51 protein-coding genes, 1 pseudogene and 1 riboswitch are annotated in these 56,915 nt (G+C 73.1%); of the genes and pseudogenes, 21 read left to right on the forward strand and 31 right to left on the reverse strand.

Annotated features, from left to right (window positions below; translation table 11 throughout):
* Positions 1-359 precede the first annotated feature (359 nt).
* The gene (locus ACWC24_RS04185; protein ID WP_450661280.1) at positions 360-1,526 is read left to right on the forward strand and encodes a hypothetical protein; all 1,167 of its coding nucleotides are present in this window, start codon (positions 360-362) and stop codon (positions 1,524-1,526) included.
* A 227-nt stretch (positions 1,527-1,753) separates the two neighbouring features.
* Positions 1,754-2,473: a type II toxin-antitoxin system PemK/MazF family toxin gene (locus ACWC24_RS04190; RefSeq protein ID WP_450661281.1), complete on the forward strand. Its 720-nt coding sequence runs from the start codon at positions 1,754-1,756 to the stop codon at positions 2,471-2,473.
* Between the two features lie 89 nt (positions 2,474-2,562).
* Here ACWC24_RS04190 and ACWC24_RS04195 read toward each other — a convergent pair whose 3' ends face one another.
* A complete protein-coding gene (locus ACWC24_RS04195) occupies positions 2,563-2,706 on the reverse strand; it encodes a hypothetical protein (protein WP_450661282.1) in 144 nt (47 codons plus the stop codon).
* A 175-nt stretch (positions 2,707-2,881) separates the two neighbouring features.
* The gene (locus tag ACWC24_RS04200; RefSeq protein ID WP_450661283.1) at positions 2,882-4,099 is read right to left on the reverse strand and encodes a helix-turn-helix domain-containing protein; all 1,218 of its coding nucleotides are present in this window, start codon (positions 4,097-4,099) and stop codon (positions 2,882-2,884) included.
* A gap of 658 nt (positions 4,100-4,757) precedes the next feature.
* Between ACWC24_RS04200 and ACWC24_RS04205 the strand changes: the two genes are divergently transcribed.
* From ACWC24_RS04205 to ACWC24_RS04215, 3 genes are read left to right on the forward strand one after another with little or no spacing between them, the layout of a single operon-like run.
* Positions 4,758-5,795 carry an AAA family ATPase gene (locus tag ACWC24_RS04205; RefSeq protein ID WP_450661284.1) on the forward strand — a complete coding sequence of 346 codons (1,038 nt, stop codon included), beginning with the start codon at positions 4,758-4,760 and terminating at the stop codon, positions 5,793-5,795.
* On the forward strand, positions 5,795-7,177 hold the full coding sequence (locus ACWC24_RS04210) for a DUF58 domain-containing protein (protein WP_450661285.1): 1,383 nt from the start codon (positions 5,795-5,797) through the stop codon (positions 7,175-7,177). Before ACWC24_RS04205 ends, ACWC24_RS04210 begins: the two co-directional genes overlap by 1 nt.
* Positions 7,174-9,684, forward strand: coding sequence for a transglutaminase TgpA family protein (locus ACWC24_RS04215; RefSeq protein WP_450661286.1), 2,511 nt, complete (start codon positions 7,174-7,176; stop codon positions 9,682-9,684). Before ACWC24_RS04210 ends, ACWC24_RS04215 begins: the two co-directional genes overlap by 4 nt.
* 197 nt (positions 9,685-9,881) lie before the next feature.
* Here the strand turns inward: ACWC24_RS04215 and ACWC24_RS04220 are convergent, their stop codons facing one another.
* The 3 genes from ACWC24_RS04220 to ACWC24_RS04230 all read right to left on the reverse strand — a co-directional run bounded on the left by ACWC24_RS04220 (position 9,882) and on the right by ACWC24_RS04230 (position 12,072).
* On the reverse strand, positions 9,882-10,274 hold the full coding sequence (locus ACWC24_RS04220; RefSeq protein WP_450661287.1) for a DUF3040 domain-containing protein: 393 nt from the start codon (positions 10,272-10,274) through the stop codon (positions 9,882-9,884).
* A gap of 267 nt (positions 10,275-10,541) precedes the next feature.
* Positions 10,542-11,312 carry a methyltransferase gene (locus ACWC24_RS04225; protein ID WP_450661288.1) on the reverse strand — a complete coding sequence of 257 codons (771 nt, stop codon included), beginning with the start codon at positions 11,310-11,312 and terminating at the stop codon, positions 10,542-10,544.
* 241 nt (positions 11,313-11,553) lie between these two features.
* Complete coding sequence (locus tag ACWC24_RS04230) at positions 11,554-12,072, reverse strand: SAV_6107 family HEPN domain-containing protein (protein WP_450661289.1); 519 nt, start codon at positions 12,070-12,072, stop codon at positions 11,554-11,556.
* A 164-nt stretch (positions 12,073-12,236) separates the two neighbouring features.
* On the opposite strand from ACWC24_RS04230, the pseudogene ACWC24_RS04235 reads away from it, so the two are divergent.
* The 4 genes and pseudogenes from ACWC24_RS04235 to ACWC24_RS04250 form a co-directional block, all read left to right on the forward strand.
* A pseudogene (locus ACWC24_RS04235) lies at positions 12,237-12,941 on the forward strand (ATP-binding cassette domain-containing protein); the annotation flags it as partial.
* Between the two features lie 511 nt (positions 12,942-13,452).
* Positions 13,453-15,537 carry a YhgE/Pip family protein gene (locus tag ACWC24_RS04240; protein WP_450661290.1) on the forward strand — a complete coding sequence of 695 codons (2,085 nt, stop codon included), beginning with the start codon at positions 13,453-13,455 and terminating at the stop codon, positions 15,535-15,537.
* Between the two features lie 46 nt (positions 15,538-15,583).
* Positions 15,584-16,231, forward strand: a complete 648-nt coding sequence (locus ACWC24_RS04245; protein WP_450661291.1) for a TetR/AcrR family transcriptional regulator — start codon at positions 15,584-15,586, stop codon at positions 16,229-16,231.
* Positions 16,232-16,727: 496 nt separating this feature from the next.
* Positions 16,728-18,251: a phytoene desaturase family protein gene (locus tag ACWC24_RS04250; RefSeq protein ID WP_450661292.1), complete on the forward strand. Its 1,524-nt coding sequence runs from the start codon at positions 16,728-16,730 to the stop codon at positions 18,249-18,251.
* 71 nt (positions 18,252-18,322) lie between these two features.
* Here ACWC24_RS04250 and ACWC24_RS04255 read toward each other — a convergent pair whose 3' ends face one another.
* The 6 genes from ACWC24_RS04255 to ACWC24_RS04280 all read right to left on the reverse strand — a co-directional run bounded on the left by ACWC24_RS04255 (position 18,323) and on the right by ACWC24_RS04280 (position 23,280).
* Positions 18,323-19,306, reverse strand: a complete 984-nt coding sequence (locus ACWC24_RS04255; protein ID WP_450661293.1) for an SCO2102 family sporulation regulator — start codon at positions 19,304-19,306, stop codon at positions 18,323-18,325.
* A 56-nt stretch (positions 19,307-19,362) separates the two neighbouring features.
* Positions 19,363-20,286, reverse strand: a complete 924-nt coding sequence (gene metF / locus ACWC24_RS04260) for a methylenetetrahydrofolate reductase [NAD(P)H] (protein ID WP_450661294.1) — start codon at positions 20,284-20,286, stop codon at positions 19,363-19,365.
* 115 nt (positions 20,287-20,401) lie between these two features.
* Positions 20,402-21,064 carry a thiamine phosphate synthase gene (gene thiE / locus ACWC24_RS04265; protein ID WP_450661295.1) on the reverse strand — a complete coding sequence of 221 codons (663 nt, stop codon included), beginning with the start codon at positions 21,062-21,064 and terminating at the stop codon, positions 20,402-20,404.
* Positions 21,065-21,175: 111 nt separating this feature from the next.
* The gene (locus ACWC24_RS04270; RefSeq protein ID WP_005478255.1) at positions 21,176-21,541 is read right to left on the reverse strand and encodes an Rv2175c family DNA-binding protein; all 366 of its coding nucleotides are present in this window, start codon (positions 21,539-21,541) and stop codon (positions 21,176-21,178) included.
* A gap of 56 nt (positions 21,542-21,597) precedes the next feature.
* Entirely contained in the window at positions 21,598-22,875 is a 1,278-nt protein-coding gene (locus ACWC24_RS04275; protein ID WP_450661296.1) for an NAD(P)/FAD-dependent oxidoreductase, read from the reverse strand.
* A 48-nt stretch (positions 22,876-22,923) separates the two neighbouring features.
* Positions 22,924-23,280 carry a hypothetical protein gene (locus ACWC24_RS04280; RefSeq protein WP_450661297.1) on the reverse strand — a complete coding sequence of 119 codons (357 nt, stop codon included), beginning with the start codon at positions 23,278-23,280 and terminating at the stop codon, positions 22,924-22,926.
* Between the two features lie 53 nt (positions 23,281-23,333).
* Positions 23,334-23,445, forward strand: a riboswitch (TPP riboswitch).
* On the opposite strand from ACWC24_RS04280, the gene thiO reads away from it, so the two are divergent.
* The 3 genes from thiO to ACWC24_RS04295 all read left to right on the forward strand — a co-directional run bounded on the left by thiO (position 23,443) and on the right by ACWC24_RS04295 (position 25,640).
* Positions 23,443-24,609, forward strand: a complete 1,167-nt coding sequence (gene thiO / locus ACWC24_RS04285; protein WP_450661298.1) for a glycine oxidase ThiO — start codon at positions 23,443-23,445, stop codon at positions 24,607-24,609. Its footprint overlaps the riboswitch before it by 3 nt.
* Entirely contained in the window at positions 24,606-24,842 is a 237-nt protein-coding gene (gene thiS / locus ACWC24_RS04290; protein WP_450661299.1) for a sulfur carrier protein ThiS, read from the forward strand. The genes thiO and thiS overlap by 4 nt, the downstream gene beginning before the upstream one ends.
* A 3-nt stretch (positions 24,843-24,845) precedes the next feature.
* Positions 24,846-25,640: a thiazole synthase gene (locus ACWC24_RS04295; protein ID WP_450661300.1), complete on the forward strand. Its 795-nt coding sequence runs from the start codon at positions 24,846-24,848 to the stop codon at positions 25,638-25,640.
* A gap of 283 nt (positions 25,641-25,923) precedes the next feature.
* Here ACWC24_RS04295 and pknB read toward each other — a convergent pair whose 3' ends face one another.
* A complete protein-coding gene (pknB, locus tag ACWC24_RS04300; protein WP_450661301.1) occupies positions 25,924-27,852 on the reverse strand; it encodes a Stk1 family PASTA domain-containing Ser/Thr kinase in 1,929 nt (642 codons plus the stop codon).
* Positions 27,853-28,023: 171 nt separating this feature from the next.
* Between pknB and ACWC24_RS04305 the strand changes: the two genes are divergently transcribed.
* Positions 28,024-28,902: a deoxyribonuclease IV gene (locus tag ACWC24_RS04305; protein WP_450661302.1), complete on the forward strand. Its 879-nt coding sequence runs from the start codon at positions 28,024-28,026 to the stop codon at positions 28,900-28,902.
* 50 nt (positions 28,903-28,952) lie between these two features.
* Here the strand turns inward: ACWC24_RS04305 and ACWC24_RS04310 are convergent, their stop codons facing one another.
* Positions 28,953-29,585 carry a sulfite oxidase-like oxidoreductase gene (locus ACWC24_RS04310; RefSeq protein WP_450661303.1) on the reverse strand — a complete coding sequence of 211 codons (633 nt, stop codon included), beginning with the start codon at positions 29,583-29,585 and terminating at the stop codon, positions 28,953-28,955.
* Positions 29,586-29,760: 175 nt separating this feature from the next.
* Between ACWC24_RS04310 and bfr the strand changes: the two genes are divergently transcribed.
* Positions 29,761-30,240 carry a bacterioferritin gene (bfr, locus tag ACWC24_RS04315; protein ID WP_327314471.1) on the forward strand — a complete coding sequence of 160 codons (480 nt, stop codon included), beginning with the start codon at positions 29,761-29,763 and terminating at the stop codon, positions 30,238-30,240.
* 32 nt (positions 30,241-30,272) lie between these two features.
* Here the strand turns inward: bfr and ACWC24_RS04320 are convergent, their stop codons facing one another.
* On the reverse strand, positions 30,273-30,497 hold the full coding sequence (locus ACWC24_RS04320; protein WP_162468861.1) for a (2Fe-2S)-binding protein: 225 nt from the start codon (positions 30,495-30,497) through the stop codon (positions 30,273-30,275).
* A gap of 149 nt (positions 30,498-30,646) precedes the next feature.
* The gene (locus tag ACWC24_RS04325; protein WP_450661304.1) at positions 30,647-32,002 is read right to left on the reverse strand and encodes a class II 3-deoxy-7-phosphoheptulonate synthase; all 1,356 of its coding nucleotides are present in this window, start codon (positions 32,000-32,002) and stop codon (positions 30,647-30,649) included.
* Positions 32,003-32,113: 111 nt separating this feature from the next.
* Between ACWC24_RS04325 and ACWC24_RS04330 the strand changes: the two genes are divergently transcribed.
* The gene (locus tag ACWC24_RS04330) at positions 32,114-32,170 is read left to right on the forward strand and encodes a trp operon leader peptide (RefSeq protein ID WP_450661425.1); all 57 of its coding nucleotides are present in this window, start codon (positions 32,114-32,116) and stop codon (positions 32,168-32,170) included.
* 97 nt (positions 32,171-32,267) lie between these two features.
* On the forward strand, positions 32,268-34,181 hold the full coding sequence (locus tag ACWC24_RS04335) for an anthranilate synthase family protein (RefSeq protein ID WP_450661305.1): 1,914 nt from the start codon (positions 32,268-32,270) through the stop codon (positions 34,179-34,181).
* Here the strand turns inward: ACWC24_RS04335 and ACWC24_RS04340 are convergent.
* From ACWC24_RS04340 to ACWC24_RS04360, 5 genes are all read right to left on the reverse strand, one after another.
* Positions 34,133-35,128 (reverse strand): 2-hydroxyacid dehydrogenase, encoded by a 996-nt coding sequence (locus tag ACWC24_RS04340; protein WP_450661426.1) that lies wholly within the window; start codon positions 35,126-35,128, stop codon positions 34,133-34,135. The two genes, ACWC24_RS04335 and ACWC24_RS04340, sit on opposite strands and share 49 nt — an antisense overlap.
* Positions 35,129-35,210: 82 nt before the next feature.
* Positions 35,211-36,239: a 6-phosphofructokinase gene (locus ACWC24_RS04345; RefSeq protein ID WP_450661306.1), complete on the reverse strand. Its 1,029-nt coding sequence runs from the start codon at positions 36,237-36,239 to the stop codon at positions 35,211-35,213.
* 191 nt (positions 36,240-36,430) lie between these two features.
* Entirely contained in the window at positions 36,431-37,108 is a 678-nt protein-coding gene (locus tag ACWC24_RS04350) for a response regulator (protein ID WP_450661307.1), read from the reverse strand.
* Positions 37,101-38,381, reverse strand: a complete 1,281-nt coding sequence (macS, locus tag ACWC24_RS04355) for a MacS family sensor histidine kinase (RefSeq protein ID WP_450661308.1) — start codon at positions 38,379-38,381, stop codon at positions 37,101-37,103. The genes ACWC24_RS04350 and macS overlap by 8 nt, the downstream gene beginning before the upstream one ends.
* Positions 38,382-38,427: 46 nt before the next feature.
* The gene (locus ACWC24_RS04360) at positions 38,428-39,198 is read right to left on the reverse strand and encodes a lysophospholipid acyltransferase family protein (protein WP_450661309.1); all 771 of its coding nucleotides are present in this window, start codon (positions 39,196-39,198) and stop codon (positions 38,428-38,430) included.
* Between the two features lie 161 nt (positions 39,199-39,359).
* On the opposite strand from ACWC24_RS04360, the gene ACWC24_RS04365 reads away from it, so the two are divergent.
* Positions 39,360-40,139 (forward strand): alpha/beta hydrolase, encoded by a 780-nt coding sequence (locus tag ACWC24_RS04365; RefSeq protein ID WP_450661310.1) that lies wholly within the window; start codon positions 39,360-39,362, stop codon positions 40,137-40,139.
* Positions 40,132-40,785 carry a hypothetical protein gene (locus tag ACWC24_RS04370; protein ID WP_450661311.1) on the forward strand — a complete coding sequence of 218 codons (654 nt, stop codon included), beginning with the start codon at positions 40,132-40,134 and terminating at the stop codon, positions 40,783-40,785. The genes ACWC24_RS04365 and ACWC24_RS04370 overlap by 8 nt, the downstream gene beginning before the upstream one ends.
* Before the next feature lie 15 nt (positions 40,786-40,800).
* On the opposite strand, the gene ACWC24_RS04375 is transcribed toward ACWC24_RS04370, so the two are convergent.
* The 6 genes from ACWC24_RS04375 to ACWC24_RS04400 all read right to left on the reverse strand — a co-directional run bounded on the left by ACWC24_RS04375 (position 40,801) and on the right by ACWC24_RS04400 (position 46,089).
* Positions 40,801-41,559: an endonuclease/exonuclease/phosphatase family protein gene (locus tag ACWC24_RS04375; RefSeq protein WP_450661312.1), complete on the reverse strand. Its 759-nt coding sequence runs from the start codon at positions 41,557-41,559 to the stop codon at positions 40,801-40,803.
* A gap of 412 nt (positions 41,560-41,971) precedes the next feature.
* A complete protein-coding gene (locus tag ACWC24_RS04380; RefSeq protein WP_450661313.1) occupies positions 41,972-42,925 on the reverse strand; it encodes an ROK family glucokinase in 954 nt (317 codons plus the stop codon).
* Positions 42,926-42,980: 55 nt separating this feature from the next.
* The gene (locus ACWC24_RS04385; RefSeq protein WP_450661314.1) at positions 42,981-43,457 is read right to left on the reverse strand and encodes a DUF5304 domain-containing protein; all 477 of its coding nucleotides are present in this window, start codon (positions 43,455-43,457) and stop codon (positions 42,981-42,983) included.
* A gap of 57 nt (positions 43,458-43,514) precedes the next feature.
* On the reverse strand, positions 43,515-44,684 hold the full coding sequence (locus ACWC24_RS04390) for an ArsA family ATPase (RefSeq protein WP_450661315.1): 1,170 nt from the start codon (positions 44,682-44,684) through the stop codon (positions 43,515-43,517).
* Between the two features lie 42 nt (positions 44,685-44,726).
* Positions 44,727-45,170 (reverse strand): SRPBCC family protein, encoded by a 444-nt coding sequence (locus tag ACWC24_RS04395; protein WP_152886504.1) that lies wholly within the window; start codon positions 45,168-45,170, stop codon positions 44,727-44,729.
* A 121-nt stretch (positions 45,171-45,291) separates the two neighbouring features.
* On the reverse strand, positions 45,292-46,089 hold the full coding sequence (locus tag ACWC24_RS04400) for a metallophosphoesterase family protein (protein WP_450661316.1): 798 nt from the start codon (positions 46,087-46,089) through the stop codon (positions 45,292-45,294).
* 316 nt (positions 46,090-46,405) lie between these two features.
* Between ACWC24_RS04400 and ACWC24_RS04405 the strand changes: the two genes are divergently transcribed.
* Complete coding sequence (locus ACWC24_RS04405) at positions 46,406-48,202, forward strand: AMP-dependent synthetase/ligase (protein ID WP_450661317.1); 1,797 nt, start codon at positions 46,406-46,408, stop codon at positions 48,200-48,202.
* A 13-nt stretch (positions 48,203-48,215) separates the two neighbouring features.
* Here the strand turns inward: ACWC24_RS04405 and ACWC24_RS04410 are convergent, their stop codons facing one another.
* Together ACWC24_RS04410 and ACWC24_RS04415 are read right to left on the reverse strand one after the other, a co-directional pair.
* Entirely contained in the window at positions 48,216-49,850 is a 1,635-nt protein-coding gene (locus ACWC24_RS04410) for a GMC oxidoreductase (protein WP_450661318.1), read from the reverse strand.
* 145 nt (positions 49,851-49,995) lie between these two features.
* Positions 49,996-51,138, reverse strand: coding sequence for a glycosyltransferase family 4 protein (locus ACWC24_RS04415; protein WP_392617191.1), 1,143 nt, complete (start codon positions 51,136-51,138; stop codon positions 49,996-49,998).
* 80 nt (positions 51,139-51,218) lie between these two features.
* Between ACWC24_RS04415 and ACWC24_RS04420 the strand changes: the two genes are divergently transcribed.
* Positions 51,219-52,493 (forward strand): glycosyltransferase 87 family protein, encoded by a 1,275-nt coding sequence (locus ACWC24_RS04420; protein ID WP_450661319.1) that lies wholly within the window; start codon positions 51,219-51,221, stop codon positions 52,491-52,493.
* On the opposite strand, the gene ACWC24_RS04425 is transcribed toward ACWC24_RS04420, so the two are convergent.
* Positions 52,454-53,779, reverse strand: a complete 1,326-nt coding sequence (locus tag ACWC24_RS04425; protein WP_450661320.1) for an MATE family efflux transporter — start codon at positions 53,777-53,779, stop codon at positions 52,454-52,456. The two genes, ACWC24_RS04420 and ACWC24_RS04425, sit on opposite strands and share 40 nt — an antisense overlap.
* Positions 53,780-53,982: 203 nt before the next feature.
* Between ACWC24_RS04425 and ACWC24_RS04430 the strand changes: the two genes are divergently transcribed.
* Entirely contained in the window at positions 53,983-54,549 is a 567-nt protein-coding gene (locus tag ACWC24_RS04430) for a PadR family transcriptional regulator (RefSeq protein WP_450661321.1), read from the forward strand.
* Here the strand turns inward: ACWC24_RS04430 and ACWC24_RS04435 are convergent.
* A complete protein-coding gene (locus ACWC24_RS04435; RefSeq protein WP_450661322.1) occupies positions 54,506-55,696 on the reverse strand; it encodes a hypothetical protein in 1,191 nt (396 codons plus the stop codon). The genes ACWC24_RS04430 and ACWC24_RS04435 overlap by 44 nt on opposite strands.
* Positions 55,697-55,725: 29 nt before the next feature.
* Entirely contained in the window at positions 55,726-56,748 is a 1,023-nt protein-coding gene (locus tag ACWC24_RS04440; RefSeq protein WP_450661323.1) for an NlpC/P60 family protein, read from the reverse strand.
* Between the last annotated feature and the right edge of the window lie 167 nt (positions 56,749-56,915).

Below are 56,915 nucleotides of genomic sequence, written 5' to 3' on the forward strand. Positions count from 1 at the left end.
TGCCACCGTACGTTCTCGGCCGGATTCGGCCGGAACCACGGGACGGCGGCCGAGGCCGCGGCGCATGAGTCCAACAGGACCCGCGGAGCCGGCCCTCAAGGGGCGGGCTCGCACCTGATCGCGGATCCGGGCTCTCCGGGGCCGTGCCGACCCGCCGCGACGGCACGGGCCGACGCCGTTCGCGGTACCGCTCGACACCGGTCCCCACGAGGGGAGGGACCGGTGCCGGACGACCCGGCGCCGGCCGCTGCGCACAGAGGCCGTCTTCCCGGTGGAAGACGGCCTCGGAGCCGTTTCCGGCGGTCCGGAGGTGCCGAACCCGTCGCGCAGAATGGTTCCTTCCTGACAGGCTCGGACCTGTGACGTACGTAGTGACCGTGGACACCTGCATCCCGGAGGGGACTCCGGAGATGGACCCGCTGCAACGTGCCGGCGCCGTGGCACTCATCGAAGAGGGATTCGCCTCCGTCAGGTCCGTCGAAGGACCCGACGGCGTGGAGGTCGAACTGCTCGACAGCATCGTGGCCGTCCACCCCGGCGGCGCCCTGCTGAAGGTCGTCGTGGACGCCCCGGCCCTGGAGCTCGCCGAGGAGTCGGTGCAGGCCCTGGTGGACGAACTGCTGGAGCGCACGGAACTCCTGGTCGACTGGACGGTCGAGCGGTGCGAGGTCGAGCTGCACGAGGATCTGGCCAGGAAGAGCCTCGACGCGGCCGACGGCCCCGACGCCCCGCCCGACGACCCGGCCGCCCGCAGGGCCCGCCACATCGAGGACCGCGCGGCGGAGGACACCGAAGCCCTCCCCGACGCCGAGGGGAAGTCGGCGGCCGCCCGGGCCCGGATGATGGACCTGGCCGACGAGCTCCGCTCGTTCTCCCCGTCGGCGTTCGGCGCGCCTGACGAGGACGAGGACGAGGACGAGGCCGGTACCGGGCTCGGAGCGGGACCGGACCACGAGGGGCGTGCGGTCTCGTCGGAGAGCGCCAGACTCGCCGCCGGCGCCCTGGTCCACGCGACCGACATCCTGGTGGACGGGCTGTTCCAGGACCTGCAGGTCCTGACCCAGGAGGACGCCACCGTCGCCGAGTGCGAGGGCCCGCTGTGGCACCTGGAGCGCCTGCCGGACCGCTATGCGCTCCGGTACGACGCCCACTTCGCCCGCCGCTTCCTGGTGACCGTCATCGCCATGACCACGCGCTTCACCGACGGCAGCTTCCAGCGGCTCAGCTGCGTGGCCGAGGAACTCGCGCTGAGGTTCCTCCTGGGCGAGACGATCACCACCCTGGAGCTGCACGGCCTCCTGGACGACGACGTGGCGGCCGCCCTCGACACGTTCGCGGGCAACGTCTACGAGGACATGGACCACGAGTGGCTCTACGACGGCTCGCTGCACGGCACCGACGAAACCGCCCCGGGGGCCGCGCTGGGGGCCGCTCCCATGTCCTTCCGGTCCTGGTTCACCCCGTTCGACCCGGGCAGATACGTACACCCGTCGGCGACGGACGAGGCGGAGAGCGCGGCGCGTTGAGGCCGTGCGTACCGGAACTCCACGCAGGTGAGAGCGAGTTCGTAAGGCATGTGTGAAGGGCTTGTGTGCGAGGCGTGAATCTCCTTATGCTCGCGATCTTGCAGCGGGATGCGCAAGCCGATCTCGCTCGCAAGGCGAACGGCACCCGCTGCCCGCTCTGGTGACAGGGCGCCATCCACACGGGCCGACCCGGCTCGAACGGGACCGGCCGGCAAGACGGGAGCCTCATGCTTCACAAGCTCAAGACGCACCTGGGCAACTTCCTCGCCCCGAGCAGCACCCGGCCCCTCACCTGGGCGATCCACCTCGTGTGGCCCCTGGCGGCGGCCTATGCGGCGTCCCTGTTCCTCGACCCGCACGGCGACCGCGTACTCGCGGTCCTCTCGGTCCCCGCCTACGCCTGCGCGGCGTACGTCTGGTGGCGGTTCGCCAAGGCCGTCAGCTGGAAGCTTCCCGCGACCCTCCAGCCGGTCGTCCGGGACCTGCTGGCCGTGGTCCTCACGGTCCCGGTCCTCTTCATAGCCGGCCAGCTCGGCGTGGTGGTGATCCTCCTCGCGCTCGTCGCCGTCCCGCTGTACCTCTGGTACCTCTTCCGCAACCGCGGCACCGCCTCGAACATCCAGGCGGGCCAGGTCTGGTGGGCCGATGTCGCCTTCGAGGACGACGGCGCGATGAGCAAGGACCGGCCGGTCATCATCAGGTCCGTCCACTCCGGCTCCGTCGAGGCGTTCTACGTCACCAGCCAGAACAAGGACGACCGCCCCGGCTTCACCCGCCTGGAGTGCGCGTCCACCTGGGACGCGCAGGGCCGGCAGAGCTGGGTCGAGTACATCAGGACCCGCGCCGTCCCGCTCGGCAGCCTGCGCCGCCCCGGCGGAACCCTGCCGTACCAGGAGTTCGCCCGCCTGAGCAGTCTCCACGCCAACGAGACGTCCGCCTGGTCCTGACCACGGCCGGTGCCGGGACCCCGGCGACGGCGAAGGGCGCCCCGGAGGTTTCCGGGGCGCCCTTCCCGGTGGTCGTCGGAGACGGTTGCTCAGCACACGTCCACGTGGTCGTGGTGGCTCTCGGCGTCCACGTAGGAGCCGGACGCGAGGCAGACCGGGACCCAGGTGCCGTCGGCCGACTGCTGGAGGTACAGCTTCCGGTTCGGCGGCACCTTGCCGTTGCTGCCGTTCACGCTGCCCTGGATGTGCAGGTCGGAGTATTCGTCGATCCAGCTCGAACAGAATCAGATGTTCGTCTTGTTGGTGACGTCGACCTTGAACTGCGCCTGCGAGGACGTCGGATACGGGTCGGCCGGGGGCGAGAGGTCGGCGGGCGCGTCCGGAGGTCGCCTCGTCAGTCGTCAGTCGTCAGTCGCCGGTTGCCGCCATGTCGGCGGCGGGGACCGGGACCCAGCTGCCGGGGCGGTGATGGATGCGGTCGTACCGGTAGCCCCGCATTCCGATGGTGCTGGTGCTGCGGAAGGGGTGGCCGTGGTCGTCGATGCGGACCGTGCCGGTGCGGCCCTGTGCGGACCAGTCGAGGTCGAGGTACCAGTCGCAGGTGCAGGACTCGTCGGTCGCGGAGACCACCAGGACCTCGGGCTCCTGCAAGGACACCCGGTAGGGGAAGTCGATCGCCGGGATCGGCCTGCCCACCCCGTTGTTGTCGCCGGGCCTCGAACGGGCCAGTGGCTGGTGCGCGTCGAGGTCCACGGAGAAGAAGCGGGGGACGACGGCGGCGCCGCAGCCGTCGCTCAGGGAGTAGGCGGCGCCCCGGCCGGCGGCGGGGGCGGCTCGCCTGACCACGCGTACGTGCAGCGCCTCCAGGACGACGGCGAAGGAGCCGCGTCCCTGCAACGTGATCCGCACCCCGGTGGTGCCCCCGTGCACCGCCCGCTGGGAGGCGGCCCAGGCCGCGATGTCCTCCGTGTACGGGGGCGGCGGCACCTGCCCCGGTGGCTTGGCGACGACGTAGGACTCGCCGCAACCGAAGAGTCCCGCTGTGTGCGAGTCGACGGTCCAGGTGAGCGGGGCCGGCACGGAGGGGGGTCCGGCGGCGGATGCGGTGAGGCAGAGGAGCGCGGCGACGAGCGAGACCACCGACGCCGCCGACCGCACGGGTCGCCGCCGGGGACGGCCGCCGCGGAGTCGCGGCCGGAGCGGTGAGGCCGGCTCGGGGTGCCGGTCGGCCGGCGGGACCGGCCCGGGTGCCTCCACGACAGGCCCGTCGCCGCTCGCAGCGACGGCCGATACGCCATCGTGTGCGGGGGCTGCTGCCGCCGCGGTGGCGCGGGGCGCCGGTGCCTGCCGGACGGGGGACGGGCGTGGACCTTGCCGCGCGGCGTCGGCCATGACCCACCGGCGGTGCAGCTCCATGCGTTCCTCGGAGGAGGCACCGCAGAGCACGGCGAACCGCTCGACCCCGGCGAAGTCCTGCGGTACCGCTTCTCCGGAGCAGTAGCGGTGCAGGGTGGAGGCGTGCACGCCCACGCGGCGGGCCAGCGCCGCGTAGCTGCGGTCGGTGCGCTCCTTCAGCCGCGTCAGCAGTAACGCGAACTCCGCTACGTCATCGTGGATCGAAGCCATGTGTTCCGTACCCGTATCCGTCCATCGGCCCGTACCGGCCTGTCCCGATGGGGCACGACATCCCGGCGCTCCCCATGACTGCACGCCGGTACGCCGGGGGCGGTTCCAGGGCCACGAAGCACGAACACGCACACGGAAGCAACAGAAACAGGTGGGGCACCTCCCGGTGGGGCGCCCAGCACTGGCGGAAGCCCCTGACCGGCAGCACCCGCAAGGTTTCCCGGCACGATGTCGCGAGCATCGCGATCGGGCGACGCGCCCTCGGACACCCGATCCGGCTGGGGGCACCTCCCGGGCCCTTAAGAGCTCCGAACAAAAGTGGGGCCCGGCGGGCGGCGCCCGGCACGCGCTCCCCCAGAGGGGGGACCCCCAGCGGCGTTGCCGAAAGGCCCTGGTAGCTCCGCTACAAGGACCTTCCGGCGCCTTGCGATCGCACGCACCGGACACCGCCCCCTGATCGGACCCCACTTTTGTTCGGAGCTCTAAGCCCATACATATCGCGGCCAGTTGTCCACAGGCGAGTGACACGAAACGGTAACGGCGGCAAGAATGCAGGGGTGATGTCGCGTGGAACCCTTCCGCGCGGTGTCCGTTTTCGGGGTGGGCCGGTCCGCGTCACGGTGCGTCGGCCCGGAAGGTACGGGCCGAGGAGGGCCGGGTGACGACCTATGACGATCGAGCGAGCCTCACTGATCTGACCGCCACTGTGGAGCGCGTCCGCAGTTCGGTGGAAGGGGTGATCGAGGGCAAGCCCGAGGTCGTACGGCTTTCGCTGACCGTGCTGCTCGCCGAGGGACATCTTCTGATCGAGGATGTCCCCGGCGTCGGCAAGACGATGCTGGCGAAGGCTCTGGCGCGGTCCGTCGACTGCTCGGTGCGACGTATCCAGTTCACTCCCGACCTGCTGCCGTCGGACATCACCGGCGTGTCCATCTGGGACCAGCAGCAGCGGGACTTCGAGTTCAAGCCGGGGGCGATCTTCGCGCAGATCGTGATCGGCGACGAGATCAACCGCGCCTCGCCCAAGACCCAGTCCGCGCTGCTGGAGTCGATGGAGGAGCGCCAGGTCACCATCGACGGGCAGACGTACGAACTGCCCAGCCCCTTCATGGTGGTGGCCACGCAGAACCCGGTCGAGATGGAGGGCACGTACCCGCTGCCGGAGGCCCAGCGCGACCGCTTCATGGCCCGCGTGTCCATGGGCTACCCCAGCGCGGAGGCCGAGTTGCAGATGCTCGACGTCCACGGCGGGGCGAGCCCGCTGGACGACCTCCAGCCGGTGGCGCACGCGCACGACATCGTGAAGCTGGTGGAGGCGGTCCGGGGCGTCCATGTCGCCGAGGCGGTCCGCAGATACGCGGTGGAGCTGGTCTCGGCCACGCGCACCCACCCCGATCTCAGACTCGGTGCCTCCCCGCGCGCGACGCTGCATCTGCTGCGCGCGGCGAAGGCGTCCGCGGCCCTCGCCGGCCGGGACTACGCCCTGCCGGACGACGTGCAGGCGCTCGCCGTCCCGGTCCTGGCCCACCGGCTGCTGCCCACCGCTCAGGCCCAGATCAACCGGCGTACGTCGGAACAGGTCGTCGAGGAGATCCTCCAGCGCACCCCGGTGCCGTCCGCACCCCAGCAGCAGGGCGGCTACGGCCTGGCGCAGGGCGCCCCGGGCTACCCGCAGCGGCCGCCGCGGAGGCTGTGATGGCCTCCGGGGGGACGGGCCACGCGGACGACGACCGGGGGCAGCTCGGGGGGGTCCGCGCGGCCCTGGCCGGGCTGACCACCCGCGGTCGCTCGTTCCTGGCCGCCGGGGTCGCGGCCGCCGTCTGCGCCTATGTCCTGGGACAGGCCGACCTGCTGCGGGTCGGTCTGCTCCTCGCGGTGCTGCCCCTGGTCTGCACGGCCGTGCTGCACCGCACGCGCTACCGGGTGGCCGGCAGCCGCCGGCTCGCCCCCTCGCGGGTGCCCGCGAGCAGCGAGGCCCGGGTCCATCTGCGGATGGACAACGTCTCCAGGCTGCCCACCGGCCTGCTCATGCTCCAGGACCGGGTGCCGTACGTGCTCGGCCCGCGTCCCCGCTTCGTCCTGGACCGGGTGGAGGCGGGCGGCCGCCGCGAGGTGTCCTACCGGGTCCGCTCCGACCTGCGCGGCCGCTATCCGCTGGGCCCCCTGCAGTTGCGGCTGACCGACCCGTTCGGGATGTGCGAGCTCACCCGGTCCTTCTCGGCGCACGACACCCTGACCGTCATCCCGCGCGTGACGGCGCTGCCGCCGGTCCGGCTGACCGGTGAGGCGAAGGGGTACGGCGACGGACGCCAGCGGTCGCTGGCACTGGCCGGCGAGGACGACGTGATCCCCCGCGGCTACCGGCACGGCGACGACCTGCGCCGCGTGCACTGGCGCTCCACCGCGCGCTACGGCGAGCTGATGGTGCGCCGCGAGGAGCAGCCGCAGCGCGCCCGCTGCACGGTGCTCCTGGACACCCGGGGCCTCGCCTTCCACGGCGCCGGTCCCGACTCGGCCTTCGAGTGGGCCGTCGCGGGCGCCGCGTCCGTCCTGGTCCACATGCTGGAGCGGGGTTTCTCGGTGCGGCTGGTCACGGACGACGGCAGCGCGGTGCCGGGCGAGGGCGCGGACGGCTTCGCGGGCGCCAGCCAGGAGTCGGCGGACGCGGCCGGACTGATGATGGACACGCTCGCGGTGATCGACCACTCGGACGGCACGGACCTGTCCCGGGCGTACGACCTGCTGCGCGGCGGGAACGAGGGTCTGCTGGTGGCGTTCTTCGGCGAACTCGACGAGGAGCAGGCGGCGGTGGCCGCCAAGATGCGCCGGCGCAGCGGTGGCGCGCTCGCCTTCCTGGTGGACGACGACACGTGGGGACCCGGGACACCGGACGTCCCCGGCCCGGAGGACGGGCGGCAGGAGCGGCTGCGGACCCTGCGCGAGGCGGGCTGGACGGCCCTGAGCGTGCCGCGGGGCGCCCTGTTGGAGGACCTGTGGCGTCAGGCGGACCGGGATCGCGCCGATCTCGCCGCCACGGGCGCGACGGGCGCGGCGACGGGTGGGGAGAGCGGGTCATGAGCGGGCGGGCACGACTGACGGTCTGCGCGTGGGCGGCCACGCTGCTCGCGGCGAGCGCCCTGCTGCCCCTGGTCGACTCGGTCGGCTGGATGCTGGAGGCCGCCGTCCTGCTGGCGATCCAGTCGGGCGTGGGCGCGGCCGCCCGCCGGATACCGCTGCCCCGGACGCCGACCGTGCTGGCCCAGTTCCTGGTCACGCTGGTGCTCCTCACCCTGCTGTTCGCCCGGCAGCAGTCCCTGGGCGGGCTGCTGCCCGGTCCGGACACCTTCCGCACCTTCGGCGCGCTGTTCCGGACGGGCATCGAGGACGTGGGGCGGTACGCGATCCCGGCCCCGCTGTCCGACGGCATCCGGCTGATGCTCGTCGGCGGTGTGCTGGTGATCGGGCTGCTGGTGGACACGATCGCGGTGACCTTCCGCAGCGCGGCCCCGGCCGGTCTGCCGCTGCTGGCGCTGTACTCGGTGGCCGCGGGCATCTCGGACGGCACCGCCGACTGGTTCTTCTTCCTGCTCGCGGCGGCCGGCTATCTGGTGCTGCTGCTGTCCGAGAGCCGGGAGCGGCTCTCGCAGTGGGGCCGGGTCTTCGGCGGGACACCGCGTACCCCGGGCGGCGAGTCCGGCCCGTCGGCGCCGGTGCGCACCGGCCGGCGGATCGGCGCCGTCTCGCTCGGCATCGCCCTGGCGGTACCGCTGCTGCCGCTGCCCGCGATACAGGGCGGCCTGCTGGACGGCGCCAGAACCGGGGTGGGCACGGGCACCGGGGACGGCGGCACGGCCGCGGCGGTGAACCCGCTGGTGTCGTTGAAGGACAGCCTGAACGCGCAGAAGGACCGCACGGTGCTGGTGCTGAGCACCAACAACCCGACCCTCTCCGACATGTATCTGCGGATCTTGTCCCTGGACGAGTTCGACGGCACCACCTGGAAGTCCTCGAAGCGGCCCGACGTCGCCGTGCCGGACGAGCTGCCCACGCCGGTCGGGCTGGGCGCCGACGTCATACGGGCAGAGATCACGACCCGCATCTCGGCGGCCGGCTGGTACGCCCAGGGCTGGCTGCCGATGCCGTACCCGCCGAGCGCCGTGTCCGTGAAGGGCGACTGGCGCTACGAGCCCGAGAGCATGACGCTCGTCGGCAGTCACGGACAGACCACCCGCGGCGTGACCTACGAGGTGAAGCACCTGGAGGTGCTGCCGACGGCCGACCAGCTCGCCGCGGCACCGCTGGCGCCCGAGAGCCTGCGCGACGAGTACACGAAGGTGCCGGACTCGCTGCCGTCGGTGGTGGCGCGCACCGCCCGCACGGTCACCGACGGCGCGGTGACCGACTACGCGAAGGCGGTCAAGCTCCAGGACTACTTCGCCGTCGAGGGCGGCTTCCGGTACGACACCGAGGTCAAGGTCGGCACCGGTCCCAACGCGATAGCCCGCTTCCTGAAGGACAAGGAGGGCTTCTGCGAACACTTCTCCTTCGCGATGGCCGCGATGGCCCGCACGCTGGGGATCCCGGCCCGGGTCGCGGTGGGCTTCGCGCCGGGCACCCTCCAGCCGGACGGCTCGGTGTCGGTGGGGCTGAAGGACGCGCACGCCTGGCCCGAGCTGTACTTCCAGGGCGTGGGCTGGACCCGCTTCGAGCCGACGCCCACCCGGGGTTCGGCACCGTCGTACACCCGGCCGGAGTCGTCCGGGAGCGGCACTCCCGACGAGCCGCAGGCGAGCCGTTCGGCGGGCTCGGCGGCGTCCGACGCGCCCGTGGTGGGCCCGAGCTGCTCGGCGCAGGACAAGAAGCTGCAGGGCTGTGCGGCAGCGCTGCCCGCGGACTCGGCGGAGCAGGGCGGCGGCAGCGGTCCCTGGTACCGGACCGTCGGCTGGTACCTGCTGGGGCTGACCGCGGTGGCCCTGCCGCTGTTGCCGATGCTGTGGCGGCTCAGACGCCGGTCGGTGCGGCTGGGGTCGGCCCGGCACGCCCCGTCCGCGGCGGGCGCTGCCCTGTCCGGCGGCCGGGAGCGGACCGGTGCGCAGTTCACGGACGAGCTGGACGTGACGGCGCTGTCGCCGGACGGGACGGTGTCGCGGCAGGCCGGCGTGGTCGCCACCGGGCAGGTCCTGGCCGCCTGGCGGGAGCTCACCGACACGGCCTGGGACTACGGCATCGTGCCGGACGACGCGCTCACCCCGCGCGGGGCGGCCGACCGGATCGTGCGGCTGGGGCATCTGGAGGAGCCCGCGGTCCGGTCGGTGCACCGGGTGGCGTCGGCCGTGGAGCAGGTGCTGTTCGCACCGCAGCCGCGGGCCGAGCCCGGGCTGGCCGAGGACGTGCGCGTGCTGCGGACGGCGCTGCGGTCGCGGGCGAGCCGGACGGCCCGGCTGCGGGCGGTCCTCGCGCCCCGGTCCGCCGTGCGGGCGGTGTGGGACCTCCGCGACCGCTGGGCGCGAATGCGGGGGGAGTGGGTCGTGCGGTGGACGGAGGCGGTGCACCGTCGCCGGCCCTCCGGGGAGCAGAGCGGCTGACCGGGTGGGCCGGCCGCACGACGGCCGGCCCACCCGGGTCGCCCAGGGCCACCCGGATCGTCCTGGGCGCCCAGGGGCACGAGGGCGCCAGGACGCGAGGCCGGCGGCCCGGGGCTGCACGGGCGGGACATGACCGAGGGGGTGACCACCGTGCGGTGGTCACCCCCTCGATGATGCTCGGGGAACTGTCGGGAGCCTCAGTGGCCCTGCTCGTCACGGCGCCGCTGCCAGCGCTGTTCGATGCGGTCCATCATGGACCGCTTGGCCCGTGCCTGACGGCGCGGCTGCTGCCCGGCCCCGGCAGGCTGCTCGCCGGGCTTGGGGGCCTTGCGCCAGCCGGTCACGGCGAGCACCGCGCACCCCAGCATGACGAGGAAGCCCACCACACTGAGCCAGACCTGCTTGGCGACCATTCCGGCCATGAGGAGCGCAATACCTACGAGGAAGCCCGCGACCGCCTGGTAGACCCGCCGCCGGGTGTACGTACGCAGCCCGCTTCCCTCAAGCGCCGACGCGAACTTGGGATCTTCGGCGTACAGCGCTCGCTCCATCTGCTCGAGCATGCGCTGCTCGTGCTCCGAGAGCGGCACGGAGTCCTCCTCATCGTGCAGTCGCCGGGGCGACCCGGGGGGTCCCTTCAGGATAGGCAGGGAATCGCCCCCGTGAAACCCGCCCCTCTACACCAATTGGCCAACCAGAATCCGGCATGAACGTTCGGGCTCGCTGAGGCTTCCATTCCCCGGCGGCCGCCCCGTCATGCCGGGTGGTCTGCCTCGATCATACGGCGGACAGCGCCCGAACGGGGGGCCTGTGGCGTACTCCATCTGCGGCCGAGCCCCTGATCAGCGGCGCACCGCTCAGGCCTCGGCGGCCTCCTGCGTCTCACCGAGCACATGGAGCTGGGTGGCCACGGAGTGGAAGGCCGGCAGTTCGGCCGCGGCCTCCTCCAGCTTCAGCAGCGCTTCCAGGGCCCCGGGCTCGGTGTCGACGAGCACGCCGGGTACGAGATCGGCGAAGATCCGTACGCCGTGCACCGCGCCGACCCTGAGACCGGCGCCCTCGACCAGCCCGGTGAGCTGCTCGGCGGTGAAGCGGTGCGGCACGGGGTCGCCCGCTCCCCAGCGGCCGTTCGGGTCACCCAGGGCCTGGCGGGCCTCCGTGAAGTGACCTGCGAGGGCCCGCGCCAGCACGGCACCGCCGAGCCCGGCCGCGAGGAGGCTGAGGACGCCCTCGGCCCGCAGCGCGGCGACCACGTTGCGCACACCCTCGGCGGGGTCCTCCACGTACTCCAGGACACCGTGGCAGAGCACGGCGTCGTACCCGCCGCGCTCGACCACGTCGAACAGCCCGTGGACGTCGCCCTGGACGCCCTGCACCCGGTCGGCGACCCCGGCCTCGGCGGCGCGGCGCTCCAGCGCGAACAGCGCGTTGGGGCTGGGGTCGACGACGGTGACCCGGTGACCGAGCCGGGCGACGGGAACGGCGAAGTTGCCGCTGCCGCCCCCGCTGTCGAGGACGTCCAGCGACTCACGCCCGGTGGCCTTGACCCTGCGGTCGAGGGCGTCCTGGAGAACCTCCCAGACCACGGCGGTACGGAGGGAGGCACGGGGGCGCATCGGGTCCGGCACGGCAGTCGACTCCTCGGCACGGCACCGCCTCTGGTACGGCGGAGCGAACGGGGGCGCCCTCCCGGTCCGGTGTACGGGCGGCGGGACGGCTTCAGGCGTTGTCCACCCTATTGCCTCGGGCCCCTCCCCCGGTCATCCGTCCGTCTGCCGGTCGACCCCCGCGCGGACCCCGGCCGGCAGCGCGTCGCGCCGGGGGTCCGGCACCCGGTCCGCGGGTCCTTCGCGGCCGGTACGGCGCCGGTCATCCCGCGTCCTGGCGTACCTGCGGAAGCACCGGCTGGAGCACCAGCAGCCGTTCGACGATGCGGACGAACATCGCCACGTCGCGTATCAGGTCGTCGGCGTCCCGGCGGCTGGCGGCACCCTGGATGCCCGCCTCCGCCCGGGCGCGCCGCGCGGCCCCGGAGGCGAACAGCGCGCTCCACTCGGTGAGTTCGGGCGCGATCTCGGGGAGCACTTCCCAGGCGCTGCGGATCCTGGGCCGGCGCCGGGGGTTGGACTCCGGACGGCCGCGCGCCGCGAGCACGGCGGCGGCGGTGCGCAGAGCGGCGAGGTGGGCCGTCGCATAGCGCTCGTTCGGTGTTTCCAGGACGGCGGCCTCGTCGAGTCCGGCACGGGCCTGGGCGAGCAGGTCGAGGGCGGCGGGCGGGGCCGTGGTCCGGCGCAGCACGGGGTGCACGTCGCTCGCCGGGCCGGTCAGTGAGGGGGCAGGGCCGGTGGCGCGGCGCCGGTGGGCGGCTGCTGCGTTCGAGCTGGCCATGACGAACCTCCTGTCGTCTGGTGACGGCGCTGTGGCCGTATGTGCTCATCGTGCGGTATGCCACTGACAATCCGTTCTGACCTGGGCTTTTGCTTCGATCGAAGGTTCGGGCTAGTTTTTGCACTGACCAGTCAGTTCAAAAACAGGGGATGGACGGGATGGGCATGGGGGGAGCCGGGGACGGCGCCGCCGTCACGGCCCGGGACTTCGGGCTCGAGGGGCCCCGCGGGTGGGCGTTCCGCGGGGTCTCGGTCGAGGCGGGGCCGGGCGCGCTGATCGCGATCGAGGGACCGTCCGGGTCGGGCCGCACCTGCCTGCTGCTCGCGCTCACCGGGCGGATGAGAGCCACCCGGGGCACGGCGACCGTGGGCGGGGCCCGGCTGCCGAAGCAGTCGGCGGCCGTGCGCCGGCTCGGGGCGCTGGCCAACGTGGCCGGTGTCACCGACCTCGACCCCGCCCTGACCGTCGGCGAGCATCTGCACGAACGGGCCCTGCTCCAGCGGAGGTTCGGGGACTCCCTGCGCGGACTGCTGCGCCCCCGGGCGGAACGGACGGCCGAGGAGCGGCTGCGCGTCGACACGGCGCTGGCCGCCGCGGGACTGAACCCGGCGGCCCTGCCCAAGGGTTCGCGCACCGCCGTGCGCGACCTGGAGCGGCTGGAGGCGCTGCGGCTGTCCGTCGCGCTGGCGCTGATCGGGCGGCCCCGCCTGCTGGGCGTCGACGACGTGGACCTCAAGCTCTCCGCGGCCGAACGGGCCGACGTATGGGCGCTGTTGAGGTCCCTCGCCGACGCCGGGACCACGGTCGTCGCGGTGTGCAGCGAGGCGCCCGAGGGCACGACGGCCCTCTCCGCCCGGCCGGCCTCCGCGGCAAGGACCGGACCCGCCGCCGAAACCGGACCCGGCTCGGAATCCGGACCCGGGACGACTCCTGGCCCCGGGACGACTCCTGGACCCGGCACGGGATCCGAACCCGGAACGGCACCCGAACCCGGCACCGAATCCGAATCCGGGACGGCACCCGAACCCGGCACCGAATCCGAATCCGGGACGGCACCCGAACCCGGGACGGCACCCGAACCCGGCGCGGGGGCCGAACCCGGCGCGGGGGCCGGACCCGGCGCGGGGGCCGGACCCGAACCGGAATCCGCCCCCGGCACGAAGCCGAGTGCCGACGCCGCCCCCACGCCCACGCCCGCACCCGCACCCGCACCCGCACCCGCACCCGCACCCACCACGGATGCCGACGCCGACGCCGACCCCGGCACAGATCCCGAAGCGGATCCCGAGACCGACCCCGGCACAGATCCCCGAACCGAACCCGACCCAGCTCCCGGGACCGACCCCGAGACCGACCCCGACGCGAAGAAGGAGGCGGCCGATGCGCTCGCCGAGACTCGCCGCTCTTGAGCTCCGCCGCTTCGGCCGGGGCCGGCTCCCCCGGGCCGCCCTGGTCGCGCTCCTGCTGCTGCCGCTGCTGTACGGCGCGCTCTACCTGTGGTCGTTCTGGGACCCGTACAGCCGGCTCGACCGCGTCCCCGTGGCCCTGGTGAACGAGGACCAGGGGGCCAGGGTCGGCGGGAAGCGGATCGACGCGGGCCACGACCTCGCCGAGGGGCTGCGCGACAGCGAGACGTTCGAGTGGCACGAGGTGAGCGCGGCCGAGGCGCGCGCGGGCGTGGAGGACGGCACGTACTACCTGTCGCTGACCATGCCCGCCGACCTCAGCCGGCGCATCGCGTCCAGCTCTGGCGACTCCCCCGAGACGGGCGCGCTCCAGGTGCGCACGAACGACGCGAACAACTACATCGTCGGGCAGATCTCGCGGACGGTGTTCGGCGAGGTGCGCACGGCGGCGTCGACGAAGGCGTCGCGGTCCTTCCTGGACCGGATCTTCGTCTCGTTCTCCGACATCCACGGGCAGACGGTGAAGGCGGCCGACGGCGCCGACCGGCTCAAGCACGGCATCGGCAAGGCCGAGCAGGGCTCGAAGGACCTCGCCGACGGCCTGGCGGACGCCCGTACCGGCAGCACCGAGCTGGCCCGGGGCCTGAAGAGGCTCGACTCGGGCGCCGGCGACCTCGCGGACGGCTCGCGGCAGGTCGCCGAGGGCACCCAGGCGCTCGCCGACCGGGTCGACGGCATCGCGGACACGGTGGGCCCGTTCGTCGCGAAGAACGAGAAGACCATCGGGGACACCGCCCGGCTGGTCGCCGACTCGGCGGGCGCGATCCGCCACAACCTCGGCATCCTGGTGAAGTCGGCTCCGGCCGCCGCCGACGGCGCCCACACGGCCTCGGACACCCTGCACGACGTCTACGAGCGGCGCTGCGTCACCCCGGTGCTGCCCGACACCGCCTGCGCCGATCTGAAGAAGGCCCAGGAGGCCGCCGCCGACGTGGCGTCGATCGCCGACGACCTCAACACCCTGATCGCCGACCAGAACGGCGACCTGAAGAAGCTCGACGCGCAGCTCGCCCTGCTCCAGAAGCAGGCCCGCGCGCTCGCCGACCGCGCGCCGCACCTCTCCGAGGACCTCGACGACGCCGTCTCCAAGATCGACAAGCTGAACGCCGGCGCCGCCCGGGTGGCCGCCGGGGCGAAGCGGCTGCACACCGGACTCGGCACGGCCCGGACCGGCGCGAGCGACCTGGACACGGGCGTCGGCCGGCTCAGCACGGGCGCCGACGACCTGACCGGCGGCATGTACAAGCTCGTCGACGGCTCCGGCACCCTGGCGGGCGGCCTGCACGACGGCGCCGCGCGGATCCCCGACTACGACGAGCAGGACCGCGACCGGCGCACCGGGGTCATGGCCGACCCGGTCAAGCTGGCCTCGCAAAGCCTGCACAAGGCGCCCAACTACGGCACCGGGTTCGCCCCGTACTTCATCCCGCTGTCCCTGTGGGTCGGCGCGATGGTGGCGTACATGCTGATCCCGCCGATGAACCGGCGCGCGCTCGCCGCGGGCGCCCCGGCCTGGCGGATCGCGCTGGCCGGCTGGCTGCCGGTGGTCGCGGTCGGCGTGCTCCAGACGACGGCCCTGATGGCCGTGCTGCACTGGGCGATCGGGCTGGAGATGACCCGGGCGGCCGGGACCGTCGGCTTCCTGTTCCTGGTGTCGGCGTGCTTCGCGGCGCTCGTGCAGTGGCTCAACGCGCGCTTCGGGGCGGCGGGCCGGATCCTCGTCCTGGCCCTGCTGATGCTCCAGCTGACGTCGGCGGGCGGCACGTACCCCGTACAGACCAGTCCCCGCTTCTTCGGCGCGATCCACCCCTTCCTGCCGATGAGTTACGTCGTCGCGGCGCTCAGGCGACTCATCACCGGCGGCGGTCTGGGCCCGGTGTGGCAGGCGTGTGCCGTGCTCGCCGCGTTCACCGCGGGCGCCCTCGCGCTGACCGCGCTGTCGGCACGCCGCCGCCAGGTGTGGACGCTCGACCGGCTGCACCCGGAGCTGACCCTGTGATCCCCGGCGACCGGACCGGGACACGGTTGCTGTGAGAATCGACGCCATGGAAAGCAGCAGCGCCACGTCGAGCGGCAGCACGCGCCGCGAGGCCACCCGGCAGAAGCTCTACGAGGCCGCCGTCACGCTCATCGCCGAGCAGGGCTTCTCCGCCACCACGGTGGACGAGATCGCCGAGCGTGCCGGGGTCGCCAAAGGCACGGTCTACTACAACTTCGCGAGCAAGTCGGTCCTCTTCGAGGAGCTGCTGCGACACGGCGTGGGACTGCTGACCGCGTCCCTGCGGGACGCTGCCGCGCACACCGAGCTCGAGGGCGGCACGAAGGTCGACGCCCTGGACGCGATGATCCGCGCCGGGCTCGTCTTCATCGACCGCTACCCGGCCTTCACCCAGCTGTACGTGGCGGAGCTGTGGCGGACCAACCGGGCCTGGCAGTCGACGCTCATGGTGGTGCGGCAGCAGGCGGTGGCGGTCGTCGAGGGGGTGCTGCGCGACGGTATCGAGAACGGTGAGTTCAGCGACGAGATCGATGTGCAGCTGACCGCGGCCGCGCTGGTCGGCATGGTGCTGGTGGCCGCCCTGGACTGGCAGGCGTTCCAGCCGGAGCGGTCGCTGGACGACGTGCACGCGGCACTGTCCCGGCTGCTCCAGGGCCGGGTCAGCGGCGGCCACCAAGGCTGCCGAGGTCACTAGGGCCTGTCTGACAATTCCCGTCTGCCCGGCGGCGACGCGAATTGTCAGACAGGCCCCAGACCGCTCCGGCACTCCGGCGCCGCGCTCACCCCACGCGGCCGCGCGCCGCACACGAAAGTGCCGGTCCGTCCCGGCCGCGTCCCCCCGCGGCCGTCCCGGACCGGCACTTCGCCGTACCCCCGTGTTTCCCGTGCTCCCCCGTCGGTTCCCCGTGCGGTCGTTCCCCCGGGATCCCCCGTGTCTCGCTCCCGCCGACCGGGTCGGCGGAAGGAGCGGTCGAGGGCCGGACCGTTCCGCCGCCCCGTGTCGGCGGTGCCGGACCCGTGCCCCTTCCCGTGCCTCCACTCTCTCGTTCCCGCAGGTCGCGCCCCATCCGCGCGCGTACTCATCTCGCCCGCTAGGTACGGGTACTCAGCCCTGCGCAGTTGTGCCCATGCGGCGCCGGACCGACCGGCCGCGGCCCGGGCTGTCGGTGGCGGTCGATAAAGTCGCGGGCATGGCACGGATTGCGGTGATCGGCGCCGGGATGGGCGCGATGACGGCCGCTGCCCGGCTGGCCGTCGCGGGCCACCGGGTGGCGGTGTACGAGCGGACACGGACGTACGGCGGTGCGGTGCGCCGCTTCGAGCGGGACGGGTTCGGCTTCGACACCGGTCCCGGTCTGCTGCCGGTGCCCGCGGTCTACCGGGACCTGTTCGTCAAGACCGGCAGACAGCCGCTGGAGGAGTGCGTCGAACTGGCCCAGGTCGACCCGTCCGCGCGGCACGTCTTCGCGGACGGCTCGGAGGTCGCGCTGCCCAACGCCTCCCGCGCGGGCGTCGTCTCCGCCCTGGACCAGGCCCTCGGGGCGGGTGCCGGGCAGCGCTGGGGCGACTTCCTGGTGCGGGCCCGCGAGGCCTGGGACCGCACCCGCCGACCGCTGCTGGAGGAGCCCCTGTGGGCCGACTGGCGGGTGCTGGCCGAGCGTGAGCCCTACCCGGCGGTCCCGCACAAGCGGCTGCTGCGCACCCGGCGGGCCGGCACGCTCGCCGAGATCGGCGCGTGGGAACTGCGCGACCCCCGGCTCACCGCGCTCCTGGAGAGCCACGCCCTCGCCCACGGCCTGGACCCGCGGGACACCCCGGCGAGCGCGGCCGTGCTGCCGTACATGGAGCACGCCTTCGGCGTCTGGTACGTCCGCGGCGGCCTGCGCGAGCTGGCGCGCGCGGTGTACGAGCGGTGTCTGGAACGCCGGGTCGAGTTCGTCTTCGGGGCCGAGGTCCGCCGGGTCCTGGACAAGGACGGGCGGGCCGCGGGGGTGGAGCTGGCCGACGGGTCGGTGGCCGAGGCGGACCACGTGGTGGCGGGGGTGGCTCCCGAGCGGCTGAGCGCCATGACCGGGCACGAGCTGTACGGACCCGACGACCTGCGGCCCACGACCGGGCCCACGACCGGGCCCGCGGCCGGGGCCGGGGCCGCTCCCGGCCGGTTCACGGTGTTCCTGGCGCTGCGCGGGCGCCCCGAACCCGGTGCCGTCCACCGGACGGTGGTGCACACCCCCGACCGCACGGCCGAGCTGGACCGCCTCCACCGCGCCGGGGACGAGCCGGTGCGACCCACCGTGACGGTGCTGAGGCCGGACGACCCCGCCCTGCGCCCCGACGCGGAGCACGAGTCCGTGGTGCTGTCGGCGGTGTCGCCGCTCGGCGCGAAGGGTGCCGAGGAGCGGTTCGCGGACCTGCTCGTCGAGGCTGCCGAGCAGGCCGTACCCGGGCTGCGCGAGCGACTGCTGTGGCGCGAGGTACGGGCCCCGGGCGCCGGGGACGAGGGGACGGACTCAGCGTCCGGCGCGCTCGCCGCACCCGCGCTGGCCGCCGGCGCCGGCCGCTTCCTGCGGCCGTCCAACGTGACCGCGCTGCCGGGGCTGTACCGGGTGGGCGGCCGGTCGCATCCCGGCGGCGGTCTCCCGCACGCCGGGATGTCGGGCGCGCTGGTCGCCGGACTGATCGTGGAGGGGCCGGACTTCCGGGGCTCGCAGTGAGCGCCGCGGCCCGGGCGGCCGGACGGCCCCCGGGCCCTCGGAACCCGGGCCGTCAGAAACGGTACTGCTCGTCAGAAACGGTACTGCTCGTCGTAACCGTTGCCCTGCTGCTGTCCGTCGCCCTGGTACGGGTACTGCTGCTGCTCCTGGCCTTGTTCGCCGGCGTACTGGCCGTCGGTGCTGCGCTGCTGCGGCACCCACACCCCGCCGGCCGGGGTCTCGCCCCCGTAACCGGCGTACTGGTCCTGGCCGTAGTTCTGCTGGCCGTACTGGTTGCCGTAGCCGGAGGTGTCGTACGAGGTGCCGCCGCCGTAGGTCTGGGTGCCGATGTACGGGTCGGAGTAGGCCGCGTACTGCTGCTGGCCGGTGGTGTCATAGCCGTACTGCTGGTACCCGGAGTAGCCGTCGTAGGAGTACGACTGGTCGGCGCCCTGGGCGGCCGTCGCGTACTGGTCCTGGGGCTGACCAGTGGCGGCGTAGGAGTTGTTGTCGCCGTAGACGCCGTAGGAGCCGGTGTCGTCGGGCATCGGCTGCGGCTCGTACACCGCGGTGGACTCGGCGGCCGCGGGCTCACCGGAGCGGTCCGCGGTGAACACGTCGTCGCGCTCGTACCCGGCGTCCTGGAGGTAGGCCGCCTTCTCCGGCGCGTACGCCGCCTTGTCGTCGGCGTGGTCGCCGTCGTCGTAACCGTCCGTGAGGGCCTCCTGGCCGGAGACCTCCAGGTCCGAGTCCTCCTCCTCCGCCCTGCCGCGGCGGCGCGCGAAGCCCGCGACGCCGGCGATGCCCTCGTCGTCCTCGTCCGGGCGCTTGACCGCCCAGCCGGCCGCGAAGCCGCGCCGGAACGACAGGGTGACGTAGGTCTGGCCGACCGCGAAGGCGGCGGCGCCCAGTCCGATGACGATCACGGACGGGATGAGCACGCCGAGCACGACGCCGAGGAAGCCGCCGAAGGCGAGCAGTCGCCAGCGCAACCGCGCCTTGTACTGCAGCAGCACCTCGCCGAGCAGCCACAGTGCGACGATGCCGAACGCGATGTAGAGGACCGTCCAGCCCATGTACGCCCCTCTCCCAGTGGCCGCTACGCAGTGTGTCGTATCCGGGTACGGCCGGTCTAGGCCTGCGGCGGTTGGTGCAGGCCCAGATTCTCGTAGATCTCCAGCGTAGCCGTGGAGTTGTTGAGCGTGATGAAGTGCAGTCCGGGCACTCCCTCGGCCTGCAGCCGCGCGCAGAACTCCGTGGCGTATTCGATGCCAATGGAGCGTACAGCGGCCGGATCCTCTTTCGCTGTGAGGATCCGCTCTTTCAGGACTTCCGGGATCGCGGCGTTGCTCAATTGTGGCAGTCGTTCCAGCATCTTGACGCTGGTGACCGGCATCACCTCGGGGATCACCGGGGTCGCACAGCCGGCCGCCTCCACCCGGTCGCGCAGCCGCAGGTACGACTCCGGTTCGAAGAACATCTGCGTGATGGCGTAGTCGGCGCCGGCCCGGCACTTGTCGACGAAGTGCGCGACGTCGGACTCCCAGTCGGCGGAGCGCGGGTGCATCTCCGGGAAGGCGGCCACGCCCACGCAGAAGTCGCCGGACTCCTTGATGAGCCGGACGAGTTCGGCGGCGTAGGTCAGACCCTGCGGATGCGGCACCCAGTCGGCCATGGGGTCGCCGGGCGGGTCGCCGCGCACCGCGAGCATGTTGCGGATCCCGGCGTCGGCGTACTGGCCGATGATGTTGCGCAGCTCCGCGACGGAGTGGTCGACCGCGGTGAGGTGGGCGACCGGGGTGAGGGTGGTGTCCGAGGCGATCTGCTCGGTCGCCCGCACGGTGCCGGACCGGGTGGAGCCGCCCGCGCCGTACGTCACGGAGACGAAGTCCGGGGCGACCGCCTCGACCCGGCGCAGCGCGTTCCACAGGTTGCGCTCGCCCTTCTCCGTCTTCGGGGCCCAGAACTCGAAGGAGTGGACCGTCTTGCCGGTGGCGAGCATGTCGCGCACGGTACGCGCGCGGTCGGTCCGGGTGGACGCGGTTCCAAGGGCCATACCCGCAGGTTAGCCAGGGGGCGGCGGACACCCAACCGAATGCGGGAAATTTGCCCGAATTGTCGACTTGTTGTCCACCCCTTGGACAGGGCGCCGTCCGACGGCGTCCTGGACGTCACGCCTTGCGCAGCCGCTCGGCGAACTCCGCCGCCGCCGCGCCCGGGTCGTCCGCCCCGGTGATCGCCCGTACGACGACGACCCGGCGGGCGCCCGCGTCGAGCACCTCGTCGAGGTTGCCGAGGTCGATGCCGCCGATCGCGAACCAGGGGCGGCCGGTGCCGAGGGCGGCGGTGTGGCGCACCAGGTCGAGGCCGGGCGCGTGGCGTCCGGGCTTGGTGGGCGTCGGCCAGCAGGGGCCGGTGCAGAAGTAGTCCACGCCGTCCTGGACGGCGGCGGCCTCCGCCTCGGCCGCGGAGTGCGTGGAGCGGCCCACGAGGACGTCGTCACCGAGGATCGCGCGGGCGGCGGGGACCGGGAGGTCGCCCTGGCCGAGGTGGAGCACCCGGGCCCCGGCGGCGTGCGCCACGTCCGCGCGGTCGTTGACCGCGAGCAGCTTGCCGTGCCGGGCGCAGGCCTCGGCGAGGACCGCCAGACGGTCCAGCTCCTCGGCCGCCTCCATGCCCTTGTCGCGCAGTTGCACGATGTCGACCCCGCCGGCCAGGACCGCGTCCAGGAACTCCGCGAGGTCGCCCTGCTCCTTCCGGGCGTCCGTACAGAGGTAGAGCCGGGCGTCCGCGAGCGCGGCGCGTGCGGTGGCGGCGGTGTCGGTGTCGGGCATGCGTGGTTCCCCCCGGAGCCCCTGGCGGGGCGGTGCGCGATGACGTACGGCCGCGGTGCGCCACTGCCGTGGGCCGCGGCCGTACGTCGGACGGTTGTTCGGATCAGCAGGTCAGACGGCGAGCGCCTGGGCGCGGCGCTTCACCTCCGTGCCGCGATTCTCGCTCAGGGCCTGCGCGGGGGTGCCGGGCAGGCTCGGGTCGGGAGTGAACAGCCACTCCAGCATCTCCTCGTCGGAGAAGCCGTCGTCCCGCAGCAGCGTCAGGGTCCCGGTCAGGCCCTTGACGACCTTGTCCTCGTCGATGAAGGCGGCGGGGACGTGCAGCGCCCGGTTCTCGCCCCGGCGTACGGCGATGAGCTGGCCCTCCTTGACCAGCTGCCGCACCCGGGTCACCTCGACGTCGAGCATCTCGGCGATGTCGGGAAGGGTGAGCCAGGCGGGGACGAGAGCATCAATCTTTGCGTCAATCTCGGTCACGCCTTCAAGACTGCCATCCCGGACCGGCCGTGCACAGCCGGGCTGCCCCCTGCGGGCTACGCCGTCGCCGCCTTCAGCGGTCGCGCGGGGTCCTCCAGCAGCCCGGGGTCCATCACCGCCCCGGCCTCGATCAGCCGCCGGCCCTGGGCGAGATCCCGGGGGCGCCCCACGGCGAGCAGCGCGACGAGACGGTTCTCGCGCAGCCAGCACACGGTCCACGCGGGACCTGACGGGTCGCCGCGCCACACGGTCGTGCCGGCGCCGGCGTGGTGGCCCGCGTACTGCACGAAGCGCCCGAACTGCTCGGACCAGAAGTAGGGCACCGGGTCGTAGAACACCGGGGGTTCGTCGGTGGCCTCGCCGACGATGTTCGCCGCGACCGTGCGCGGCCCCTGGAGGGCGTTGTCCCAGTGGTGGACCAGCAGGCGCTCGCCGTACCTGCCCGAGGGGAAGGAGGCGCAGTCGCCGACCGCGTAGACGTCGGGGACGGAGGTGCGCAGGCAGGCGTCGGCCAGGACCTCTCCGTGCGGGCCGAGGGCGATGCCGGAGCCGGCCAGCGGGTCCGTGGCGGGGCGGGCCCCGATACCGACCACAACCGCGCCCGCGGGCAGCCGGGTGCCGTCGTCGAGCACCACCTCGCCGGGCTCGACACGTGCCACGCGCGCGTGGGTGCGCAGCTCGGCGCCGCTGTCGGCGTACCAGCCGGTCATCCGGGCGGCCACCTCGGCGGGCAGCGCGCCGGCCAGCGGACGGTCCGCCGCCTCGACGACCGTCACCGCGCAGCCCGCCTCCCGGGCGGCCGTCGCGAACTCCGCGCCGATCCAGCCCGCGCCGACGACCACGATGTCGTGCTGCCGGGCCAGTACCGGCCGCAGCCGCGCGGCGTCGTCGAGGGTGCGCAGCAGATGCACGCCGGGAACGCCCTCCGTGCCGGGCAGCCGGATCGGCTCGGCGCCGGTGGCCAGGACGAGGACGTCGTACGGCACCGCGACCGGCCCCGCGCCGGAATCGGCCTCCCGGGAGGCGCCACCGGCGGTGTCCACCTCCCGGTCGTCCGGGCGGACGCCCAACACCTCGCAACCGAGGCGCAGTTCGATGCCGAGCGCCTCGAAGTCGACGTCGAAGGCGGCGCCCTCGGCCTTGCCGAGCAGCACGGCCTTGGACAGCGGAGGCCGGTCGTAGGGCTGGTGGGGCTCCGCGCCGAGCACGGTCACCGCGCCGGTGAAGCCCTGCTCCCGGAGGGCGACCGCGGTCTGCACCCCGGCCATGCCCGCGCCGACGACGACCACGCGCCGCTGTCCCGAGGTCACTCGTTGCTGCGTCTGCTCGCTCACTCGATCACCATAGACAACCGGCCGTCCGGCACTCGGAGGGCGGCTCCGTCACCGGCGCCCCGGCTGCTCGGCCGGTTCCTCGACCACGCTGGTCCCGCTGCCCGGCCGCGACTCCCACTCCCAGGTCTCCTCCAGCCGCACCCGGCCGTCGGGGAGTTCGACGACCGTCGACACACAGTGGCCGCTCGCCGTGCTGCCGTCCCGCACCAGCTGGACGTACCGGAAGTCCAGCCGGTCACCCGACCGGGTACCCACCAGCCGCCCGCGCACGACATCGCCGCCCTCGTACTCGGCCCAGATCGCGCCGTCCTCCTCGTGGTACGTGAACCGGGTGCGGGTACCGACCTGACCCGCGGCCTGGTCGGCCACCGGGGCGAGGACGAGACCGTCGAGCGAACGGGCCATGGGCGAAGGCTCCCTTACTGAGACTTATGGCGTCGGGCTAGGGTGGTCAACGTACAAGCACTCGCGGGAGCCCGGACGCACCGGGCTGAGAGGGAGGCTGGCGGCCTCCGACCGTACGAACCTGATCCGGGTCATGCCGGCGAAGGGAGGGGCTGGACGCCCATGTCGCCTACGCGTACGTCAGACGTCCTCGTCGTGGGGGGCGGGATCATCGGACTCGTGACGGCGTGGCGGGCCGCGCAACGCGGGTTCGCCACGGCCGTGGTGGATCCCGAGCCCGGCGGCGGGGCCGCGCAGGTGGCGGCCGGGATGCTGGCCGCCGTCACGGAACTGCACTTCGGCGAGCAGACGCTGCTCGCCCTGAACCTCGCCTCGGCCCGCCGCTGGCCGGACTTCGCGGTGGAGCTCACCGACTTCACGGGCCACGACCTCGGCTACCGCCGCTGCGGCACGCTCGCCGTGGCGCTGGACGCCGACGACCGGGCCGAGCTGCGCGAACTGCACGTCTTCCAGCGGCAGTCGGGGCTGGAGTCCGAGTGGCTGTCCGGGCGGGAGTGCCGACGGCTGGAACCGATGCTCGCGCCGGGTGTGCGCGGCGGGCTGCGGGTCGACGGCGACCACCAGGTCGATCCACGACGCCTCGCGGCCGCCCTGGTGGTCGCGTGCGAGCGGTCGGGGGTGGTGTTCCACCGGGAGTGGGCCGAGCGGCTGGAGACCACCCGGGAGCGGGCGACGGGGATCGTCACACGCGAGGGCACGACGCTGGCCGCGGAGCGGGTGGTGCTCGCGGCCGGCAGCCTCAGCGGGCGGCTCGCGGGGCTCCCGCCGGACCTGCGGCCGCCGGTGCGGCCCGTGAAGGGGCAGGTGCTCCGGCTGGCCGTGCCGCCGCGGTACGCGCCCTTTCTGAGCCGGACCGTACGGGCCGTGGTGCGCGGCGGGCATGTCTACCTGGTGCCGCGGGAGAACGGCGAGCTGGTCGTCGGCGCGACCAGCGAGGAACTGGGCTGGGACACCACGGTGACCGCCGGGGGCGTGTACGAGCTGCTGCGCGACGCGCACGAGCTGGTGCCGGGCCTGACCGAGCTGCCGCTCACCGAGACCCGGGCCGGGCTGCGCCCCGCCTCCCCGGACAACGCGCCGCTGCTCGGCCCGACCGGGCTGGACGGCCTGCTGCTGGCCACCGGGCACCACCGCAACGGTGTGCTGCTCACCCCGGTCACCGGCGACGTGCTCGCGCACACGCTGGACACCGGTTCGCTGCCGGACGAGGCACGTCCCTTCACCCCCCGGCGGTTCGCCGCCGCCGCACTCACGGAGCTGCCCGTATGAGCACCCCGGCCACCCCCGCCCCGGCCCCCGCCGTCTCCGTCTCCGTCAACGGCGAGCCCCGGCGGATCGCGGCCGGCACGGCCCTCGACGTCCTGGTGCGCACGCTCACCGCGGCGCCGTCCGGCGTGGCCGCCGCGGTCAACGAGACCGTCGTCCCGCGCGGGCAGTGGCCCGCCACGGCCCTGGCCGAGGGCGACCGGGTCGAGGTCCTCACCGCCGTCCAGGGAGGCTGAACCGTGGCCGACGATCCCTTCGTCCTCGGCGGTAGGTCCTATTCGTCCCGGCTGATCATGGGTACGGGCGGTGCGCCCAGCCTCGACGTGCTGGAGCGCGCGCTGGTCGCCTCCGGCACCGAGCTGACCACGGTCGCGATGCGCCGGGTGGACGCCTCGGTGCACGGATCCGTGCTGTCGGTGCTGGAACGGCTCGGCATCCGGGTGCTGCCGAACACGGCCGGCTGCTTCACCGCGGGCGAGGCCGTGCTGACCGCGCGGCTGGCCCGGGAGGCGCTCGGCACCGACCTGGTCAAGTTGGAGGTCGTCGCCGACGAGCGGACCCTGCTGCCGGACCCGGTCGAGCTGCTGGACGCGGCGGAGACGCTGGTCGACGACGGGTTCACGGTACTGCCGTACACGAACGACGATCCGGTGCTGGCACGCAGACTCCAGGACGTGGGGTGCGCCGCGGTGATGCCGCTGGGGTCGCCGATCGGGTCGGGGCTCGGGATCCGCAACCCGCACAACTTCCAGCTCATCGTCGAGCAGGCGCAGGTGCCGGTGATCCTCGACGCGGGCGCCGGTACGGCGTCGGACGTGGCGCTGGCGATGGAGCTGGGGTGCGCCGGGGTGATGCTCGCCTCGGCGGTGACCCGGGCTCAGGAGCCGGTGCGGATGGCCGCCGCCATGCGGTACGGGGTGGAGGCGGGGCGGCTGGCCCGACTGGCCGGCCGGATCCCCCGGCGCCACTTCGCCCGGGCGTCGTCCCCGGCGACCGGACTGGCCGCACTGGATCCCGAGCGTCCTGCCTTCTAGGGCGTGTTTCGAAAGTAGCGTCGTCCGCCCGAAGGGCGGGCCCGGCGGCGTCTGGTGCGTGCGATCGCAAGGCGGAGGGTCGCCCCGATACTGGTTGTATCGGGGCGATCCCGACAACGCGGCTGGGGGTGCCCCCTCCGGGGGAGCGCGTGCCAGACGCCGCCGGGCAGACGGGACTTTCGAAACACGCCCTAGGGCGGGACAGCCCGGGTTCGCCCCCGGGCCGTCGTACGCCGCTCCCCCGGCCCCGCCTGCCGCGGCGCCGGGGGTCCGACCGCTGCGGTCAACGGATGGTGATCGTGACCGTCGATCCCTTGGGTGCCTTGTCGCCGGCCTTCACCGACTGCTTCTTGACCGTGTCGCCGAACAGACCGAGCAGGCCCCGGTCCTCCTCGACCTGGAAACCGGCGGCCTCCAGCCGGCTCTTGGCCTCGTCGACACCGGCGCCGACCACGTCCGGGACCGCGACCATCTCCGGGCCCTTGGACAGCGTCAACGTCACCGTGTCACCCTCGGCCGCCTGGCCGTCGGCGGCCGGGTTCTGCGCCGCGACCTGCCCGGCGTCGTACTCCGAGTTGACCCGGGCGGTGCCGACCTCCACCTTCAGGCCCGCCTGCGTGAGCGTGGCCTTGGCGTCCGCCAGGTCCTGGCCGGTCACGTCCGGCACGTCCACCGGGCTGCCCTTGCTGACCGTGAGGGCGACCGCCGCGCCGGAGTGCCGTGTCGCGCCCGGCTGCGGGTCGGTGGAGATCACGGAGCCCCGGGACACCTCGTCGCTGAACTCGCGGGTGACCAGGCCCGGCACCAGCCCGTCGTCCTTGAGCGCCGCCCGCGCCTTGTCCAGCCGGTATCCCGCGAGGTCCGGCACCTTCACCGTCTCCGGGCCCTTGGACAGCGTGATCGTGACGGCGTCGTGGTCGCGGATGCGCTCGCCCGGCGCGGGGTCCGTGCGGATGACCGTGCCGCGCTCGACGGTGTCGCTGTAGGCCTGCTCGACCGTGCCGACCTTCAGCCCGGCCGCCTGGAGCCGGTCCCTGGCCTGGGTCTCGGTCTTCGCCAGCAGCGGCGGGACCTTGGTGAACTGGCCGGAGTTGATGTACCAGACGCCGGTGCCGACCCCGAGCACGACCAGGACGGCCGCGACGATCAGGGCGAGCCGCCGGGACCCGGCCGCCCCCCGGCGCGGCGGGAGCGGCGGCGGACTCTGGAGCCTGCTGGTGCGCTGGACCCCCGCCCGGGGCCCGTCGTCCCCGTCGACGGGCAGCGGTCGCGGCGTGGTCAGTGCCCGCGGGATGACGCTCGTACGGTCCTCGGCGTTGTCGTGCGACGGCGCCACCGCCTGCGGCGGCATCACGTCGAGCTGCTCCTCGCTCAGCGCCTCCCGCGTCAGACGCACGTGCGCCAGCAGCTCCACGGCGTCATAGGGCCGGACGTCCGGGTTGCGCGCGGTGGCCGTCGCGACCAGCTCGTCCAGCGGGTACGGCAGCCCCGGCACGACGGCCGAGGGCGGCGGCACGTCGTCGTGGAGGTGCTTGTAGAGCACCACGGCGGGGGAGTCCCCCTCGTGCGGCCGGTCGCCGGTCAGCATCTCGTACAGGACGACACCGCACGCGTACACGTCCACCCGTGGATCGGCGGTGCCGTTCTCTATCTGCTCGGGCGCGAGGTACGAGACGGTGCCCAGCACCGTCCCGGTGGTGTTGGTGACCGTGTCCACGGCCCGTACCAGCCCGAAGTCGGCGACCTTGACCCGCCCGTCGTCCCCTATGAGGACGTTCTCGGGCTTCATGTCCCGGTGCACGAATCCGGCCCGGTGGGCGGCGCCCAGCGCGGCCAGCACCGGCTCCAGGATGTCCAGGGCGGCCCGCGGCTGCAGCGCCCCGCGCTCGCGCAGCACGTCACGCAGGGTGCAGCCGGCCACGTACTCCATGGCGAGGTACACGTACGACCCGTCGTTGCCCTGGTCGAAGACCTGGACGACGTTGGGGTGCGCGAGCCGGGCCACGGACTTCGCCTCCCGGATGAACCGTTCGACGAAGGAGCCGTCCACCGCGAGCGCCGGGTGCATCACCTTGAGCGCGAGCACGCGGTCCAGGCGGGTGTCCACGGCCCGGTAGACCGTGGCCATCCCGCCGACGGCGATCCGCGCGTCGACGCGATACCGGCCGTCGAGCACCTGCCCGACGAGGGGGTCCTGAAGGGTCGTATCCACGGGCTGAGTCTACGAGCCACCACGGACGTACCTCCCGCTGAAGCCGGTATGGGGAGGTACTGAAGCTGACCTGTGACGCTTCCCTGCCCGCGGAGCCGAAAACCGCTCCCGTCCCCCGGCCTCCGGGCGGCCGGTGCCGGGGCGCACCGGGCCCCATGACACCCTGAACAGGTGAGACACGAGCAGCCCGGCCCCTCCCGCAACCCCGTCGGCGGTCACGTCCCCGTCGCCGGCGGCCTGAACTCGGTGGGGCTGGCCTACGCCCGCGACCTGAGGGCGGAGGCCGTGCAGGTCTTCGTCGCCAACCCGCGCGGCTGGGCCACCCCGCCCGGCAACCCGCGGCAGGACGAGGAGTTCCGCGCGGCCTGCGCGGACGGGTCGATCCCCGCGTACGTGCACGCCCCGTACCTGATCAACTTCGGCTCGCACACCGAGGCGACCGTGGAGCGGTCCGTGGAGTCGCTGCGGCACTCGCTGCGGCGCGGGCGGGAGATCGGCGCGCTCGGCGTGGTCGTGCACACCGGGAGCGCGACCGGCGGGCGGGAGCGGTCCGTGGCCCTGCGGCAGGTGCGGGAGCGTCTGCTGCCGCTGCTGGAGGAGCTCACCCACGACGACGACCCGTACCTGCTGCTGGAGTCGACCGCGGGCCAGGGTTCCTCGCTGTGCTCCCGGACCTGGGACTTCGGACCGTACTTCGAGGCGCTGGACGCCCATCCGAAGCTGGGCGTGTGCCTGGACACCTGCCACGTCTTCGCGGCCGGTCACGACCTGACCGGTCCGAGCGGGATGCACCAGACGCTGGACCTGCTGGTGGACACCGTCGGCGAGGACCGGCTGAGGCTGATCCACGCCAACGACTCCAAGGACGTGGCAGGCGCCCACAAGGACCGGCACGAGAACATCGGCGCCGGTCACATAGGCGAGGACCCGTTCCGGGCGCTGATGACCCACCCCGCGACGGCGGGCGTACCACTGATCATCGAGACGCCGGGCGGCAAGGAAGGGCACGCGGCCGACGTGGAGCGGCTGAAGAAACTCCGCGACTCCTGACCCGGGGCCGCCGACCCGCGACTGCCGACCCGGGGCTCGGAGCTCGGGGCTCAGAGCTCGGGGCCGTCCCCGGGCTTCTCCTGGTACGAGTAGCGCTGCTCCCGCCACGGGTCGCCGACGTTGTGGTAGCCGCGTTCCTCCCAGAAGCCGCGGCGGTCGGCGGTCATGTACTCCACACCGCGGACCCACTTGGGGCCCTTCCAGGCGTACAGGTGCGGGACGACCAGGCGGAGCGGGAAGCCGTGCTCCGCCGTGAGCAGCTCGCCGTCCTTGTGGGTGGCGAAGATGGTGCGCTCGGCGGCGAAGTCCGCGAGTCTGAGGTTGGAGCTGAAGCCGTACTCCGCCCACACCATCACATGGGTGACAGCCGGGGCGGGCGGGGCGAGCTCCAGGATGGCGCGGGCCGGTATCCCGCCCCACTCGGCGCCGAGCATGCTGAACTTCGTCACACAGTGCAGATCGGCCACCACGGTGGTGTACGGCAGGGCCGTCAGCTCCTCGTGGTTCCAGCAGCTCTTGTCACCGTCGGCGGTGGCCCCGAAGACCCTGAACTCCCAGCGCTCGGGCCGGAACTTGGGCACCGGCCCGTAGTGCGTGACGGGCCAGCCGCGCTGGAGTCGCTGTCCCGGCGGAAGCTCGGACCGTGCCGCTTCGCCTGATTCGCGCTCCACCGGATGACCCATGTCTCCATCCTGACAGACCTCGGGCAGTGCCCATGACCAAGGGAACAAAGTTACCCAAACCGCATCGAGCATGCACTTACTTACTAAGTACGCACTTACTGGAAGATCTTCTACGGCGGTGCAATCATGCGCCCGCAACCACCGCAGTCCCCCCACGTGGAAGGAGCCTGACGCGATGCAGGGCGACCCCGAGGTCATCGAATTCCTGAACGAGCAGCTCACCGGTGAGCTCACCGCGATCAACCAGTACTTCCTGCACGCGAAGATGCAGGAGAACTTCGGCTGGACGAAGCTCGCGAAGTACACGCGGCACGAGTCGTTCGACGAGATGAAGCACGCCGAGGTGCTCACCGACCGGATCCTGTTCCTCGACGGGCTGCCGAACTACCAGCGCCTGTTCCACGTGCGGGTGGGCCAGACCGTCAAGGAGATGTTCGAGGCCGACCGGCAGATCGAGGTGGAGGCGATCGACCGCCTCAAGCGCGGCATCAAGGTGATGCGCGAGAAGGGCGACATCACGTCGGCGAACATCTTCGAGTCGATCCTGGAGGACGAGGAGCACCACATCGACTACCTCGACACCCAGCTCGAGCTGCTGGAGAAGCTCGGAGAGGCGCTCTACCTCGCGCAGCTGATCGAGCAGCCGGAAAGCTAGGGCCCCTCCGGCGGATCACGCCGCGGACACGCCTAGGCCGCCTCGTCCAGGGCGGACAGGACCGGCTTGCCCTGGTCGGCCATCTCACGGCGCGGGCACGCCCCACGGCCGAGGATCGCCTGGATCCGCCGCACGCACGAACCGCAGTCGGTGCCCGCCTTGCAGGCCGAGGCGATCTGGCGCGGAGTGCACGCGCCGTCCGCCGCGTGCTTCTTGACCTGCGCCTCGGTCACCCCGAAGCAGCTGCACACGTACACGCGGATTCACCTCCCGACGGGATCGATCAGTCTTGCCGTCCCGAAGATCGGTGAGGCTTACCTAACCTTACCCGTCGCGCAGAACCCGCAAAAGTGCGAAGGGGCGCGGATCGCATGTGATCCGCGCCCCACTGCCACCAACCGCCCGGTTACTGGTCCCGGTACATCTCCGCGACCAGGAACGCCAGGTCGAGCGACTGGCTGCGGTTCAGCCGCGGGTCGCAGGCCGTCTCGTAGCGCTGGTGCAGGTCGTCGACGAAGATCTCGTCGCCGCCGCCCACGCACTCCGTGACGTCGTCGCCGGTGAGCTCCACGTGGATGCCGCCCGGGTGCGTGCCCAGGCCCTTGTGGACCTCGAAGAAGCCCTTGACCTCGTCGAGCACGTCGTCGAAGCGGCGGGTCTTGTGGCCGGAGGCCGCCTCGAAGGTGTTGCCGTGCATCGGATCGGTCACCCAGGCCACGGTGGCGCCGGAGGCGGTGACCTTCTCGACCAGCTCGGGCAGCTTGTCGCGGACCTTGTCCGCGCCCATCCGCACGATGAAGGTGAGACGGCCGGGCTCACGGTCGGGGTCCAGGCGGTCGACGTAGCGCAGCGCCTCCTCGGCCGTGGTCGTCGGGCCGAGCTTGATGCCGATCGGGTTGCGGATCTTCGAGGCGAACTCGACGTGCGCGTGGTCGAGCTGCCGGGTGCGCTCGCCGATCCACACCATGTGCGCGGAGACGTCGTAGAGCTGTCCGGTGCGCGAGTCGACCCGGGTCAGGGCGGACTCGTAGTCGAGCAGCAGCGCCTCGTGCGAGGAGTAGAACTCGACGGTCTTGAACTCCTCCGGGTCCGTGCCGCAGGCCCGCATGAAGTTCAGCGCGTTGTCGATCTCGCGCGCCAGCTGCTCGTAGCGCTGCCCGGACGGGGACGACTTCACGAAGTCCTGGTTCCAGGCGTGCACCTGGCGCAGGTCGGCGTAACCGCCGGTGGCGAAGGCGCGCACCAGGTTGAGCGTGGAGGCGGAGGCGTTGTACATGCGCTTCAGCCGCGCGGGATCCGGGACCCGGGCCGCCTCGGTGAAGTCGAAGCCGTTGACGGAGTCGCCCCGGTAGGTGGGCAGGGTCACCCCGTCACGGGTCTCGGTGCCCTTGGAGCGCGGCTTGGAGTACTGGCCGGCGATCCGGCCCACCTTGACCACGGGCACGGACGCGGCGTACGTGAGCACGGCGCCCATCTGGAGGAGCGTCTTGAGCTTGGCCCTGATGTGCTCGGCGGACACCGCGTCGAAGGACTCGGCGCAGTCACCGCCCTGGAGCAGGAACGCGTCACCGCGGGCGACGGCGGCCATCCGGGCACGCAACTGGTCGCACTCGCCGGCGAACACCAGGGGCGGATACGACTCGAGCTCGGCGATCACATCGCGCAGAGCCTCGGCATCCGGGTACTCGGGCTGCTGCGCCGCGGGCAGGTCTCGCCAAGTCGCCTGAGCGGCGACACTTCGGGAATCAGCGTTCACGGTCACGCACTCAACACTACGGGGTCGCGTCGAGTCCTTTTCGCCCGGCTCGACAGGTGAGACGGCGTCTCACTCACATGTGCGCCGCCGGAGCGGGGTTGGGGTAGTGTGCGTCGCATGTACGCGTTTTCGACCCAGAACTGGTGGTGGACCGCTCATCCGGCGGCCCACTGACTGCGCGTACGCAAAACTTCGCGAAGGCCGCCCGAGGGCGGCCTTCGGCGTTCTCCGAGGCGCGGGCCGTCCCTCCCCACGAGAAGGACACGGACCCATGCAGTTGCTCGACCTGCTCGACGACCCCCGCCCGTTCGCCCTGCTGCGCCGCCGCGCCCCCGGCCACGACGACTCGGTCGTGGAGGTGCTCCTCGGTCCGGTCGCCGCCTACGACCGGCTCGCCGACCTGCCCGACGAGGGGCTCGCGCTCGTCCCGTTCCGCCAGATCCGCGAACGCGGGTTCGACGTGCGGGACGACGGCACCCCGCTGGTGTTCCTCACCCCCGAGGAGACGTACGCCGTCCCGCTCGCCGACGCCCTGGACCAGCTTCCGGACCACGAGGTGCGGGTCGAGGGCGGCGGCTTCGACGTCGGCGACGAGGAGTACGCCGACATCGTCGGGCGGGTGCTGCGCGAGGAGATCGGGCGGGGCGAGGGCGCGAACTTCGTGATCCGGCGGACCTACACGGGCCGGATCCCCGGGTTCGGGCGCGCCGGCGCGCTCGCGCTGTTCCGTCGGCTGCTGGCGGGCGAGCGGGGCGCGTACTGGACCTTCGTCGTGCACACCGGGGACCGGACCCTGGTGGGGGCGAGCCCGGAGGTGCACGTGCGGATGTCCGGCGGCACGGTCGTGATGAACCCGATCAGCGGGACGTACCGCTATCCCGACGCGGGGCCGACGCCGGAGCACCTGCTCGGTTTCCTGGCCGACGGCAAGGAGATCGAGGAGCTGTCGATGGTCGTCGACGAGGAGCTCAAGATGATGTGCACGGTCGGCGACATGGGCGGGGTCGTCGTCGGTCCGCGGCTGAAGGAGATGGCCCACCTCGCGCACACCGAGTACGAGCTGCGCGGCCGGTCCTCGCTGGACGTGCGGGAGGTGCTGAAGGAGACCATGTTCGCGGCCACCGTCACCGGCTCGCCCGTGCAGAACGCCTGCCGGGTCATCGAGCGGTACGAGCCGGCCGGGCCGGACGGTGCCGGGCGCGGCTACTACGCGGGCGCGCTGGCGCTGCTCGGCCGGGACGCGGGCGGCGCCCAGACCCTCGACTCCCCCATCCTCATCCGCACCGCCGACATCGACGCGGACGGGCGGCTGCGGGTGCCGGTGGGCGCCACGCTGGTGCGCGGGTCGGATCCGGCGGGCGAGGTCGCGGAGACGCACGCCAAGGCGGCGGGGGTGCTGGCGGCGCTGGGGGTGCGTCCGCCGCGGCCCGGCGCGCGGCGGGCGCTGCCCCGGCTGGCGGACGACCCGCGGGTGCGGGCCGCGCTGGACGGGCGGCGGGCGTCCCTGGCGCCGTTCTGGCTGCGGATGCAGGAGCGGACCGCGCAGCTCGCCGGGCACGCCCTGGTCGTCGACGCGGAGGACACCTTCACCGCGATGCTCGCGCACGTGCTGCGCTCCGGCGGGCTGGACGTGACCGTGCGCCGCCATGACGAGCCGGGACTGCGGGAGGCGGTGCTCGCGCACGAGGGGCCGGTCGTCCTCGGCCCCGGCCCCGGCGATCCCGCGGACCTCGCCGACCCCAGGATGCGGGTGCTGCGCGAGCTGACCGCGCGGGTGCTCGGGGAGCACCGGTACGGCGTCCTCGGGGTCTGCCTCGGGCACGAGCTGATCGCGGCCGAGCTGGGGCTGCCGATCGTCCGCAAGGAGGTGCCCTACCAGGGGGCGCAGACGCAGATCGACCTGTTCGGGCGGACCGAGACCGTCGGCTTCTACAACAGCTTCGTGGCGCGCTGCGACGACTCGGCCCTGGCGGAGCTGGCCGGGCGCGGCATCGAGGTCAGCCGTGGTGCGGGCGGGGAGGTGCACGCGCTGCGCGGGCCGGGCGGCGCGCACGGCGGCGCGTTCGCCGGGGTCCAGTTCCACCCGGAGTCGGTGCTGACGCTGAACGGCGCCGCCGTCGTACGGGAGCTGGTCGGTCAGCTGCGCGGCACCAGTACGTTCGCGGAGCGCAGGCCGGCCGTGTAGTCGAGGACGTTCCGCGCCGTGGCCTCGACGATCTGGCCCACCGCGTCCACGGTGTAGTACGCCTGGTGGGAGGTGACCAGGACGTTCGGGAAGGTGACCAGGCGGGCCAGGGTGTCGTCCTCGACGGCCTCCGACGACTTGTCGAGGAAGAACAGGCCCGCCTCGGCCTCGTAGACGTCGAGGCCGACGCCGGTGAAGCGGCCCTCGCGCAGTTCGGCGACGAGGGCCGCGGTGTCGACCAGACCGCCGCGGCTGGAGTTGACCAGGATCGCGTCGTCCTTCATCAGCTTCAGGGCGTCGGCGTCGATCAGCCTGCTGGTCTGCGGCATCAGCGGGACGTGCAGGCTGACCAGGTCGGACTCGGCGAGGAGCCGGTCCTTGGGCACATAGGTCATGCCCAGCTCCAGACAGGCCGGGTTCTCGGCGACGTCCCAGCCGAGCAGCCGCATGCCGAAGCCGTGGGCGATCCTGGCGAACGCCTCGCCGATCTTGCCGGTGCCGATGATCCCCGCGGTACGGCCGTGCATGTCACGGCCCATCAGGCCGTCGAGGCGGAAGTCGAAGTCCCGGGTGCGGGTGGCCGCGCGGACGACCCGGCGGTTGACCGCCATGGCGAGGGTCCAGGCGAACTCGGCCACCGAGTGGGGCGAGTAGGACGACACCCGGGCGACCCTCAGGCCGAGCCGCTCGGCGACCTGGAGGTCGATGTTGTTGAAGCCGGTGGAGCGCTGGGCCACCATCCGGGTCCCGCCGGCCGCGAGGATCTCCAGCACACCGGCGCCGAGGTCGCAGTTGACGCTGGTGCAGACGATCTCGTGGCCCACCGCGATGGGAGCGGTGTCCTCGTTGAGGAAGACGTCCAGGCAGCGGATCTCGCGGTGACCGGCGAACGCCTTCTCCAGCAGGGGCTTCTCGTCCGCCTGGACACCGAAGGCGAGGATCTCCACGACCGCTCCCGTCCCGTTCCCGATCCGCTGGGCCATGGGCCGATCCTACGGCCCACGACCCGCTGCGGCCGGTGGCGCGGGTTCAGCCGAAGAAGACCCCGACCTCCTGGTACAGCTTCGGGTCCACCGTCTTCAGCTTGGCGGTGGCCTCCGCGATCGGGACGCGGACGATGTCGGTGCCGCGCAGGGCGACCATCTTGCCGAAGTCGCCCTCGTGGACGGCGTCGATGGCGTGCAGTCCGAAGCGGGTGGCGAGCCAGCGGTCGAAGGCGCTGGGGGTGCCGCCGCGCTGGATGTGCCCCAGCACGGTGGTGCGGGCCTCCTTGCCGGTGCGCTTCTCGATCTCCTTGGCCAGCCATTCGCCGACGCCGGACAGCCGCACGTGTCCGAAGGAGTCGAGCGACTCGTCCTTCAGGACCATCTCGCCGTCCTTGGGCATGGCGCCCTCCGCGACGACGACGATCGGCGCGTACGACGCCTTGAAGCGGGAGGTGATCCAGGCGCACACCTGCTCGACGTCGAAGCGCTGCTCGGGGATGAGGATGACGTTGGCGCCGCCGGCCAGGCCCGAGTGGACGGCGATCCAGCCCGCGTGGCGGCCCATGACCTCGCAGACGAGGACGCGCATGTGCGACTCGGCGGTGGTGTGCAGGCGGTCGATCGCCTCGGTCGCGATGCCCACGGCGGTGTCGAAGCCGAAGGTGTAGTCGGTGGCGGAGAGGTCGTTGTCGATGGTCTTCGGCACGCCGACGCAGGGCACGCCGTACTCGTCGGACAGCCGGGCCGCGACGCCGAGGGTGTCCTCGCCGCCGATCGTGATCAGGGCCTCGACCTCGTGCTTGGCGAGGTTGTCCTTGATCCGGCGGATGCCGTCGTCCTCGTTCAGGGGGTTGGTCCGCGAGGAGCCGAGGATGGTGCCGCCCCGGGGCAGGATGCCGCGCACCGCCGGGATGTCGAGGCGGACCGTGTCTCCTTCGAGCGGCCCTCGCCAGCCGTCCTTGTAGCCGACGAAGGCATAGCCGTACTCCTGCACGCCCTTGCGGACGATGCCCCGGATGACGGCGTTGAGTCCGGGGCAGTCGCCGCCCCCGGTCAGTACTCCGACCCGCATGGAAATGTCCCTTCGCCACGGTTGCCTGGTGAGGGTCACGGTAATAGTGACCCACGTCACTTCGGCATGGGCGGGAAGGGCATTTCCGGTGAATTGTGCGGCCGCCGGTTTACGTACCAGGTCAGCTCATCGGGTTGTCCTGCGGCATCCGGCGGACGGCGGGCGGCCGCCGGCCCGGCCCGCCGGCCGGCTCACTCGTCGTCGAGCCCGCGCTCTATCGCGTACCGGACCAGTTCCACCCGGTTGTGCAGCTGGAGTTTGCCCAGGGTGTTCTGGACGTGGTTCTGCACCGTGCGGTGGGAGATGACCAGGCGCTCGGCGATCTGCTTGTAGCTCAGGCCCTTGGCGACCAGCCGCAGCACCTCGGTCTCGCGGTCGGTGAGCCGCGGCGCGTCCGCCGCGCCGGTCTCGGCCGCGGGCGCCGGCTCGGCGGCCAGGCGACGGTACTCGCCGAGGACCAGACCGGCGAGGCCCGGGGTGAAGACCGGGTCGCCCACGGCCGTGCGGCGCACGGCGTCCAGCAGTTCCTGCGTCGAGGCCGACTTCAGCAGATAGCCGGTCGCGCCGGACTTCACCGCCTCCAGGACGTCGGCGTGCTCACCGCTCGCCGACAGCACCAGCACCCGCAGGGTCGGGTCGGCGGCGACGACCTCCTTGCACACCTGGACGCCGGGCTTGGCCGGCAGGTTCAGGTCGAGGACCAGGACGTCGGGCCCGGCCGCCTTCGCCCGGCGCACCGCCTGCTCGCCGTCGCCGGCCGTGGCGACCACGTCGAAGCCCGACTCGGCCAGATCGCGGGCGACCGCGTCGCGCCACATGGGGTGGTCGTCGACGACCATGACCCTGATCGGTTCCCGCTGCTCACTCATCGCCGCCGCTCCGCCTTCCCCCATGTCCGTCCCCGTCCCGATTCCCGGCCCGCCTCGCCACGCCCTGCCCCACGGGCCGCGCCGCGTCCTTCGGCACCGTCAGCTCGACCTCCGTGCCCTGCCCAGGGGTCGAGCACAGTTCGGCGCTGCCGCCCAGGTCGCGCAGCCGCCCCCGGATCGACAGGGCCACCCCGAGCCGCCCCTCGCCCTCGGCCTGGGCGAGCCGCCCCTCGGGGATGCCCGGCCCGTCGTCGCGCACGGTCACCACGACCGAGTCCGGCTCGTCCTCGACCAGGATCCAGGCCCGGGCCTCCGCTCCCGCGTGCCGTCGCACATTGTCCAGGGCCGCCCCGACGGCCGCGGCCAGCTCCCGCGCGGCGGCCGGGGCCAGCAGCACCGGGGCGCCGGGCTCGGCCAGGCCGACCCGGGCGGCGGCGTAGGGGACGAGCAGCGTGCGCAGATCCACCGGACCGTCGTCCTCCGGCTCGTCGACCGCGACGACGAACGCTCCGTCGGCGGCGTCCCGCGACTCCCGGGACACCGGGACCAGGCCGCCGGAGACCAGGGTGCGCAGCGCCACCTCCTGCTCGCCCGCCATCCGGCCGAGCTCGGCCGCCTCGCCGCCGAGGACCGCGCCGCGCCGCTGGACCATCGCCAGCACCTGGAGCACGCCGTCGTGGATGTCCCGGGCGAGCCGCTCCCGCTCCCGGGTCGCCGCCTCGATCTCCAGGGCACGGGCGAGGGTCCGCTCCGAGGCGCGGGCGACCTCGACGACGTAGCCGATGGCGATGGCGGCGACCCAGACCAGGATCACGTTGTGGACGGTGTCGCGGGTCGGGGCGCCGCGCTCCACGAGGTTCGCGGCGGCCACCAGGCTGGAGGCGACCGCCGCCCAGCGCCAGCCGCCCTTGACGGCGAAGGCCAGCACGGACCCTGCCGTCCATATCGACGGCAGGGTCGGACCTCCGTCGAGGATGCGCTGGTGCGCGTCGGCGACCGGGGTGAGGAGGATGCCGGTCAGCGCGACGGTGAGGTCCGCGGCGAGGAACCCCCGCGTGCAGCTCGCCGCGTTCGCCACCTTCGGCAGCGTGGCCAGGGTCCACCCGGCCAGGACGAGGAAGTAGCAGACCGCCACCCAGGGACGGGCGAAGCCGTCGTAGGCGGTGGCGAACAGGCCGACCGCGTACAGCATGGTCAGCACCCGGTAGCCGGTGAGCGCGCGCCACAGCGGCAGCTCCACGGACATGCTCATGACTCTGACGCGCCTGGCCAATCCCCCACGCCCCCGCCCCGCCCCGGACCGTCGTGCCCCGGGCGCTCTACGCCTGCGACTCGTCCTTCTCGCGCCGTTCCCCGGTTTCGCGCTGTTCCCCGGCCGCCTGCGCGAGCGCGGCCTTCCCCGCTTCCTTCTCCGCCTTCGCGGCGTCCGCGATCTGCCGCTTGGCCGCGGTGGCGTAGATGTCCACGTACTCCTGGCCGGACAACCGCATGATCTCGTACATGACCTCGTCGGTCACCGCGCGGAGCACGAAACGGTCGTGCTCCATGCCGTGGTAGCGGCTGAAGTCCAGCGGCTTGCCGATCCGGATGCCGGGCCGCACCATCTGCGGCATGACCTGCCCCGGCGGCTGGACCTTCTCCGTGTCGATCATGGCGACCGGGAGCACGGGCGCTCCGGTGGCGAGCGCCACGCGCGCGAGGCCGCCGGGCTTGCCCCGGTAGAGACGGCCGTCGGGCGACCGCGTGCCCTCCGGGTAGATGCCGAACAGCTCACCGCGCCGCAGCACGTCTATGCCGCTCTTGATCGCGGCCTCGCCCGCGCCGCGCGCGCCGGAGCGGTCCACCGGGAGCTGGCCGACGCCCTTGAAGAAGGCGGCCGTCAGCCGTCCCTTCACCCCCGGCGTGGTGAAGTACTCGGCCTTCGCGATGAAGGTGACCTTGCGGTCGAGGACCGCGGGCAGGAAGAACGAGTCCGAGAAGGACAGGTGATTGCTCGCCAGGATCGCCGGGCCCTCGGCCGGTACGTTCTCCAGGCCCTCCACCCAGGGCCTGAAGATCATCTTCAGCGGCCCGCCGATGGAAAGCTTCATCGCGCCGTACAACAACCGAGTGCCTCCTGTGTGTGTCGGTCAGACCTTAACCCGGAGTGCCGCCAATGGGCCCGACGGCCCTGGTCGGTGTCAGTGCGGTCGCGTACGGTGAACCACACTCGGAAAGTGTTCTCGCCCCTGATATGAACAGGAGACCGAAGGTGCCGGTCCTTCCTGGAGCCGAGCCGTACCGCCATGAGGGCGGGGAGGTAGGTGTCCTCCTCTGCCATGGTTTCACCGGTTCCCCGCAGTCGCTGCGCCCCTGGGCCCAGTTCCTCGCCCACCGGTCGCTGACCGTGTCGCTGCCGCTGCTGCCGGGGCACGGCACCCGCTGGGAGGACCTCTGGATCACCGGCTGGCAGGACTGGTACGCGGAGGTCGACCGGGAGCTGCGCGCCCTGCGCGACCGCTGCGCCCGGGTGTTCGTGGCCGGTCTGTCCATGGGCGGCACGCTGGCCCTGCGGCTCGCCGCCCGGCACGGGGACGCGGTCGACGGCGTCATCGTCGTCAACCCGGCGAACAAGGTCCACGGACTGTCCGCGTACACCCTCCCGGTCGCCCGCCACCTCGTGCGTACGACCCGGGGCATCGCGAGCGACATCGCCAAGGAGGGCGTGGTGGAGCTCGGCTACGACCGGGTGCCACTGGACGCGGCGCACTCCCTGCGGAACTTCTTCCGGCTGGTCGACGGCGAACTGCCGCAGGTCACCCAGCCGCTGCTGCTCCTGCGCAGCCCGCAGGACCATGTCGTTCCGCCGGCCGACTCCGCCCGCGTCCTGAGTCGGGTGTCGTCGACGGACGTAACGGAGGTCATGCTGGAACAGAGCTACCACGTGGCGACGTTGGACCACGACGCGAACCGGGTCTTCGAGGAGAGCTACGCCTTCATCGGCCGGCTCGCACCCAGTGTCGGCAAGGAAGGGACGGCCGCAGGTGGCTGAGCACGACTCGGAGCGCGAGGACCGCGAGGAGCGGGAGAACCGCGGGGCGCCCGACGCCCGCGGACAGCGCGACGACCACGGGGAACGTGACGGTCACCGGGAGCACGACGGTCACCGGGAGCACGAGCCGCAGGACGGCGGGGTGTCCTTCGACGAGGACGCCGCGTGGGCGGCGATCGTCGCGGGCTACGGCGCGGAGCCGCCGGACCCGCCGGGCGCGAAGCCGTTCAGGACGGTCGAGGACCTGGCACTGCTGGAGGCCGAGCCGAACGACGACAAGCCGGAGGAGAAGCAGCCGGTCAGACCGCTGGGCAGCTCGGTCTCCTTCGCGCCCGGCCTCGGGCCCCGCGACTACACCGCGCCCGAGCCGTCCGAGGACGACTTCGACGAGGACGACGAGGGCCACTTCGTGCCGCCCGAGCCGCCGCCGCTGCCCGAGGCGGACACCACCGCCCGGTTCGCCTGGCTGGGGGTGGTCGGCGGCCCGATATTGCTCCTGGTCGCGGTCCTGCTCGGCTGGGACATGACCTGGTGGCTGACGACCCTCGGCGTCGGCGGCTTCCTGGGCGGCTTCGCCACGCTGGTGGTGCGGATGAAGACGGACGACGAGGACGACGGCGATCCGGGCCGGGGCGCGGTGGTCTGAACCCGGGCCACGGAACTACGAGGCGGGAACCCTGAGGGCGGCCAGCACCGGAAGGTGGTCCGTGGCCGCCCTCAGGTCTGCCCCGGTCACTCCGGGCTGGCCGAGCGGCACCCCGCAGCCCAGCACCTCCACGCCCGCGGTGGCGAAGATCGCGTCGATGCGCTGGTGGGGGTCGGTGGCGGTGGAGGTGTACTCGCCGCCCCAGGGCGCGGTGGTCCGGCAGTCCTGGAGCCCCTCGGCGAGCCGCCGGAAGGTGCGGCCGGTGGGGTGTTCGTTGAGGTCGCCGCCGGCGACCGCGTGTTCCACGCCCAGCGCGGCGAGCCGGTCGAGGAGCATCCCGCCCTGCGCCTGGCGCTCCTCGCGCTGAAGGCTGAGGTGGCAGCTCAGCACGCCGAGCCGGGCCGAGCCGAACCGGACCACGGCCGTCGCGAAGCCGCGTCGGTGCAGGCCGGGGGTCAGCGGCAGCAGCACGTCCTCGGTGCTCTCCACGGTGGCGCGCAGCGAGGTGAGGAGCGCGGGCCCCGCGGCCGTGGCGCCGCCGGAGAGGATCACCTGTCCGGACGCGGCGGCCAGTCGGGCCAGTTTCTTGCGCCAGCGGAAGAACCGCGGCGCCTCCTGGATCAGGACCAGGTCCGGGGCGCAGGCGCCGATCACCCGGGCGAGCGCGGCGGTGTCGTCGCGCATCGAGCGGATGTTGTAGGAGAGGACGCGGATGACGGCCGAACCGTCGGGCTCGGTACGGGAGGCCGGAAGCAGCGGGAGCGACGTCGCCATGCACGCAAGATACGCCGTGACCGTCCCCGGCGGACGCGGGTCGCGAACGGTTCCGGGTCGCCCGCCCCGCACGGCAGCGCCGCACACCGACCGCCACGGGCGTCGCGTCGGCCCGCCCCGCACAGCCCGCCGCGGGCCCCGCCCCGGCCCGCCCCGTCCTGCCCCGTCCTGCCCCGCGTCGGCCGTCGCGGGGCACCGGCACCGTCCGGGCCGACGCGCGAGGGCGGCCGGGGGCGGCCGTGGGCGGCTGATCCCGGCCACGGCGCACCCCGCGAGGGTCCTACCGGGTCCCGGCCGCGAGCGGGAGTGCCGCCGCTCGCCGCCGCCGTGTCGCGGAGGCGTCCGGCACGAACGCCCCGCGCCCCGGTCGGGGTGCGGGGCGCGCGGCGTCAGTGTGTCCCGGGTGGGGCCGTCACATGATCGGGTCGGGCTCCCGGGCCAGGTCGGCCGCGCCGACCAGACCGGCCTTGTTGCCGAGCTGGGCCGCGATCACGTCGGCGACCGGACGCCAGTTGCCGCCCACCAGCCAGCGCTTGTACGACTTGCGGATCGGGTCGAGGACCAGCTCGCCCTCGTCCGAGAGGCCGCCGCCGACGATGAACGCCGAGGGGTCGAAGAGCGAGGCCAGGTCGGCGAGGCCGGCACCGGCCCAGCGGGCCAGCTCGCGGTAGGAGTCGACGGCGACCGGGTCGCCCTGCCGGGCGGCCATGGAGATGTGCTTGCCCTCGATGCCGTCGGGGGTGCCGTCACCCAGGGCGAGCAGCACCTCGGCGTGCTCGGGGGTGGCGTTGGCGCGCTGCTTGGCGTACCTGACGAGGGCGCGGCCGGAGGCGTACTGCTCCCAGCAGCCCTGCGAGCCGCAGCCGCACAGCAGACCGTCCGGCACCATCCGGATGTGGCCGAACTCGGCGGCCACGCCGAAGTGGCCGCGGCGCAGCTTGTTGCCGATGATGATGCCGCCGCCGAGGCCGGTGCCGAGGGTGATGCAGATGACGTTGCGGTGGCCCTTGCCGGCGCCGAACTTGTACTCGCCCCAGGCCGCCGCGTTGGCGTCGTTCTCGACCACCACGGGGAGGCCCACGCGGGCCTCGACCTCGTCCTTCAGCGGTTCCTGACGCCAGTCGATGTTGGGCGCGAAGTACACGGTGGAACGCTGCCGGTTGACGTAACCGGCCGCCCCGATACCCACGCCGACGATGTCGTGCCCGGCACGCGCGCCCGCCACCGCCGAGGCGATGGCGTCCACGATGGCCTCGGACGTGGTGGGGGTCGGCACCTTGAAGGTCGAGAGGATGTTGCCTTCCTCGTCGACCACGCCGGCCGCGATCTTCGTGCCGCCGATGTCGACGCCGATGGTGAGTCCCATGAATCCCTCAGTTTCGGTCGAGCCCCGCTACGGCCAACCGTACCCGAGGGGACCGTCAGTCCAAGTCGATGCGCTCACCCTGACCGCCGTCGTCACCCCGGTCGTGGCGCCCGTCGTCGTCCTTCGGGCCGCCGCGGAGGTCGTCGGCGCGGGTCGTCCAGCGGGTTTCCTGGCCCTGGACGGCGGAGCGGTAGGCGGCGAGCAGTTCCTCCCCGGCCGCGGCAAGATGGTCGAAGACGTCCGGATTGCGCTCCAGAACGGGCTCCACGGCGGCCTTCGCCTGCTGCACGACCTGGCGCACCACCTGCTGCGCCGCAGGTCCGGCGACCGCCCCGAGCAGCGGTGAGCGCACGGTGGACAGTTTGTCGGCGACGGCGTCGACGAGCTTGCGCAGCTCCTCGGCGGCGGATCCGGGAGGCCGGCCGTAGTCGGTGCGGCGACGGGACCGCTCGGCTTCGAGGTCCTCGGCACAGGCCTTGGCCCAGGCGTCGTCGTCGGTCGCCCTGGGCCCCGGGTTCTCGGCTTCGCTCATGACGCACTCCTGACTACGGTTCGCCCCTACGACGTTACCCGAACGGCGGTACGTCGCTCACCTGGTCCGCGGCCACAGGTCGGGGTCGGGGGCGAACCGGACGCGCAGCTCGCCGTCGCGCAGGGCCGCGCCGGCGACGGTGCAGCGGCGCAGCGCCGAGGGCAGGGCGACGATCCGGCGGAACTGCCCTGCGGTGACGACGAGTTCGTCGCCGCGCCGGACCAGGTCCAGGGCCTCGCGTATCGCGCCGGGCAGCGGGATGTGCCAGACCAGCACCCCGTCCTCGGCGAGCCGGTCGGCCACCGGCCACTCGACCGGGGCGGGTGCCGTATTGACGTCGGGCGTGGCGAGGCCGTCGAGGTCGTCGGCGCCCTGCGGGTCGCGGCCCAGATGGGTGACGGGGTGGACGGCGTACGACTCCCGCCAGTCGGCGAGCGCCTTGCGCTGCTGGGCGGCCAGGCCGGCCGTCCAGGGGTCCTCGACGGTGTCGGGCAGGACCCGGTTGGCGACGAGGCACTCGACGGGCAGGCCGCGCAGGGCGAGGCCGAGCCCTGCGGTGCGCACGGCGTCCGCGCCGGCCGGTCCCGGCTCGGCGACCAGGCGTACGGCGGTGCCCCGGTCGGCGAGGACCGCCTCCACCGCGGCGAGTTCCACGTCCCACCGGGCGGTGGTCTCGTAGAGCGCGTCGGTGGGCATCGGGACGCCGGCGAGCCGGCCGAGGACCGGGCGCAGGGCGCGGGCGGCCTGCCGCTCCGGCGGGAGCAGCCGGCGCAGATAGCGGCGCAGTTCCTCGGGCAGGGCGAGCAGGGCGAGCGCCTGCGGGACGGGGGGCAGGTCGACCACGAGCAGGTCGTGCGCGTCGGAGAGCGCGGCGTCCCGCAGCGCGCGCAGCAGGCCGAGCTCCTCGGCGCCGGGCAGCGGGGTGAGCTCCTCGGGTTCCAGCCGGGAGGCGCCCAGCAGGTCCAGGAGGGAGGAGGCGCGGTCCTGGAAGGAGGCGAGGTCCTCGTGGAAGCGGGTGACCGCGTCGGGGCGCCAGGCGGTGAGGCGGGGGGCGACCTGCGTCGGGGCCGTGCCGGTCGCCGTGCCCAGGGCGGCACCGAGGGTGTCGGTGCGGTCGGCACCCAGCAGCAGGGTCCGGGTGCCGGCGCGCGCGGCGCGCAGGGCGGTGGCGGCGGCGACGGTCGTCCGACCGCTGCCGCCCGGACCCGTGATCAGGATGGTGCGCATGGGGGTGAACGCTACCGCCGCGCGCCGCCCGTCCGTCTCCCGCTACTTCTCGCCCGACTCGACGCGCTTCTTCAGTCCCGCCAGCGCCCGGTCGATGATGACCTTCTCCGCCTTGCGCTTGATCATGCCGAGCATCGGGATCTTGACGTCGACGGTGAGCAGGTAGGTCACCTCGGTCGCGCCGCCGGCGGCCGGCTTCAGGACGTAGGAACCGTCCAGGGAGCGCAGCATCTGGGACTTGACCAGGGTCCAGGAGACCTCGTGGGCGCCGGTCCAGGTGTACGCCAGGGTCTGGTCGTCCTTGATCGCTCCGGCGTCCATGACGAGTCGGACCTGCTCGGCGCGGCCCTGGTCGTCGGTCTTGAGGACCTCAGCCTCCTTCACCTCGCCGGTCCAGTCCGGGTAGCGGGCGAAGTCGGCGATCACCCCCATCACGTCGGCCGGTGCCGCCTCGATCGTGATGCTCGAACTGGTGTGTTCCGCCATCGCCGTGGCTCCTCCAGATGCGGGCCGGTAAGGGCGTCGTGCCGCGCCCTGCTGCGCAAGTGTGTGCAGCGTGAAGGCTACCGCGCACGGGTGGGGCCGCCGTCACCCCACCTGCGACCGCTCACCACTCCAGCGCCCAGGGCCGTCCGGATCCGGCGAAGTGCCCGACGTTCACGCACTCCGTCGCCCCGATCCGCATCCGCCGCGCCAGCGGCTGGTGGACGTGCCCGAACAGCGCGTACCGGGGGCGGGTGCGCCGGATCGCGTCCAGCAGGGCGCGGCTGCCGCGCTCGAAGCGGCGCGCGACCGTGTCGTAGACGAGCTCGGGCACCTCCGGCGGGATGTGGGTGCACAGCACGTCGACCTCGCCCACGGCCTCGATCTTCGCGGCGTACTCCTCGTCGTCGATCTCGTACGGGGTGCGCATCGGGGTTCGCAGTCCGCCGCCCACGAAGCCGAAGACCCGGCCGCCGATCTCCACCCGCTCGCCGTCCAGGACCGTGGTGCCCGGCCCGGCGTACTCCCGCCACAGGGGCGGCAGGTCGACATTGCCGTAGGTCGCGTACGTCGGGGTGGGGAACGCTGCGAACATCTCGGCGTACTGCTTGCGCACCGCCGCCTCGATCACGGTCGCCCGGTCGGCGCCGACGCCCGCCCACAGCCGGGCCCCGAGCTCGCGCGCCTCCGTGAAGCGCCGGGCGGTGCGCAGCTCGACGAGGCGGTCGGCGTTCTCGACGCCGAACAGGTCGGGGAAGATCCCGCGCGAGTGGTCGGCGTAGTCCAGGAACAGCACCAGGTCGCCCAGACAGATCAGCGCGTCGGCGCCGTCGCCGGCCCTGGCCAGGTCGCGGGCGTTGCCGTGCACGTCGCTGACCACATGGACACGTGTCCTGCGTCTGTCGCCTGGTGTGGGTGCCATGACGATCAAGAGTAGGCGTGCCGGGCATAGGTGAACAGTGGCGGTCGGACCTGCCCTTACTGGCTCGTCAGTTCATGCGTGGACTACTGTGCGTCAAGCAAAAGCAATCTGTGTGACGCAGCGAACATCTCGCCGGACCCCCCTGTCGAAGAAGGCATACCGGCGGGTAACGTCCGGGCAGTCCAGTCGTACTCAGAAATTCAACCAGCGGGTTCCGAGCTCGTGGCTGAACCCCCTGGGTACCTGCCCGAGCCGTGGACCGCACCGTCGCATCGCACAACGTCGTGGCGCCGGCGCCCTATGAGGAGCAGCAGTCTTGCGCGAGTTCAGCCTTCCGGCTTTGTACGAGGTCCCTGCGGACGGCAATCTCACCGACATCGTCCGGAGAAACGCCGCGCAGCACCCCGACGTCGCCGTCATCGCCCGCAAGGTGGGCGGTGTCTGGCAGGACGTGACGGCCACCGCCTTCCAGGCCGAGGTGCGCGCCGCGGCCAAGGGCCTGATCGCCTCCGGCGTCCGGCCGGGCGACCGGGTCGCCCTGATGTCCCGCACCCGCTACGAGTGGACGCTGCTGGACTTCGCGATCTGGAGCGCCGGCGCGGTCACCGTGCCGGTGTACGAGACCAGCTCGCCGGAGCAGGTGCAGTGGATCCTCTCCGACTCGGGCGCCACCGCCTGCGTGGTGGAGCTCCCCGCCCACGCGGAGGCGGTCGAGTCGGTGCGGGCGACGCTGCCCGCGCTGCAGCACGTCTGGCAGATCGAGGCCGGCGGCGTCGCCGAGCTGGAGCGGGCCGGGCAGGACCTCCCGGACTCGGCCGTCGAGGAGCGCAGCTCGATCGCCGGCGCCGACGACCCGGCGACCATCGTCTACACCTCCGGCACCACCGGCCGGCCCAAGGGCTGCGTGCTGACCCACCGCAGCTTCTTCGCCGAGTGCGGGAACATCGTGGAGCGGCTGCGCCCGCTGTTCCGCACGGGCGAGTGCTCGGTGCTGCTCTTCCTGCCGCTGGCGCACGTCTTCGGCCGGCTCGTGCAGATCGCGCCGATGATGGCGCCGATCAAGCTGGGCTGCGTCCCGGACATCAAGAACCTCACCGACGAGCTGGCCGCCTTCCGCCCGACGCTGATCCTCGGCGTCCCGCGGGTCTTCGAGAAGGTCTACAACTCGGCGCGCGCCAAGGCCCAGGCGGACGGCAAGGGCAAGATCTTCGACAAGGCCGCGGACACCGCCATCGCCTACAGCAAGGCGCAGGACACCCCGTCGGGCCCGTCGCTCGGTCTGCGGATCAAGCACAAGGCGTTCGACAAGCTCGTCTACAGCAAGCTGCGCGCGGTCCTCGGCGGCCGCGGCGAGTACGCGATCTCCGGCGGCGCCCCGCTGGGCGAGCGCCTCGGCCACTTCTTCCGCGGCATCGGCTTCACGGTCCTGGAGGGCTACGGCCTGACCGAGTCCTGTGCCGCCACCGCGTTCAACCCCTGGGACCGGCAGAAGATCGGCACGGTCGGCCAGCCGCTGCCCGGCTCGGTGGTGCGCATCGCCGACGACGGCGAGGTGCTGCTGCACGGCGAGCACCTGTTCAAGGGCTACTGGAACAACGAGGCCGCCACCGCGGAGGCGCTGGCCGACGGCTGGTTCCACACCGGCGACGTCGGCACCCTCGACGAGGACGGCTACCTCAGGATCACCGGCCGCAAGAAGGAGATCATCGTCACCGCGGGCGGCAAGAACGTCGCCCCGGCCGTGATCGAGGACCGCATCCGCGCGCACGCGCTGGTCGCGGAGTGCATGGTGGTGGGCGACGGGCGGCCGTTCGTCGGCGCGCTGGTCACCCTCGACGACGAGTTCCTGGACCGCTGGGCGGCCGACCACGGCAAGCCGGCGGGTTCCACCGCGACGTCGCTGCGCGACGACCCGGATCTGCTCGCGGCGATCCAGGCGGCGGTCGACGACGGCAACGCCGCGGTGTCGAAGGCGGAATCGGTGCGGAAGTTCCGCATTCTGTCCTCCCAGTTCTCGGAGGAGTCGGGCCACCTGACGCCGTCGCTGAAGCTCAAGCGCAACGTGGTGGCGAAGGACTACGCGGACGAGATCGAGGCCATCTACACGAAGTAGTACGGCCCTTGACTCACATGTCCTCGGCGAGGACCCGTTCCATCGTCCGCTCGGCGAGCGCAGTGATGGTCACGAACGGGTTCACGCCGATGTTCCCGGGGACCAGTGAGCCGTCCGTGACGTACAGCCCCGGATACCCCTTCACCCGGCCGTAGTCGTCGGTGGCCCTGCCCAGCACGCAGCCGCCGAGCGGGTGGTAGCAGAAGTCGTCCGCGAACACCTTGCCGCCCGACCCGAACAGGTCGTACCGGTAGATCGTCGCGTTGGCCGCGTTGATCCGGTCGAACAGTTTCTTCGCCATGGCGACCGAGACCGCGCTCTGGGCCGCGGTCCAGCCGAGCTTCACCGCGTCGCTCGCCGGGTCGTAGGTGAAGGACGCCCGTTGCGGGTTCTTGGTGATCGCCAGGTACAGGCTCACCCAGGTCTCGAACCCGATGGGCAGCGGGGCGATCTCCGCGAAGACCGGGTTGTCGGTGTTGGCCCAGTCGTCGATGCCCATCACCGGCATGGTCGACTGGTTGGCGCCGGTGATGTCCCAGATGTGGTTGGCGCGCCCGAGCATGGTGTTGCCGTTGGTGCTCCACCCCGCCCCCACACTGGAGTTGAGCGCGGGCAGCGCGCCGGTGTCCCGGGCCCGGACGAGCAACTCCGTGGTGCCGAGGCTGCCGCCCCCGAGGAAGAGACGGGCGCAGCCGTACTGCTTGCTCTCGACCACGGCCCCGGTCGTGTCGATCCGGTCCACGCTCAGCACGTACGACCCGTCGCCCGCCCGCGTGATCGCCCTGACCTTCTCCATGGTGTGGATGGTGAGGTTGCCGGTGCCGAGCGCGGCGGCGAGGTAGGTCTTGTCGAGGCTCTTCTTGCCGTAGTTGTTGCCGTAGATGACCTCCTGGGCGAGCGCGGACTTCGTGGCGGTGCCTGCGGCCTCCCGCTGCATGTACCCGAAGTCGTAGACGTTGGGCACGAAGGTGGTCCTGAGGCCGGTGTTGGCGGCGGCCTTCCTGGACGTCCGGGTGAACCGGTACCACTCGGTCGACTCGAACCAGGTGGGGTCGACGGTGTTGACGCCGAGCATGGCGCGGGCGCGCGGGTAGTAGGTGCCGTACATCGCGCCCGCGTCCACGGTCGGGAACTGCTCGGCGAAGTACGACTGGAGGGGCGTGACCGCCATCCCCCCGTTGACCAGTGAACCGCCGCCCACTCCCCGCCCGACGTACACGGACATGTTGTCGTAGTGCACCCGGTCCAGGACGCCGGGATAGGCGGTGATGTCCTTGTTGACGACGTCCAGCCAGAGGAAGGTGGCCAGCGGTGCCTCGGTGCGGGTCCTGAACCACATGGACCGCTTGTCCGGGGCGGCGGTGGAACAGAAGACCTTGCCGTCGGAGCCGGCCGTGTTCCACAGCTGCCCCATCTCGATCATGAGGGTGCGTATCCCGGCCTGCCCGAGCCGGAGCGCGGCCACGGCCCCGCCGTACCCGGAACCGACCACGATGGCGGGGGCGTTGTCGACGGGGGCGGCCTCCTCGGCGGCCTGCGCCGACTTGAGCCCGATCCGGGTGAGACCGGCCGCGGCGGCGGTCTGGAGGGCGACCATGCCCAGGATGTGACGTCTCGTCAGTTGACGCTGCATCAGTTTTGCTGTCATGAGCGCAGCATCGGCGGATTATCGCCCTCCGCCTAGTGCTCCCGCCGGAGGAGGCCCCGCAGCTTCTCCGCCGAGGTGCGCGCAGGTTCTCCCCCGCGGCGCAGCGGCTGTTCGGAGCTCCAAGGCGGCACGCGCGGCTTCTCGGCTACAGCAGCGCGCGCAGTTTCTCCGCCAGCAGGTCCCAGCGCCACTTCTCCTCGACCCACTGCCGGCCCCGCTCGCCCATCCGGCGGCGCAGTTCCGCGTCCCCGAGGAGCGCCACGATCCGTTCGGCGGCCTCCTCGGCGACACCGCCGCGCACCACCCAGCCGGTCTCGCCGTCGAGCACGGCGTCGGGCGCCCCGCCGGAGTCGCCGGCCACGACGGGCAGCCCGGTCGCGGACGCCTCCAGGTAGACGATCCCCAGCCCCTCGACGTCGAGCCCGCCGCGGCGGGTCCGGCACGGCATCGCGAAGACGTCCCCGGCGCCGAAGTGGGCGGGCAGTTCGCCCCAGGGCACGGCCCCCGTGAAACGCACCGAGCCGGCCACCCCGGTCTCGTGGGCGAGCCTGCGCAGATCCTTCTCGTACGGGCCGCCGCCGACGACGAGCAGCACCGCGTCCGGCTCGGCCGCCAGGATCCGGGGCATGGCCAGGATCAGCGTGTCCTGTCCCTTGCGCGGCACCAGCCGGGACACGCACACCACGACCGGGCGGTCGGTGAGCCCGAGCCGGGCCCGTACCGCGTCGCCGCCCGATCCGGGGTGGAAGGTCTTCTCGTCGACGCCCGGCGGCAGCTGGACCATCCGTCCGGCCGCGCCCGGGGTGAGCGCGGGCGCTATCCGGGAGCGGGTGTACTCGCCGAGGTAGGTGACGGTGTCCGTGGACTCCCCGATCCGGCGCAGTAGCTGCCGCGCGGCGGGCAGCTGGGCCCAGCCTGCCTCGTGACCGTGGGTGGTGGCCACCAGCCGCTCGGCGCCCGCCCTGCGCAGCGCCGGGGCCATCAGTCCGAGCGGCGCGGCCGCGCCGAACCACACCGAGGTGCAGCCGTGCTCGCGCAGCAGCCCGACCGCCCGCCGGGTCGCCCCCGGCGTCGGCAGCAGCATCGTCGTACGGTCCCGTACGACCGTGAAGGGCTGCTCGGCGTCGAAGGCGGCCGTCGCCTCGGCGCCCTCCCGGCCGTGCTTCCAGGTGGAGGCGTAGACGACCAGCCGTTCGGGGTCGAGCCGCAGCGCCATGTTGTGCAGGAACGCCTGGATACCACCGGGGCGGGGCGGGAAGTCGTTCGTCACGATGAGGGTCTTGTCCATCGCCGCCGACCTTACCCAACGGGTCCGGACTGCCGTCCACGGCCGTGCTTCATGGCCCTCGCACAGCCCGGCAGGTCATCATGTGCTCGTCGGCAGGGCAGGCGGACGGGACAGGGGCACAGGTGGACACTGGCGCGGGACGGTCCCCGGTCTGGCTGCCGGTCGCCTGGGCGGCGACCAGGCTGCCGCTGCTGCTGTTCGTGTTCAAGGTGTCCGTCTTCCCGGGCCCGGACGTCACCAGCGACGTGTCCGTGATCTACCAGGGCTGGTACGAGGTGCTGCGGCACGGCACGTTCCCGCTCTCCGACGTCACCTGGCAGTACCCGCCCGCCGCCGCGCTGGCGATCCTCTCCCCCGGGCTGCTGCCGTTCCTGCCCTACCCGACCGCCTTCTTCGTCCTCGCCGTGCTGGCCGACCTGCTGGTCCTGCTGCTGCTTCGGTACGCAGGCCCGCGCGCCCGCCGCTCGCCGCTCGGCGCCTGGGCGTGGGTGGCGGGCGCGGCGCTGCTCGGGCCGACGCTGTACGCCCGTTACGACGTGATGGTGACCGCGGTGGCGGTGGCCTCGCTGCTCGCGGGTACCCGCCACCCCCGGGTGATGGGCGCGCTGGCGGGCTTCGGGGCGCTGGTGAAGGTGTGGCCGGCGCTGCTGCTGGTGGGTGCCGTACGGCGCCGGGCGTGGGTCGCGGCGGCGGTGACGGCGGCCGGGGTGGCCCTGGTGGCCTCCGTGGCCATGCCCGGGGCGTTCGCGTTCCTGACCTTCCAGCGCGACCGCGGGACCGAGGTGGAGTCGCTGGGCTCGCTGGTCTTCCATGTGGCCCGGCACTTCGGTTGGAGCGGCCGGGTGCTGCTCAACTACGGCTCGGTGGAATTCCTCGGGCCGTACGTGGACGTCGTCAGCACCGCGGCGCTGGCCCTGACCGGGGCGGCCTTCGGCTGGCTGCTGCTGTGGCGTCTGATGGCCACCCGCCTCCGGCCGCACACGCTCCCCGACGCGGCGCTGGTGGCGGTGCTGCTGTTCGTGGTCACCAGCCGGGTGATCAGCCCGCAGTACCTGGTGTGGCTGGTCGGGGTCGCGGCGGTCTGCCTGTGCCACCGCGACACCCGGATGCGGCCGCCGGCCGCCCTGATCCTGGCGGCGGCGCCCGTGACGGTGCTGGAGTTCCCCCTCTGGTTCGACCATGTCGTGTCGAGCGACCGGCTGGGCGTCACCCTGCTGTTCGTGCGCAACGGGCTGCTGGTGGCCGCGACGGTCGTCGCGGCCGTGCGGCTGTGGCGCTCGACGGTGGCCCGCGGGGGCGGGGCGTCCTTCCCGGCTCAGGCGGCCCGTACCAACGGGGCCCCGGTCTCCTCCTGACGGCGGGCCGCGCGGGCGGCCGTCACCGCCAGCGCCGCGCACTGCACGGTCATGGACAGCGCCAGCGCCAGGCAGATGCCGGGCAGTCCGAGGCCGGACAGGGCGAGGGCGAGCGGCAGTTGGACCGCCGTGCCGAGCACGGTCACCCGCAGCAGGGCCGGTGCTCCCCCGCTGCCCTCGAAGACCCCGCCGAGCGCGATGAAGCAGCCCATCAGCAGCAGATAGGGCCCCACGCAGCGCAGGAACAGCACACCGGCACGGGCGACCTCGGGCCCGGCGCCGAAGGCGGCCATGACCCAGGGGGCGGCCAGGCCCAGCAGGACGGCCGCGGCCAGGGCCGCCGTACCGGAGACCAGCACGGCCTGCCGGCCGATGGCCCGCCGGGCGTCCCGGCCCGCGCCGCGGGTGTGCGCGGTGTGGATCGAGGCGGCCTGGCGTACCGCGTAGAAGGCCATGGTCGCGACGTACATGACCTTGTAGGCGATCGCGTACGCGGCCACGGCGGTCACGCCGAGCCGGGCCACGATCGCGACCAGCACCAGCGCGCCGCCCTGGCGCACGGTGAAGTCCGCCGACATCGGCAGTCCGGTGGCCAGGGTCCGGCGCAGCGCGGCGGCGGTCGGCTCGGCGGGACGCACCCGTGCCGCGCTCCGCAGCAGCGCGTCGCGGCGCAGCGCCCGCAGCCCCGCCGCGAGGGCCGCGCCCCGGCACAGCACGGTGGAGGCGGCGGCGCCCCGGACGCCGTAGAGGTGGATGAGCAGCGGGTCGCAGAGCAGGATCAGGCCGTTGGCGAGCAGGGCGAGCCGCATCGGGGTCCGGGTGTCGCCCGTGCCCTTGAGGATGCCGTCGACGAGGTTCTGGGCGAAGAAGACGGCCATGCCCGGCAGCGAGACGGCGAAGTAGGCGACGGCGAGGGGGACCGCGGCGCTGTCGGCGCCGCCCAGGACCAGCCGGGCCAGCGGCTCACGCAACAGGAAGCAGCAGGTCAGCACGGTGGGCGTGACCAGTGCGCACAGGGCCCAGCCGCCGCGTACGGCGGCGCGCAGCGCGGCCGGGTCGCGGGCTCCCCTGGCGTGCGCGACCAGCACGGTGGTGCCGGAGCCGAAGACCAGGGCCACGCCGAGGAGCACGTTCTCGGTGTTGGTGGCCACGGCGACGGCGGCCACGGCCGGGCCGCCGAGCCGGGAGACCCAGACGGTGTTGATGATCCCGGCGGCGACGGAGGCCAGCAACGAGAGGTAGACGGGACGGGCGAGCCGGACGAGCTGTCCGCGGTGTTCGTTCACGACGTGGTTCCCCCTGATGCCGAGTCGTCTGGCGGTACCTCTTGCCTGTACCTCTTATCGAGTTACCTCGAAACGAGGTAACTCGATAAGAGGTACCATGGCGGTCCGAGGCCCGCAAGACGGGATCCGCCGGACGGGACCGGCCGGACGGGACCGGCCGGACGGGACCCCGCACGACGCGACCGGAGAAGGGACCGCACCTGATGCTGGAGCTGTCGATCCTCGGGTTCCTGGCCGAGGAGCCCCTGCACGGCTATGAACTGAAGGAGCGCATCACCGCCCTCAGCGGCCACGTCCGCCCGGTCAGCGACGGCGCGCTCTACCCCGCGATCACCCGCCTGGTGACCGCGGGCAAACTCGACCAGCACACGGCCGAGGGCGCGGGCGCGGCCCCGCGCCGGATGCTGTCCCTCACCGAGCACGGCCGCGAGGACCTGCTGGAACGGCTGCGGCACCCCCGGCCGGCGGAGATCACCGACCAGGTGCGCTTCAACACGGTCCTGGCGTTCCTGCGGCACCTGCCCGACCCCGCGGAGCAGGCCGCGGTGCTGCGCAGGCGGCTGGAGTTCCTGAACACGCCCGCGAGCTTCTTCTACCGCGACGGGCAGCCGGTGCGGGCGGAGCAGACGGACGACCTGTTCCGGCAGGGCATCCTGCGGGTGGCGCGGGCCACGGGCGAGGCGGAGCGCGGGTGGCTCGCCGAGGCCGTCGCCCACCTCGAAGGGCTCAGCCCAGCCGCGTCCGCAGAGCCTCCCGCCACAGCTCGGTGAACCGCTGCGGGGTCGTCCCGAGCACCTTCGCCATCGCGTCCTCGACCGCTCCCGCCCGCTGCCGGTGCGCGCCCACGGCCCGGTAGAACGCGTCGAGCCGGGCCTCGCCCCAGCGGTCGGCGATCATCCGGCAGGCCAGCCAGCCGCCCTCGTACGCCCGCGCCAGCGCGTCCGCGTCCCCGGTGAAGCCGAAGTCCTTGTCCGTGGGCAGCGCCGCCGGGACCTGCCCGTCGGCCACCGCGCGGGCCAGCTCGGGCGCGATCAGCGCGGCGGTGCGCCCGGTGCCGCGGTAGCCGACCCAGTCGGCGTACCCCTCGGACAGCCACAGCGGGGTGGCGGCGCCGGTGTGGGCCCGGGTGGCGACATGGGTGCTCTCGTGCGTGAGCACCACCTGCCGGCCGAGCGAGCCCAGCATCCCGTACGCCTCGGGGTTGACGATGATCCGGTCCGCGGGCGCCCGGCCCGACCCGCCGGTCTCGCCCGTGGTGACCGCCGCGATCCCGCGGTACGACGAGGCGGGCGAGGCGAGCAGCCCCGCCATGCCCTCCAGCGACTTCGGCACGAGCACCACCACGTGCCCGCTCCAGTCGGCGCCCCACGCCCGAGAGACGGCCGGCACCGCGCGGTCGGCGAGCCCGGCGAAGGAGCGCAGCGTGCCCTCGGACTGCCCGGCGCCCAGCACCAGGCTGTGGGCGCCGCGCACCACGCTCACCGCGCCCTGGTCCCACAGCTGCTGTGCGGTCCGCTGCGCGGGCCGGTCCGAGGTGACCCGCCACCGCCCCCGGGCGTCGCGGGCCAGCCCGAGGACGCGGGCGGTGGTGACCGGCGCCGCGTCGTACCCGCTGACGCGATAGCCGAGCCGGGCGTCCACGACCGCCGTGTTCCCGCTGCGGTGCACGGCGGTGACCCGGTAGGACCAGGCCGCGAGCGGCACCGCCCGCACCGCGGCGAATCCGGCCCGGGTGCCGGTGGCGCGGTAGGCGGACTCGTCGTGACGCAGGACCGCGGCCGCCCGTGCGTCGAGCAGCCGCTGCGCGTCGGCGCGCACGCCGTCGGCCGCGGGCCGCCCGCCGCACCCCGTCAGGGAGACGAGCAGCAGACACAGCCCCGCGGCCGCGGATCCCATCGCCCGCCTTCGACCAGCCATTCCACCGATCGTACGGGGCTCGGGGGGCGTCAGACCCGGGTGACCGACGAGATCGGCATCATGCCCACCGGGTCGTAGCGCACCGGGGCGCCCGGATAGGGGGCGTGGATCACCTGGCCGTTGCCCACGTACATCCCGACGTGGCTGGCGTCGGACCGGTAGACGACCAGGTCCCCGGGCCGGGCCTGGGAGAGCGGGATCTGCTGCCCGGCGAACCGCTGGGCCTGCGAGGTGCGCGGCAGCTGCACCCCCGCCCGCCCGTACGCCCACTGCATCAGCCCCGAGCAGTCGAAGCCGCCGGGACCGTTGGCACCCCAGACGTAGGGGCGGCCCAGCGCGGAGCGGGCGGCGGCGACGGCGAACGCCGCGCGGCCGGTGGCCGGTCCGGCCCAGCCGAGCCCGGACGGGTCCGCGCGGCCGGAGCGGGAGGCCCGGCCGAAGGCCAGACGCTCCTGGAGGGGCAGGGAGTTGAGCAGCCGCCGCGCCCGGGCGAGCTTCTTCTCGACGGTCCGCTTGTGCGTGGCCACCGCCCGGCGGCTGCGTTCCAGCTCGCCGAGCTTCGAGGTCGCGTCCGCGCGCTCCTGGGCGAGCTCGCGCAGGGCCGAGCGCAGTTCGGTCAGCTCGTCGGCCTGACGGGTGGTGACGCGGTCCAGTACGGAGGCCCGGTCGAGGTAGTCGTCCGGGTCGCCGGAGAGCATCAGGGCCAGGGACGGGTCCAGGCCACCGGAACGGTACTGTGCCCCGGCCAGCGAACCGAGCGTGCGGCGCAGGGAGTTGACCCGGTCCTGCTGCCGGGCGATCCGGTCGCGGGCGTGGCCCACCTGGGTGCGCAGGAGATCGGCGCGCTCGTCGGCCCTGTCGAAGGCCTGGGTCGCCCGCTCGGCCTCCTCGTAGAGGCGGTCCACCTCGGCCCGGGTGCCGTCGCGCGGTGCGGCCGTCGCCGGTACGGCGCCGATGGCGGCCGTTGCGGCTGTGGCGGCCGACAGGACACTGAGGGCTGCGCAGGCACCCCGGTCGAACCCGGACGGTGCAAGGCGGCGATGGGACCCCACGGGAAACCGCACTCCTTCCGCTGGCGGACGAGGACCGCTCCCCCGACCCGGGGGCGGACGTGCCACGGCGGTGTGGGGAAACGCGCCAGACAGTAGCCCCGTCGCGGGGCGGCGGCCAAAGACGTCGGCGGGGCGCACGACGTGACGCCCCGCCGCTGACGCAGGTC

The sequence above is a fragment of the Streptomyces sp. NPDC001443 genome (genome assembly GCF_053597355.1).

Coding starts and splice junctions, on each gene's coding strand:
- bfr (WP_327314471.1), top strand. CDS start 29,761: ATGCAGGGCGACCCCGAGGTCATCGAATTCCTGAACGAGCAGCTCACC.
- ACWC24_RS04430 (WP_450661321.1), top strand. CDS start 53,983: ATGCTGGAGCTGTCGATCCTCGGGTTCCTGGCCGAGGAGCCCCTGCAC.
- ACWC24_RS04385 (WP_450661314.1), bottom strand. CDS start 43,457: ATGAGCGAAGCCGAGAACCCGGGGCCCAGGGCGACCGACGACGACGCC.
- ACWC24_RS04350 (WP_450661307.1), bottom strand. CDS start 37,108: ATGAGTGAGCAGCGGGAACCGATCAGGGTCATGGTCGTCGACGACCAC.
- ACWC24_RS04255 (WP_450661293.1), bottom strand. CDS start 19,306: ATGGGCTGGACGGTCCTCTACATCGCGTTCGGCATCGTCGCACTGTGG.
- ACWC24_RS04190 (WP_450661281.1), top strand. CDS start 1,754: ATGCTTCACAAGCTCAAGACGCACCTGGGCAACTTCCTCGCCCCGAGC.
- ACWC24_RS04230 (WP_450661289.1), bottom strand. CDS start 12,072: ATGGCCAGCTCGAACGCAGCAGCCGCCCACCGGCGCCGCGCCACCGGC.
- ACWC24_RS04420 (WP_450661319.1), top strand. CDS start 51,219: ATGTGCTCGTCGGCAGGGCAGGCGGACGGGACAGGGGCACAGGTGGAC.
- ACWC24_RS04375 (WP_450661312.1), bottom strand. CDS start 41,559: ATGGCGACGTCGCTCCCGCTGCTTCCGGCCTCCCGTACCGAGCCCGAC.
- ACWC24_RS04435 (WP_450661322.1), bottom strand. CDS start 55,696: ATGGCTGGTCGAAGGCGGGCGATGGGATCCGCGGCCGCGGGGCTGTGT.
- ACWC24_RS04345 (WP_450661306.1), bottom strand. CDS start 36,239: ATGCGGGTCGGAGTACTGACCGGGGGCGGCGACTGCCCCGGACTCAAC.
- ACWC24_RS04245 (WP_450661291.1), top strand. CDS start 15,584: ATGGAAAGCAGCAGCGCCACGTCGAGCGGCAGCACGCGCCGCGAGGCC.
- ACWC24_RS04280 (WP_450661297.1), bottom strand. CDS start 23,280: ATGGCCCGTTCGCTCGACGGTCTCGTCCTCGCCCCGGTGGCCGACCAG.
- ACWC24_RS04215 (WP_450661286.1), top strand. CDS start 7,174: ATGAGCGGGCGGGCACGACTGACGGTCTGCGCGTGGGCGGCCACGCTG.
- ACWC24_RS04335 (WP_450661305.1), top strand. CDS start 32,268: ATGCAGTTGCTCGACCTGCTCGACGACCCCCGCCCGTTCGCCCTGCTG.
- ACWC24_RS04390 (WP_450661315.1), bottom strand. CDS start 44,684: ATGCGCACCATCCTGATCACGGGTCCGGGCGGCAGCGGTCGGACGACC.
- ACWC24_RS04395 (WP_152886504.1), bottom strand. CDS start 45,170: ATGGCGGAACACACCAGTTCGAGCATCACGATCGAGGCGGCACCGGCC.
- ACWC24_RS04310 (WP_450661303.1), bottom strand. CDS start 29,585: ATGGGTCATCCGGTGGAGCGCGAATCAGGCGAAGCGGCACGGTCCGAG.
- ACWC24_RS04240 (WP_450661290.1), top strand. CDS start 13,453: ATGCGCTCGCCGAGACTCGCCGCTCTTGAGCTCCGCCGCTTCGGCCGG.
- ACWC24_RS04410 (WP_450661318.1), bottom strand. CDS start 49,850: ATGACAGCAAAACTGATGCAGCGTCAACTGACGAGACGTCACATCCTG.
- thiS (WP_450661299.1), top strand. CDS start 24,606: ATGAGCACCCCGGCCACCCCCGCCCCGGCCCCCGCCGTCTCCGTCTCC.
- metF (WP_450661294.1), bottom strand. CDS start 20,286: ATGGCCCTTGGAACCGCGTCCACCCGGACCGACCGCGCGCGTACCGTG.
- ACWC24_RS04380 (WP_450661313.1), bottom strand. CDS start 42,925: ATGGGACTCACCATCGGCGTCGACATCGGCGGCACGAAGATCGCGGCC.
- ACWC24_RS04360 (WP_450661309.1), bottom strand. CDS start 39,198: ATGAAGCTTTCCATCGGCGGGCCGCTGAAGATGATCTTCAGGCCCTGG.
- ACWC24_RS04415 (WP_392617191.1), bottom strand. CDS start 51,138: ATGGACAAGACCCTCATCGTGACGAACGACTTCCCGCCCCGCCCCGGT.
- ACWC24_RS04210 (WP_450661285.1), top strand. CDS start 5,795: ATGGCCTCCGGGGGGACGGGCCACGCGGACGACGACCGGGGGCAGCTC.
- ACWC24_RS04250 (WP_450661292.1), top strand. CDS start 16,728: ATGGCACGGATTGCGGTGATCGGCGCCGGGATGGGCGCGATGACGGCC.
- ACWC24_RS04200 (WP_450661283.1), bottom strand. CDS start 4,099: ATGGCTTCGATCCACGATGACGTAGCGGAGTTCGCGTTACTGCTGACG.
- ACWC24_RS04400 (WP_450661316.1), bottom strand. CDS start 46,089: ATGGCACCCACACCAGGCGACAGACGCAGGACACGTGTCCATGTGGTC.
- thiO (WP_450661298.1), top strand. CDS start 23,443: ATGTCGCCTACGCGTACGTCAGACGTCCTCGTCGTGGGGGGCGGGATC.
- thiE (WP_450661295.1), bottom strand. CDS start 21,064: ATGCCCGACACCGACACCGCCGCCACCGCACGCGCCGCGCTCGCGGAC.